Consider the following 57,671-nt stretch of genomic DNA (forward strand, 5'->3'; position numbering starts at 1 on the left):
TTTCCAAGTAACGCAAGCGAAGCGAGCCTGAATCATGCCGGCATGGCTGCATTTGATGGGTGAGTCGCTCTGGCCCCTGCTGTACGCGGGGCTGGTGTTTACCGTGCCGCTCACCCTGATTTCCTTCGTGCTGGGTCTCGCGCTGGCGTTTGCCGTCGCACTGATCCGGCTGTTCGGACCCGCCTGGTCCGTTGCCGCCGTGCGGTTTTACGTCTGGCTGATTCGCGGCTCGCCGCTGCTCGTGCAGCTGTTTGTGATTTTCTACGGCTTGCCCAACGTCGGCATCGTGCTCGATCCGCTGACGGCGGCCATCATCGGTTTTTCGCTGAACGTCGGCGCCTACAATTCCGAGGTGATCCGCGGCGTCATCGAGTCGATCCCGAAAGGGCAGTGGGAAGCGGCGTACTCGATGGGGATGACGCGTGGCCAGGCGCTGCGTCGCGCGATCCTGCCGCAGGCGGCGCGCGTGGCGCTGCCGCCGCTGTCGAACTCGTTCATCGCGCTCGTGAAAGACACGTCGCTCGCTGCTGTGCTGACCGTGCCGGAGATTTTCCAGGCCGCGCAGCGCATCGCGTCGGTGACGTATGAGCCGCTCATCCTGTACACGGAAGCGGCGTTGATCTATCTGGTCTTCAGTTCGGTGCTGTCGTCGGCGCAGGTCAGGCTCGAACGACGCTTCGGGCGCCACGCGCTTTTTACGGGTGGTAACGGATGATCAAGCTCCAGAAAATCGAAAAGTATTTCGGCGATCACCGGGTGTTGAGCTCGGTCGATCTGGCGCTCGCGCCGGGCAACGTCACCGCGTTGATCGGTCCGTCGGGCAGCGGCAAGAGCACGCTCCTGCGCTGTGTGAACCTGCTGGAGATCCCCGAAGTCGGCACGCTCGAACTCGGCGACCAGCGGCTCGAATTCAGCCGCACCGAAAAGCCGTCGCGCGATGCGGTGCTCGCCATCCGCCGGCGCACCGGCATGGTGTTCCAGAACTTCCAGCTGTTTCCGCATCGCACGGTCATTGAGAACGTGATGGAAGGGCTCATCACCGTGCAGAAGTGGGATGTCGAGCGCGCCCGCAAGCGGGCGCACGAACTGCTGACGAAAGTCGGCATTGCCCACAAATCGGACGCGTGGCCTTCGACGCTCTCCGGCGGCCAGCAGCAGCGCGTCGCGATTGCGCGGGCGCTGGCGCCTTCGCCGGACGTGCTGCTGTGCGACGAGCCGACCTCGGCACTCGATCCGGGCCTTGCCGCCGAAGTCGTCGACGTGCTGCGTCAACTCGCGAAAGAAGGCATGACGATGCTGATGGCGACGCATGACCTGCGGCTTGCGGCATCGATTGCGCGCGACGTCGTGTTCCTGACCGACGGCGTCGTGGTCGAAGCGGGGCCGGCGCGCGATATCTTCACGCGCCCAGGCCGGCCGGAAACGGCCAGCTTCGTGTCCACGCTCACGCAGAAGCTCCCGGATAGCTGGGACGACTGATCGCGCTCCAGGTTTGCCTGCGCAGGCCGGCGCTCAGTGCGCCGGCTTCACAAACCTCAATGTCATCCGGTCCGATTCGCCGATCGCCGCAAAGCGCGCGCGATCGGTGTCGCCGCCTCTATACGTCGGCGGCAGCGACCAGACCCCGTTCGGGTAATCCTTCGTATCGCGCGGGTTGCTGTTGATCTCGCTCTTTCCCGCCAGCACGAATCCGGCCGCTTCTGCGTGCTGGATCACATAAGCCTCCGTCACGTAACCCGTCTCGATCATCGTCGGAAGCGGCGTGCCTGGCCGCGCGCGGTGTTCCTCGACGCCCATCACGCCGCCCGGTTTCAGCACCCCATAGAACGCCCGCAGGTTCGCGTCGATCTGGCCGTCTTCGATCCAGTTGTGAATGTTGCGGAACGTCAGCACGCGGTCGACGGAGTCGTTCGCCGGAAAACCGCTGAATGCCCCGTCGCGCAGTGTGCCGTCGACAACCTTGCCGTAGACCGACGGCGTCGCCGCGAGCTTTTTCTCGAACGCCTCCCGATTGGCCTGTTGTTCGGCCGCGGCCGCGGGTTGCGGGCTTTCGTACTGCGCCTCATAGAGCGTTCCGCTGTCGTGCAGCCAGGGCGCGAGGATGTCGGTGTACCAGCCGCCACCCGGCGCGATCTCCAGCACTGTTTGCGTCGGCTCGACTGTGAAGAACTCGAGCGTCTCCTTCGGATGCCGGTAGACGTCGCGCGCTTTCGCCTTCGCCGTGCGTTGCGGATTCGCGATCGCCGCGTCGAGCGTGGCCGACGCGGCGCCCGCGGCCGCACTCGAACCGGGGTCGGTGGCCGTCGCGGAAATCGGGCCACCTGCCGTGCATGAAGCAAGCATCAAGGCGGCGGCGAGTGTGAGGGTCGCGCAACGTAGTGTGCGAACCGGGGAGGAGAGCGGGGGTGAGGAGCGGGTCGTCATGGGGACATTATCCGCCTTAAGGGAATCCGTCTGCACGCGCGGGCGAACAGAGTCGCGGCATCGAGCAGGTCAACCTGACGATCACGCAGATGGACGAAGTGACGCAACAGAACGCCGCGCTCGTCGAGCAGGCAACGGCTGCGTCGAAGTCGCTGGAAGCGCAGGGACGCCAGCTCGACGAAACGGTCGCGACGTTCCGTCTGCCGGCTGAAAAGAGCACGGCGGATGCATCGCTCGGCGGTCACGGGCAGGGACGCCGTTCCAGTGCACCGCTTCAATATCGCGAAGCGAACGGTTGATGCAGTAGGCGCTCAACCAGCCGGATGAGGAAAAGCGCGTCGCACACGATGCGGCGCGTTTTATTTCCGTAACATCCGCGCCTGAAAAGCGCATGGAAAAAGAGTAGACCGCGCACGTGATTTCCATCGCCTACACTGGATGAGTCGATCCACGATAATGAAGGAGTCGGACATGTCGCGACCATCCCGTCTGTTGCCATCCCTCATTTTTGTCGCGCTGTGTGCTGCGACAGGATCGGCCTTCGCGCAGGGGCTTTCCGTGCCCGACGACATGAGTCTGCCGGTCAACAACCCGAAGCTCATGCCACAGGCGCCGCGTGGCAGCGAATATCCGTCGCATGGCAACCAGCAGGCCGGTGAAATGAACCTGAATCCGACCGACCCGCGCGCGCAACTCGTCAACGGTTTGCCTAACAATGCGCAGGCGGGCGGCTACGGTGCGCCGCTTGCGGGCGTGCGGACTTACGCGCAGCCAGCCGGACAGTGATACAGAAGCAAGCGGCGTTGCGTTGCCAGTTGCGGCGGCGGTATGGCAGGCACACGGCGTGCTACTTCCGGGCAATGACGGACGGCATCATGCTGTCTCGCATTGACGGGGTCCAGTGTCATGCCGCTTTCCAGACAATCCGCACATTCACCGGCCAGAAGCGCGAAGAGCGCCGACCCATCCACGGCACGCGCTGATGAGCTTCCGCCCGGCCTTCGCTACGTCAGCGATACAAACCCGGGATGCACCCGTAAACGCGTCGGTGACCACTTCGTCTATTTCGATCGCGACGGCAAGCGCATCCGCGACGCCGCAGAAATCGCGCGCATCAACGCGCTCGCCGTGCCGCCTGCCTATACGAATGTGTGGATATGCGCCGACCCGCGCGGCCATCTGCAGGCGACGGGACGCGACGCGCGCGGCCGCAAGCAGTATCGCTATCACCCGCGCTGGCGCGAGACGCGCGACGCCACCAAATATGACCGGATGCAGGCATTCGGTGAGGCGCTGCCGAAGATCCGCGCGCGCGTCGCCCGCGACCTCGGTCTGCCCGGCATGCCGCGCGACAGGCTGGTGGCGACCGTCGTGCGTCTGCTCGATACGACGCTGATCCGCGTCGGTAGCGCGGAGTATGCGCGCGACAACCGTTCGTACGGACTGACGACGCTCTGCAAAAAGCACCTCCACGTGAAGGCCGGTCTTGTGCGGTTCCGCTTTCGCGGCAAGAGCGGCATCGAACACGACGTCGAGATCGACGACCCGCGCGTCACGCGGATCATCCGGCGCTGCATGGATTTGCCGGGGCAGGAACTGTTCCAGTACATCGACGACGACGGCGCGCGGCACGTCATCGGCTCGGCGGACATCAACGACTATCTGCGCGAGGTAAGCGGCGCCGACTTCACGGCGAAGGATTACCGCACATGGGCTGCGAGCGTCTACACGTTGCGCGCGCTGCGTCAGCACACGCTGACGGACGCGGCCGGATCGCGCCGGCATCTGCTCGCGACGATCAAGGACTGCGCCGCGCTGCTACGCAATACGCCGGCCGTGTGCCGGCGTTGCTATATTCATCCGGTCATCGTCGAGGCGTTCGAAAACGCCGGGTTGGACGACATCCGTGTGCCAGCGCGCCGGTGGGGATTGCGTGCGGATGAAGGCGCGTTTGCCGCGCTGCTCGCGCACAACGCCCGGCGCGCAAGACGCGAGGCGAAGGCAGCGCTCGCGCCGAAACGGGTGAACGGCGTGGGGCGCGCGAACGGAGCGAAAGCCGGTGCCAAAACCGCAAACGGATCGAACGGGGCGGCTGGGGGCGAGACACGCGAGTCGGACCGCGTCGTGAAGCTGCTGGCGAAATCGCGCAGCGTACGGGCGAAACCGGCTCCGGCAGGCGGGCGTCGTCAGGCGGCGTAAACGCCTGGCACGCGATCGAACCCGCAAGTCTCCGGGCAAAGCAGCGCAGTGATCCTGCTATGATAGCTGTATATATATACAGCTTTTCTGTGCATGCCTGTGCCAACGCTTTCGCCCGATCTTCCCGATCCGCACTATTACCTGCGTAACTTCCAGCGCGCGCTCGCATGGATCGGCGAGCGTTACGACGACCTGTTCGATACCGCCGAGCGGGAATTCCTGCGCACGTTCGGCACGCTGCCGGAGGCGTCGCAGGCCCTCCTCGTGCGCATGCTGATGCGAAAGGGGCCGCTCTTTCGCTCAAGCCGTCTCGTGTACGAGGAAATCGGTTGCGCGCTCGATGCGGCGGGTCCGCTGGTCGCACGCGGGTGGGTCGATTCCGATCCCGTTCTGACACTCGATGAACTCTTCGGGCTCGTCACGCGTCCGGAACTCACGCGTCTGTTTCCCGAACTGTCGACGAAATCCGCGACCCGCAAGGCCGGTTTGCTCGCGGCGCTGCGCGAGCACTACGACGAGGCGCGCCGGTTTTCGGCGTGGTGTCCGGAGTCTGGCGAGCGCGCGTTGTGCGTCACGGTCGCGCCGCTGTGCGATCGTCTGCGACTGATGTTCTTCGGCAACCTGCACCAGGACTGGTCGGAATTCGTGCTCGCCGATCTGGGCGTGTACCAGTACGAGCGTGTCGTGTTCGAGCCGTCGTCGCGGGCGTTTCAGCAACGCGCCGACGTCGACGTGTTTCTCGCGCTGCACGCATGTCGCGAGCAGCTCGAGGCGTTTTCCGCCGCGAGCGGCGAACCGGAGCAAGCCGGTGCGCTCGATCGCCTGCTGGAGGCGGTCAACGCATGCAGCAGCGCGAATCCGTGGCTCGAAACGCGTCGCGCGAAGCTGCTGTTCCAGATTGGCCATGACGCGGAGCGCCGGCATGACTGGGCGGCGGCGCTGGCCGTGTACGGGCGCAGCACCTGGCCCGGGGCGCGGCATCGCAGGATGCGTGCGTTCGAGCGCAGCGGCCAGTTCGAAGCGGCACTGGCGCTCGCGAGAGAGGCGGCCGCGTCGCCGGAGAGCGAGGCGGAGAGCCAGCGCGTCGCCCGAATGATGCCGCGTCTGCAACGCCAGCTCGGCCATACGGTTGCGCGCGCAACGAGGGCGAAATCCGTGGCGCGTAGCGAACTCGTTTTGCCGCGACCCGTCGTGCCACAAGCGGTGGAATACGTCGTGCGCGATCACCTGGGTAGCGACGATGCGCCGGTTCATTTCGTCGAGAACGGTCTCATCAATTCGCTCTTCGGGCTGCTGTGCTGGGACGCGATTTTCGCAGCGATCCCAGGTGCATTTTTCCACCCGTTCCAGCGCGGTCCGGCCGATCTGCACGCGGCGGATTTCCACGTGCGTCGCGCCACGCTCTTCGACGCCTGTTTTGCGCAACTCGATAACGCCACGTACCGCGACGCGATCCTGCATCGCTTCGAGACGAAGTTCGGCGTGCAGTCCCCGTTCGTGTTCTGGGGGCTCGTTACGTCTGAACTGCTGACGCTCGCGCTCGACTGTCTGCCCGCGCAGCATCTGAAGCGCTGGTTCGAGCGGCTCCTCGCCGATATCCGCAGTAACCGCTCGGGCCTGCCCGATCTGATCCGCTTCTGGCCTGCCGAACGTCGCTACGAACTGATCGAGGTGAAAGGGCCGGGCGACCGTCTGCAGGACAACCAGATCCGCTGGCTCGAGTACTGCGTGCAGCACGGCATGCCCGTTCGCGTGGTCGATGTGCGATGGGCCGAAGAGGCGGCGACGCTCGCACCCGGCGCTCGCGGCGTGTCCGCATGACGTACGTCGTCGCCGTTCGCGCGCTGTGCGAATTCGCAGCGAAAAGCGGCGATCTCGATCTACGCTTCACGCCCGCGCCGAGCGCGCAGGAAGGCATCGCAGGGCACGCAACGGTTGCCGGCCGGCGCGCGGGTAGCTACGAGTCCGAGATTACGCTGACCGGCACACATCGTGGTCTCACCGTGCGTGGCCGCGCGGACGGGTACGACCCCGCGCTGAACCGTCTCGAAGAAGTGAAGACGCATCGCGGCGCACTCGAAGCGATGCCCGCCAACCACCGCGCGTTGCACTGGGCGCAGGCGCGCGTGTACGGGCATCTGCTGTGCGAAGCGCGCGGGTTGTCGTCGCTCGATGTGACGCTCGTCTACTTCGATATCGCAAGCCAGAAGGAGACGTTGCTCACCGAGCATCACACGGCCGCGACGCTCGCCGCGTTCTTTGTCGACCAGTGCGAACGATTCAGCGACTGGGCCACTCGCGAGGAAGCCCATCGTGACGCGCGTAACGCTGCGTTTAACGCGCTCCAGTTTCCGTACGGCGCGTTTCGTAGCGGTCAACGCGAGCTGGCCGTATCGGTGTTTCGCGCGGCCCGCGACGGCACGTGCCTGATGGCGCAGGCGCCCACCGGTATCGGCAAGACGCTCGGCACGATTTTCCCGCTGCTGAAAGCCTGCGCGGCCGGTCACGTCGAACGTGTGTTCTATCTGACGGCAAAAACGCCGGGGCGCGCGCTGGCGCTCGACGCGCTCGAAACGCTGCGCGGGCGTGCCGGAACGTTGCCGCTTCGCGTGCTCGAACTCGTCGCGCGGGACAAGGCCTGCGAGCATCCGGACAAGGCCTGCCATGGCGATTCGTGTCCACTTGCGCGCGGATTCTACGACCGGCTCGCTGCCGCGCGCAGCACGGCGCTCGCAGCCGGGCAGATGGACCGTGAATCGGTGCGGGCAACGGCGCTTGCGCATGATGTGTGCCCGTATTATCTGGCGCAGGAACTGGCGCGCTGGAGCGATGTGGTGGTGGGCGACTACAACTACTACTACGACGGCAGCGCCATGCTGTACGCGCTCGCGCAGATCAACCAGTGGCGCGTCGCCGTGCTCGTCGACGAAGCGCACAACCTGCTCGACCGCGCGCGCCGCATGTACACCGCGACGCTCGATCAGACCGCGTTGCGGATCGCGCGCAAGACCGCGCCGGCAGCGCTGAAAAAGCCGCTCGACAAGCTCGCCCGCGAATGGAACGCGCTCGGCCGCACGCAGCTTGCTCATTACGCCGTCCATCCTGAAGTGCCGGCACGTCTGCAATCGGCGGCATTGAATCTGGTGAGCGCGATCACGGAGCAACTTGCAGAAGCGCCCGACACGATCGACGGCAACGAAACGCTGCTGCGTCTCTATTTCGACGTGATGCACTTCACGTCGCTCGTCGAACAGTTCGGGGCGCATTCGATCTTCGACGTCACGCTGGACACGGAACGCTTCGCGGGCCGCGAGACGCGCAACGCCGCGCTGTGCGTGCGCAACGTCATTCCCGCGCCGTTTCTCGCGCCGCGTTACGCGGCGGCGCGCACGACGGTGATGTTCTCCGGCACGCTGAGCCCGCATCATTTCTATCGCGATACGCTGGGTCTGCCAGAGTGCAGTGGCTGGCTCGATGTCGAAGGGCCGTTTCGCGCGGAGCAGTTACAGGTGCGCGTGGCGGGCAACGTGTCGACGCGCTGGCGTGACCGCGAGCGCTCGCTTGTGCCCATCGCCGATCTGATCGCCGCGCAGTATGCCGCGCAGCCGGGCAACTACCTTGGCTTTCTGAGCAGCTTCGACTATCTGCAACAGGTCGTTGCGCTGATGCGCGAGCGCTATCCGGGTCTGCCGGTATGGGCGCAGGAACCCGGCATGGACGAGGCCAGCCGCGACGTGTTCCTGGCCCGGTTCACGACAGCGGGAACGGGCATCGGTTTTGCCGTGCTGGGCGGCGCGTTTTCCGAAGGGATCGATCTGGCGGGCGAACGGTTGATCGGCGCATTTATCGCCACGCTCGGCCTGCCGCAGATGAATGCCGTCAACGAACAGATGCGTCGCACGATGGACGCAAAATTCGGCTGCGGTTACGACTACACGTACCTCTTTCCCGGCCTGCAGAAGGTCGTGCAGGCCGCGGGCCGCGTGATCCGCACCGAGCAGGATACAGGCGTGGTGCATCTGATCGATGACCGCTACCGGCGCGCCGACGTGCAGCAACTGCTGCCGCGCTGGTGGCGGGTGGGGTGATTCACGTCAGCGGTGAATACGCATTGTGTGTCGCGAACAGGTCAGACAGGCGTCGCCTGGAGCGTTTTCAGGTTGACGGCGCGGCCTGGCTGGCCAAACCTGCTTTCCGGCCCGGATCCTTGCCTGTGGCGGCGCAGCAATCGTGCCCCTGATGCGCGATGGTTAAATAATTACTGCAGGAACAGTCGTTGCTGACCCCGATGTCATGAAACATCATGCGCTCACGCATCGGGAGTTACATGTGCACGGTTTTACTGGCGGACGACAATGCCCGCGACATCGAAGCGCTCAAGCTCGTTCTGGAGCATGCCGGGCATCGGGTGGTGACCGCCGACAATGGCTGCGGCGCGCTCCTTGCCGCACGGCGCGAACGCCCGGACGTCGTGATCACCGACTGGAACATGCCATTTATGGACGGCGTCGAACTGTGCTTCCAGATGAAGCGCCAGCCGGCGCTCGCGTCGATTCCTGTCATGATGGTCTCCGCGTCCTCGCCACCGGGCATCAGCGCCGCGCCCTGGGCTGCCTTCTTCCGCAAACCCGTCGCGATACGCCGTCTGCTCGACGTTGTGAGCGAACTCGTGCCACCGCAGCGGGCGAAGGTTTGATTCGCGCCACTGATCTGTAAGGGTCGAAGCGGTCTTTTCCGGTTCTCCCAAAGGCGGTGATTCTGGCTCGTGCCCGCGTGCGCCTTCGTTTATCGGCATGCGTGTATCCGCGCATGACCGCCGCTGGCGGGAATGGGCGGCGCGTCCGTGCGATACAATTGCCGGCGGCCTGAACTACGGAAAATCAATGAAGATTCGGACTCTCTCACTCGCATCTGCGATGACTGCTGTGATGCTCTCGGCAGGATGCACGGCCGTCTACAAGAATTCGAACGCATGCGAGCAGATGACGCGCGAGAAGCTCGCCGAAAAGTATCCGCAGAAGCTGACGATCTCGCATACCGGTGCAGCCATTCGTGGCGAACGCGTGGTCGTGGAAGGCCAGTTCGAAGCGCCGCCGAAAGCGGCGTCCGGAGTAGCCGCGGCGTCGGGCGTCAATGCGGATGCGCCGGCGATGGCTGCGTCGCAGGGTGCCGCTGCTTCGCAGGCAGCGGTGACCACGGCCGCGGCGGCTTCAGGCGCGGTTGCCGCGTCCGGTGCCGTTGCCGCGTCGGGCGCGTCGGCGGTAGTCGCGACGGGCAAGAAAAAGAAGGTCTACACCGCCGCTGCCGCAGAGTGCATGTTCGCCGGAGCTGATCTGACGGCATTCCACTGGCTCGCACCGGCCGATCTCGCCAGTCCCGACGACGAAGCGTCGGAATAAACATCTCTTTTGAACGTGTTGCGGAGCCCGGCGGCCACCGGTCCAGAGTGCTACGATTGAAGCATCGCCGACCAGGAGGACCATGATGGACGGCTTTGTCAGACATCAGATAGAAGGCGCGTCGGTGGACATCGACGTCGTGCCCGTCAATCCGCGCGGCTTCTGCGCCCGGTTCCGCATTTTTCGCGACGCCGCCGACGAACCCGAGTGGCATCAGGTCCATGTCTCCGGAAGCGTGTTCGACACGACGGAGGAGGCCGAGGAGGCCGCCCGCTCGATGGCCGTCGAAAAGGTGCTGGCGAGCGGTTCATAGCGCAGCGTGCGTAGTGCGACCCGTAGCGAGGGTATCGCCTCGCGCGGTTGGGGCACCAGCAGCACCTGGCGCATCCCGCAGGTGTTCATACTCCTGCTGGACCGAGGCGGGCGTTCTCACGTCGCCGCTTCGCGGAATCTGCTTCCTGAAGCGGGGCACGTTTCGGCGCACCGCCATATTGACGACATACCCGAAGCCAAACCTGACACCCTCGAAGTGCCGCCGCGCCGCTTCGATTGCACGCGCATGCGTGTGGCAGATTGAGTGTCCGCCCGAAAACGATTCCGCGACGACAATCATCAACGGCTTCGTGCCCGCGTTACCGGTTGCCGTTGCCGCGAATATCGCACCGATCCACGAATGCAGGACTGGTTTCGCCGGTCTGACGCATTGATCGAGCGGGCCGCGACAAAGACCTTGAGCCGCATCCGCCGGCACGAAACTATGCATGACTAAGCAGTTTACGGGAAATGATACGCGACTTCATCCGGTTGGTTCTCGCAGAAATCAGTCCGACTGTGCGTCGATTCCAGGAAATTGGGAGTTTTCTTGTATCCGATAGACAACCCGATTCGTAGGATTCAACTGTCGTACGCGTAGGGAAATTCTGTCTTGCGCGTAGGTGTTGAACTTTCGGGAACGTCATGCGTTCGTGGATCGTATGCGCGGTCCGGTCCGTTTTCGGTTTTAGATAATTCGGATTGCGAATGATGTGTTGATTCTGCGTGGCTTTTCAATTTGAAGTAGCCCTGTTGGCACCGGCTGTCGTCCGGGCAGTCATTACTCGTCTTAAGGTCTTAAATGAATAAATCGCATCGCGTCGTCTGGAACGACGTCACGAACACGTGGGTCGCTGTGTCAGAACTCGCTACAGCAAGGCGGAGTAAAGCCTCGCGGCGCGCCGGCGTGGCCGCGGCCATCGTTGGTCTCGGCGCGATGGCGCTCGTGCCGGCCGCGGGCGCCGCTGAACCTGAAGACGGAAGGCAGATGCAGACCATGCTCGCCAGTCTGCTCGCCGCGCCGGCCGCTGCCCAGGGCCCCGTACTGACGGCGGCGCCTGACCCGACGATCTATATCGCGGTGAGCCCGAACGTGACGCAGGGCAACGCAACGCACGCCGGTGATGCGATGAACGCGATGGCCATCGGCCCGGTTTCGTCGGCCATTGGCGAAAATTCATCTGCAATAGGCGCCGGCTCGTTCGCGGCCTATGACGGTTCGACTGCGGTCGGCGCATTGGCGGGGGCGCTCGCCCTGAATGCGACCGCAATCGGAAGCGGTGCCACGACGGGTTCGGACGCTGATAACTCGGTATCGATCGGCCGCCTCGCCAGGACGTTCGGTGCAAATACACTCGCCTTGGGCGGGCTCACCATCGCGCATGGCATCGATTCAGCATCTATTGGCACGAACGCATTCACGGCCGTTGGGGCCGACCGTTCAATGGCGCTTGGGGCGAATGCAGCGGCAAGAGTGAACGATTCGGTGGCGCTGGGTAGCGCGTCGGTTGCGGATCGGGAATTCACTGTCTCTGTGGGCAACAGCACGACACAGCGGCAGATCGTCAACGTGGCGGGCGGCACGCAGGATAGCGACGCTGTGAACGTCACGCAGCTGAAGGGTGTAATCAATGCGATGGGCGGCGGCGCAGCGCTGAACCCGGACGGCTCGATGACCCCGCCCACATACACCGTCGCTGGCGATACGTATACGAACGTCGGCGACGCGATCACGCATGTGGACGGCGCGGTGACGAATGTGACCAACGTCGTCAACAACATTCAGAACGGTGGTGGCATCAAGTACATGCACGTCAACTCTGTACTCGACGATTCGAGCGCGGAGGGCGTTGAATCGGCCGCGATCGGTGGCAACGCGCGCGCCACGGCGGACAACTCGGTCGCAGTCGGTGCCAATGCGGTCGCTGACCGCGCGAACACGGTGTCTATTGGCGCGGTGGGCAACGAGCGGCAACTGGCCAATGTCGCGGCCGGCACAGCCGATACGGACGCCGTGAACATGTGGCAGTTGCGCCAGGCGGGTATCAATACCGATGGCGACGGAAACGTCACGAACGCGTTTGTCACTTATGACGACACGTCGAAAGGGCACATCACGCTGGGTGGCGCGGATGCCGCCGGGCCGGTTGGCATCTCGAACCTGAAAGCGGGCGCGGTTGCCGAGAGTAGCCGCGATGCGATCAACGGCGGCCAGTTCTACGGTCTGGCGAGCAGTGTCGCCGATGCGATCGGGGGCGGCGCGAGCGTCAACCCGGACGGCACGATGACGGGGCCGACGTACAACATCGGTGGCGACACGTATACAAACATTGGCGACGCAATCACGCATATGGACGGCGCGGTGACGAATGTGACCAACGTCGTCAACAACATTCAGAACGGTGGTGGCATCAAGTACATGCACGTCAACTCTGTACTCGACGATTCGAGCGCGGAGGGCGTTGAATCGGCCGCGATCGGTGGCAACGCGCGCGCCACGGCGGACAACTCGGTCGCAGTCGGTGCCAATGCGGTCGCTGACCGCGCGAACACGGTATCTATTGGCGCGGTGGGCAACGAGCGGCAACTGGCCAATGTCGCGGCCGGCACAGCCGATACGGACGCCGTGAACATGTGGCAGTTGCGCCAGGCGGGTATCAATACCGATGGCGACGGAAACGTCACGAACGCGTTTGTCACTTATGACGACACGTCGAAAGGGCACATCACGCTGGGTGGCGCGGATGCCGCCGGGCCGGTTGGCATCTCGAACCTGAAAGCGGGCGCGGTTGCGGAAAACAGCGGTGACGCAGTCAATGGCGGACAGTTGTATAACCTGGCTAACAGCGTCGCGAGCGCAATGGGCGGTGGTTCGAGCGTCACGCAGGACGGCATCATCTCGCCACCGACGTTCACAGTGGGTGGCGACACGTATCAGAGCGTGGGCGACGCAATCACGCATATCGACGGCGACATGACCAACGTGATGAACGTGGTCAACAACATCCAGAACGGCGTCGGCATCAAGTACTTCCAGACACACTCCACCCTCGCTGATGCGGTGGCGAGCGGCGACGAGTCGATCGCAATTGGTGGCAACGCGCAGGCGAGTGCGGATAACTCCGTCGCGCTGGGCGCCAACGCCACGACGACCGCCGATCTCACTCAGGCAGCATACAGGCCAGGCTCGGGCCAGGTGGCGGGTGCCAACCCCGTCGGCGAGGTGTCAGTCGGGTCGGCGGGCAATGAGCGTCGCGTGACGAACGTGGCAGCGGGTGCGGCAGATACCGACGCGGTCAACGTGAGCCAGCTGAAAACGGTCGTTGCCGGTAGCGTTGCCGACGCGGTGATGTACGACAATCCAGATCACAGCGGCATCACGCTGGGCGGTCCGGGGTCCACGACACCCGTCCATCTGGGCAACGTCGCATCGGGTCAGGTGGTGGCCAACAGTACCGACGCGACGAACGGAGGCCAGATGTACAACCTGGCCAGCACGGTCGCCGATGCGCTCGGCGGTGGCACCGCTGTCAATCCTGATGGCTCGATCACGCAGCCCACGTACAACATCGGCGGCGACACGTATCACAACATCAGCGATGTGGTGACGAACATCGACGGTCGCGTGACGAACAACACAAACGAGATCTCGAATCTCACGCAGATCCTGAACAACATCACGAACACCGGTGTCAACGTGAAGTACGTACACGTCAACTCGACGGGAGCGGACTCGGTCGCGTCGGGCGCCGACGCCGTGGCAATCGGGGGCAATGCCCAGGCGAGCTTCGACAACTCGGTGGCGATCGGGGCGAACTCGACGACAAACCGGGTCAACTCCGTCTCGGTTGGCTCGGCTGGAAACGAACGGCAAATCACGAACGTCGCCGCCGGTACGGCGGATACGGATGCGGTCAACGTGGCGCAACTGAAGCAGGCGGGCGTCATCGACGGCAATGGCAACACAAAGACAGCCGTCACCTATGACACCCAGGACGGTGCGACAGACTACGCCAGCGTAACGCTTGGAAATGGCGCCGCGGGTGGCACCGTTCTGCATCACGTTGGGGCCGGCACGCTTGATTCCGATGCGGTGAACCTCGGGCAGCTGAACGATGCGCTAGGCAGAATCTCGAACGACATCGCGAGTGGCGGCAGCCCGTTCCTGAGCGTGAATGGCGATCGCGACAACGAACCGGCACTGGCAAGCGGCACACATGCGACTGCGCTCGGCGCGAATGCGGTGGCGAACGGCACCGATGCAGTTGCGTTAGGCGCCAATACCAACGCCATCGGAAACGGTGCGACCGTGGTCGGGTCGGGCGCCAGTGTCCGTGCGACGAACGCGACGGCGCTCGGCTGGGGCAGCTCGGCAACAGCCGATGGATCGGTCGCGCTTGGCGCGGGTTCGGTGGCTGATCGGGCCAACTCGATTTCAGTCGGCAGTGTGGGTGCGGAACGGCAGATCACGAACGTGGCACCGGGCACGCAGGGCACGGACGCGGTGAACGTCAACCAGTTGAACGCCGCCCTGGGTCAGACCAGCCAGTCGATCCAGGACCTCGACCGCAGTACGCGCAAGGGGATCGCCGCAGCGTCCGCCCTACAGATCGTCACGCCCTACCTGCCTGGCCGGACGACGCTTAACGCGGGCGTGGCGGGGTATCGCGGTCAGGCGGCGCTGGGTCTGGGCGTGTCGCGCTGGAACGAGAAAGGCACGATCAATTTCAATGCGGGTGTCGCGTCTTCGGGCAGCACCAGCACGATTGTGCGTGCCGGCATCGGCATCGTTCTTGGCGATTGATCGAATCCGGGCGTCCGGCACTGTGAGGGAATGGGCGGCGCAATACGTCGATTTGTCGATTGAACGTCGCCCCTTCCGAAGGAAAGGTATGAAACACTCGATTCTCGCGGCAGCGATAGCTGCCGTGCTTACCGGTTGCGCGAGCACGGCTTCGCGCGATCAACTGAACATTCAGGACCCGACAGTCCTGAAACGCGGTTTCGGTACGCCTCAAGACGTCGCGTCTGGCGCGGCCCCGAAGCAATGGACCGACGTCTATACGCAGATCACGCACCGCGGCGACGTGCTGGACACGCTGCAACGCCGGCTCGATGCTTCCGGTCCGCGGAAGGACAGCTATGCGGGCGCGAAAGCGCAATGCTGGATTAACGCGGGCAAGGAAGCGTTTGCCGCACACGACGACTGGGGCTTCGTCGAAGAGGCCATTGGCGAGGCTGCGCGCCTCACGGTCAGTCTGGACACCGGGGATAGCGCGACGCCATCCACCGCTCAGGCGGCTGCCCAGGCAGCACAGGCGGTTCAGGCAACGCAAGCGGCGCAATCTGTGGCGCAGTCGGAAGCACAGGTCAACCCCGCGCTTCGAACGGTGGTAAAAGTGCGTCCGGATCTGTGGGATCAACTGGCGAAGGTTCGGGCCGATCCGCGATTTGCATGGTGTCCGCAGGCGCGCAAGCTGGCCGCGTGCTCTGAAGTCGAACTGATGTACGCGGGTCATGAAGCCTGGACGCGTGCTTTCGACAAGGCAAAACAGCGCACCGACACGCTTCAGGACCAGGTGCGCGCCAGCGAGCAGGCGCTATCGAGTTGTGCGGTGCCGGCACCCCCGCAGCCGCCACTGCCGAAGGTCATGTCACTTTCGTCGGACGCGCTTTTTGCGTTCGACCGGGGCGACGTGCCGGCCATTACGCCGCAAGGTCGCGCCCAGCTCGACGATATTGCCAACCGGCTGCGAGGTAGCGGCTTCACTGACCGGATGACCGTATCGGGCTACACGGACCGGCTCGGCTCTTCGCTGTACAACCTCAGGCTGTCGCGACAGCGCGCAAACTCGGTGAAGCAATATCTGATCAGCAAGGGCGTGACGATTCCGATTGACGCACAAGGTTTTGGCAAAGCGGAACCGGGTACGACATGTACGATGCGTAACCGGAAAGCGTTGATCGAGTGTCTGGCACCTGACCGGCGCGTGGATATCCGGTTCGTCGGGCAGAAGACCGTCACGCTTTCGCAGTAGTCCGGGTACACCAGCCCTCAGCGAGTGATGGATCCGCGTGCGTCGCGCGGATCCATCGCGTGAGTGGCGGGCTAGAACGCGTAATACGGACCTGGGCCGGCGGGCGTGGCGCGGGAATCGATGGCCGTGAAGACCTTGCGTCCGAAGAAAAACGGCAGACCCCAGTCGAATACATTGCCGGCCGTCCCGGCGAGATTGTTGAAAGCGAAGTTTGGCGTGGCAAACAACGCCTGTGCGTTGCCGACCTGAAACGACAGGGTGTTCGTCGCGCTACCGGCTCCCTTGATGGTAGCCGCTGATGTTTGAGTCGATGTCGGACAGTACCAGAGTCCGCAGACATTCAGCGTCGGGCTGGCAAAGAAGAGTCCGTTTGATCCGCTGTCGAAGAAGCTTTGCGTGTAGACCTTCCCGCCGACCGTCGTGGTGACGTAGCCGGTTACTGAGTTCGCCTTGAGAACCGTCGCGCCACCCAGGCTATTGTTTGCCTGCGTTCCGATGCCGAAGGTCAGCGAGCCGGTGACCGACGATGCGCCCATGTCAGGAACAGCGGGCAGCTCGATGACGACACCATTGTTGTCAAACGCAAATTGGCTGACGGGATTGGTCACCTGCGATGCGACGGGTTGCATGGTGGATGTGCAGGTGCCGTCGGTCGCGCAGGTGTAGTACCAGCGCGGTAGCGCGCTGCTGGCGCAGCCCCCGCCGCAATCCGCTGCAAAGAGGCCGATCCCCAGAATGCCGTTGCCGCGAAGTGCGGAGGTCGTCATCAGCGCAAGCCCGGCGCGTCCGCAATCGGCTGGCACGGTCGGCACGGACGCATCCGCAATGATATGGACGGGTAGCGCTGCGGCGACTTCGCCGGCCATACGCACGTCGGCGCTACGCACCGCGCCCCATGCGTAGCCGGTGCCAAACACTGCGCACTCGCCAACCGTACCGGTGGCGGATGGCTGGGCGGGTAACGCCAGGTCCGCAGGGAGCGCGGAGGCAAGCAGTCGCAACCCCTGCGAACCGGTGTCGACCTGAACGTTGTCGATGGTCGCGCAGTGATCGGTGCCCGGTTCACATACCGTGACGCTGGTCATCAGCATGTTGCGCGTCAGTCCTGGCGTCGCGCCCACGGTGACCGGCTGCTGGTTAGGAACCGTCGATTGCTGCACGGGCAGATTGACTGGCGCGCTCGCGGTGGCTGGCGTCCCCGTCGCGGGCGTCGCGGAGGCAGGTGCGCTGGCACTCGCACTGGCGGTTTCGTCTGTGCCTCCGCCGCCACAACCAGCAATAACGGTACAAAGCAGTAACACGCCGGGCAGCAGCAACCTTGTCGACATTGCGTGAGCCCCTTCAGCGCAGGTCATCGGCGGAGACGCCAGCGGGGAGCGCGCGCGGCAGCCACGCGCGCCCCACATAGCTGCGCATCTGCCCGCCCGATTCGACGACGAGGTCGGGTTGCGCAACGCGCGCAGCGTGAAGGGCGCCGCCGCTGGCCTGAGCGGACGCAGCGCCGTCACGCCACGAATCGTAGAAGCTGCCGAGCAGCGTCTTCAGGTCGGGCATTGTCGGGCCCTGCCAGGTGTAGGCGAAGATCTGCCCGGTATCCGTTGAGTATTCGTTGATGGTTGTGCCGCCGCCGTCGGTTGTCGTTCGTACCTGGAAGGAACCGCTCTTCAGCGAATGCACGACGGCTGCACTTGCGGCAGGGGCGGGCGGGACCATACCGCCGAGTTGCGCGTGGCAGACGCTGGGCGCGCAGAGCGCACCGGCCAGCGCGGTAGCCCATGTTGTGCAATACAGGATGACCTTGCTCATTGACATATCCGGGACAATCATTTCTGGCGGTGTTGAAACTGTTATTTCAAGATAACACCTGGTTTTCCTGAATAATCTGAAGCCCTTTGAGAAAGGTCTGAATCGATCTCGAAATGGTCTGGGGGGATGTTGAAAAAGGTCTTAAAAAACAGTGAACTAGGAAAATTTCAGACACCCTCCTGGTTGCGCCCGGAATGGTTGCCAACTGTTAATTTTTCGGGATGTCGAACGACGTTTACACCGGTGATGCTGGACATGACATCCGGCGCCATGCGGCCCCTTCATTTCCGGCTAAATACGGGTTTTTGCACTTCCGGGCGCGGGACCGGTAAAATCACGGGTTGATCCACGGAAACTTGCCGTGGCGTAGCGGAAGGATTCCCTGAACATGACTGATCGTCGTCTTACCTCGCGGTTCGCAGCATTGCTGGTGGCAGGCGGGCTCGTCGCCGGCTGCAGCGCGCCGTCGCCCACTCAAATCGACTACAAGAGCGACTCGAAATCGAAGGAAACGTCGCTGGCCGTGCCGCCGAACATGATCGAAGAAACGGCCGATCAGCGTTCCCTGCCGCCGCAGGGCGGCGAAACGTCACTGTCCGCGCTGAAGCAGGTGCAGGAAGCGGCGCCGGTCACGAACGTAGCGGTGCCGGTGGTCGCGAACATGCACATCCAGCGTGATGGCACCGAAAGCTGGCTCGTGATCGACAACAAGAAGCCCGATCAGGCGTGGCCGCAAATCCGCCGTTTCTGGCAGGAACAGGGTTTCCTGCTGGTCGTCGACCAGCGCGACAAGGGCGTGATGGAAACCGACTGGAACGAAACGCACGCGCAGATCAACGATGGCTTCATTCGCAACACCCTGTCGAAGACGATGGGCAACTCGTACGTGACGTCGGAGCGCAATAAATATCGCACGCGTCTCGAACCGGCACCGAACGGCGGCACCTACGTGTTCGTCAGCCAGAAGGGGATGCGTGAAGCGTTGTCGGGTCCGAACAACGACTCGAGCCAATGGCAGCCGAAGGCGAACGATCCAGCTCTCGAAGCCGAATACCTGAAACGTCTGATGGCCTCGCTGGCACTGGCCGATTCGCGCGGTCAGTCCGGCGATTCGCAGTCGGCGGCCGTATCGCTGGGTGGTGCGCAAACCGCGCCGGCCGCGGCACCTGCAAAGGGTGCTTCGGGCGCGAAATCCGCTGCGGCGGCCACAGCAGCGCAAAACGTCGCGCTTTCCGCACAGACGCCGGCGCCGGACGATCGCGACGCGAGCGGCAGCCAGTACACGTCGACGGAACTCACGCTCGGCGAGCCGTACGATCGCGCCTGGCTGCGCGTGGGCCTCGCGCTCGACCGCAGCAACTTCACGGTGGACGACCGCGACCGCACGAAGGGCCTGTACTTCGTGCGCTACGTGGATCCCAAGGACATGAGCTCGGCCGAACAGGGTTTCTGGAGCCAGGTGTTCCACGGCAAGAAAGAGAAGGTCGCGAAGCAGTACCGCGTCAATGTCCGCGCGGTGACGCCGAATCAGACGCGTGTGGCGGTCGTCGACGACAAGGGTGAGATCGATTCGTCCGCGCCGGCCAAGCAGATCATGGCGCTGGTAGTCGACCAGCTCCGCTGATCCGCGGTTTTCACGCGATATCAAACCCGCCTGGCTGGTCCGCAGGCGGGTTTTTTCATGTTCGCTGACGTTGCGGGCGGGTCTTCACGACAGGTGAACGCTTCGCTCAATTGCGATTTCCTGGCGCGGACCAGCAAAATGCGCAACGTGCGGCGTACGCAACCCGTTCTGGCGGCGGCCCATGAGCCTGCCTGGGCTCGCGATCGTGCCTGACGCGGATCGCGTCGCCGCCCGGACAGAAATCAGAACCCGATCGACGGAGCGCCGCGGATTCGCGTGTCGGTGTCCGCAACGGGTGAAATCTGCCCTTTCGATGAGCGCTGGCGGTTTTCCCGTTCGAGCGTCACCCTTCAGAGGCCGGCCCGGGAATCAACGTCTGGTCTGACGAGGATCGGTGCGCGGGTGCCTCCCCGTGCCGGGCCTCACCGCCCCCGTCGGACCTCGTCGCCTCCGTCGCGACACGGTTGCGCCCGCGCGTCTTCGGCCCACGCCGGCAATTTTCACCGGCAGGCCACGCCTGACCCGCTAGCTGGCTTCGCGGCTCGGCGTACCGAAGCCCGGGATCCGTTTGATCACGCCCACCGCCAGCGCCGTACCGACGAGAATCACGGCGCATCCTTCGATCATGCCGACCGAAACCTGCTCGCCGAGAAAGAGGGCGCCCCACAGGATGCCGAAGATCGGAATCACGAACGTGACGGTGATGGCGCGCGCCGGCCCGGCCACCGCGATCAGGTGGAAAAACAGCATGTACGCGACCCCGGTGCAGGCGACGCCCAGCGCAATCACGGCGCCCCATGCGTGCATGGAGATCGGCGTCACAGGCCACGTGGCGATCGCAACCGGCAGCAGGAGAATCGTCGCGCCCGTCATCGTGCCTGTGGCGACGGTCAGCGAGTCGACGCCCGTCAGATGCCGTTTCGCGTAGTTTGCCGCGATGCCGTACAGCAGCGTCGCGCCGAGGGCGGCCGCAGCGGCCAGCGCGGCCGTCAAAGGTGTGACGCCGGCACCTTGCGGGGCGGCGATCTGATCCCAGACGAGCATCAGCACACCGAGAAAGCCGATCACCATGCCGAGGCTGCGCAGTGCGCTCAGCCGGTCCTTGAGCCACAGGAACGCGACGAGCGCGCCCCAGAGCGGCGTCGTCGCGTTGATGACCGACGTGACGCCGGCGGAGAGCGTGAGCTCCGCATACGCGAAGAGGCAAAACGGGGCCGCCGAGTTCAGGACACCCACCACGAGGAGGGGCCAGGCGCGGCTTTTCAGTGTGCGGAACGCTTCGCGTGGCGCACGGCGCGCGAACAGCACGGCGAAGAGAAACAGTGCACCGATGCCGACGCGCAACGCCATCAGCGGCGCGACGCCAAAGTCGCTCACGCCGACGCGAATAAACAGGAACGACGCGCCCCAGAGGGCCGCGAGGATGAGCATTTGTAGGAGATTTTTGAGGGTCATCGCAGGAGCGTCGCGCGCAGTTGGGTCGCGACTCGCAGGCATGGTAGCACCGGCATCCTGGAGAATGCTTCAGGCTCGAGTGAAACAGCAAGGCAGGACAAACACCGTTTGTGCGGATTGACCGCATCGCCTTGCACTGCACTGCGTGGCGCCGTCCGTACAGCGGCGACGCCACGGCAATCCAGACACGCAACCCGCCGTGCGCGGCGGTGCAGTCCGGGTTAATGCGGAATCATTCCCGTCAGCACGTTCTGTTGCAGCCAGACGAGAATCCCGAGCACGATGGTGAGCAGAATCGAGTGTTTGAACGTCTTCGCGAACACCACGCCTTCCTTGCCCTTGAGCTCGGTCGTGGCGACTCCGGTTGCGATGTTCTGCGGCGAGATCATCTTGCCCATCACACCGCCGGACGAATTGGTCGCGGCCATCAGCACGGGATTGAGGTTCAGCTGGTTCGCGGCCACGACCTGCAGGTTACCGAAGAGCGCGTTGCCCGACGTGTCGCTGCCCGAAAGGAATACGGCCACCCAGCCAAGAAACGCGGACACGAGGGGAAAGAACGCACCCACCGAAGCTACACCGAGGCCAAGCGTGTAGTTCAACCCCGAGTAGTTCATCAGATACGCGAGGCCGACGATCGTCGCCACGGTCAGGATGGCGATCCGCGTCTGCACCCACGTGTCGACGATCGCACGACCGAATTCGTTCACCGGCAGGCCGACCACGAACGACGTGATGATCGCGGCCACGAGGATCGCGGTTCCGGTCGCAAGCGGCTGGAAGTCCCACACGGCGCTATACGGCGTGTTGTACAGCGTGATGAAGACGGCCTTGTCGAGACCCGGCCACGGAATTTTCACGTCGCCGATCAGGAACACCTTCGCGATTGTCCAGAGAATCACGACCGCCGCCACAATCAGCCAGGGCACCCAGCCCTGCACGCCGCTTACCTTGCCGCGTACCTCGTTCACGCGGTCGACGTTGATCGCGAACTGCGGATCGACGGCGGGCCTCCAGACGCGCAGAAAACCGATCGTGAGAATCAGCGAGACGAGCGACGACAGCACGTCCGTCAGGCTGTAGCTGATGTAATTCGACGTGACGAACTGCGTCAGCGCGAAGCTCGCACCCGAGACCAGCAGCACCGGCCAGACACGTACCATGTTGCGAAAGCCCGCGTAGACGGCGATCACATAAAACGGCAGCAGCAGCGCAAAAAACGGCAGCTGGCGGCCGACCATTTTCGCGAGCGCATCGGTGGGCAGATGCGTGACGGCGCCGAGCACGGTGATCGGTACGCCGAGCGCGCCGAACGCAACCGGTGCCGTGTTGAAGATCAGCGTGAACGTGAGCGCTTCGAGCGTCGGGAACCCGAGCAGGATCAGCAGCGAGCTCGTAATTGCGATGGGCGTGCCGAAACCGGAAATGCCTTCGAGCAGCGCGCCGAACGAAAAGCCGATCACGACCAGCACAATGCGGCGGTCGTTCGGCAGGTTGTCGATCATCCACATGCGGAACGCGGCAAAGCGTCCCGACTTCAGCGCGATGTTATAGAGCAGGATCGCGGCGAACACGATCCACATCACGGGCCAGCACGCGAACACGGCGCCCGCCACCACCGAATTGATCGCGAGCCCAACCGGAAACTGCCAGCCGAAGATCGCAACCAGCAGGCCGACGATCAGCCCGGCAAGCGAAGCCTGCCACGCAGGCCGGCGCGCCCACCCGAGCAGGACGAGCACGACGATGATCGGCAGTGCGGCAACGATGAATGATGGCAACAGGGCGTTGCCGATGGGAGTCAGTAGCTGGTGGAACATCACGTCTCCTTCTTTGTTGTAGGAATCGACGCGCAATGACTGAGCAGAATGCCGCGCCGCTTGAGACAGGACGGACCGAAACGGCATCGTCGGCCGGACGACGCTGCTTCGCGTAATTAAACGGATAGTTCGTGAACCAACCGCAGCATAGAACGACGCGCGACGCAGTCAAGAAGGGAAACTACCGGCGACGCGCAATTGAAGGCAAAACGAAAGCAGGCGGCTTCGATTCGATGCGTTTAAGCGACGCCAGACGCGCGCGCTCGCAGCACAGGATGAACAGGTAGCAAGCCGCGGCGACACAGGCTCAATGACCGTGTCCGCCGCCGTGGTAGTAGCTGCCGCCACCGTGGTAATAACCGCCGCCGTGATAGTAGCCGCCGTGGTAGCAGCATCCACCGCCCCAGAATCCGAAGCCGATCGCAACGGACGGCCCGTACCACGCGGGATAGCCGTAGTACGCGGGATAAGGCGGATAAGCGGGATACGCGTAGTAGGCCGGCACGTAGGCGGGCGGAACATAACCGGTCGATGCGGCGTTTTGCACAGGCTGCGCCGACTGCGTGGATGGCACGGCCTGCGTATAGACGCCGTTCTGGTCGACCTGGCCCGCAGGCATGTCCTGCTGGGTCGCGTACGCGGGCACGGCGTTATACCCGTAGTAGCCGTACGGGTAATAACCGTAGGGGTAGTAACAGCCCGACAAAGCCAGCAACAGACCGGCCGCGGATGAACGAACGATGATGGAGACGGGCTTCATGACGCACTCCCTGACTGGCCACATCGAGTGGCCACACCGCGGTCAGCACGTAGTTGATACGTGTGCGCGCGACCCTTGCGTCGCCTCACCGGGCGATGCGATTCCTTCAGCTTACGCCGACGCTGGTCACATCGTGTTAGAAACCGGTTACCGCATATTTCAAGGTCACGACATTCCACCCCTGTTTGCCACCCTTTACTTGCCCACCTGATTCCCGATTACGCCGCCGACGGCTGCACCACCGAGCGTCGACAGCGTGCTGCCGCCGATTGCTGCGCCCGCCGCGCCACCGACGCCTGCGCCGATTGCCGTGTCCCTCGTACGTGGACTCATGCCGTCGCAGGCGGAGAGGCTTGCCACTACCGTCACAAGGGCTGCGATCGCGCTGATTCGCTTGACTGCTTTCATGATGACGCTCCTGCTGTGTCGATGATGAAAGGAGAAGCATCCCGCGTTCCTGCCCATTGCGACGCACCTGGAACACGCCATACGCGGCGCACAAAAAAAGCCCGCCGAAGCGGGCTTTCTTACCGTCTGTCGAGGCGCACCTTCGCGCGCTGCCAGTCGTTATTGCCGTGATTCGCTGGCAACTCACTGCCGCTGATAGATCTCGGCGCCTTTCTTCATAAATTCGATCGACTTCACTTCCATGCCCTTTTTCAAGGCCTCGTCGTCGCTGATGCCCTGTTGCGCCGCGTATTCGCGCACGTCCTGCGTGATCTTCATCGAGCAGAAGTGCGGTCCGCACATCGAACAGAAATGCGCGACTTTCGCCGAATCCTTCGGCAAGGTTTCGTCGTGGAATTCACGCGCCTTGTCCGGATCGAGGCCGAGGTTGAACTGGTCTTCCCAGCGGAATTCGAAGCGCGCCTTCGAGAGCGCGTTATCGCGTACCTGCGCGCCCGGATGACCCTTCGCGAGATCGGCGGCGTGCGCGGCGAGCTTGTACGTGATGATCCCGGTCTTCACGTCGTCCTTGTTCGGCAGCCCGAGGTGTTCCTTCGGCGTGACGTAGCAGAGCATGGCCGTGCCGAACCAGCCGATCATCGCGGCACCGATGCCGGACGTGATGTGGTCGTAGCCCGGCGCGATGTCGGTCGTCAGCGGCCCGAGCGTGTAAAAAGGCGCTTCGTCGCACCATTCCAGCTGCAGGTCCATGTTCTCCTTGATCAGTTGCATCGGCACGTGACCGGGGCCTTCGATCATCGTCTGCACGTCGTGCTTCCACGCGATCTGCGTGAGTTCGCCGAGCGTCTTCAGTTCGCCGAGCTGTGCTTCGTCGTTCGCGTCGTAGATCGAGCCGGGACGCAGGCCGTCGCCGAGCGAGAAGGCCACGTCATACGCCTTCATGATTTCGCAGATGTCCTCGAAGTGCTCGTACAGGAAGCTTTCCTTGTGATGCGCGAGGCACCACTTCGCCATGATCGAGCCGCCGCGCGACACGATACCGGTCATGCGCTTCGCCGTGAGTGGCACGTATTGCAGACGTACGCCCGCATGAATCGTGAAGTAGTCGACGCCCTGTTCGGCCTGTTCGATCAGCGTGTCGCGGAAGATTTCCCACGTCAGGTCTTCCGCACGGCCGTTGACCTTTTCGAGCGCCTGATAGATCGGCACCGTGCCGATCGGCACCGGCGAATTGCGGATAATCCATTCGCGCGTTTCGTGGATGTGCTTGCCGGTGGAGAGATCCATCACCGTGTCGCCGCCCCAGCGGATCGCCCACGTCATCTTGTCGACTTCCTCGCCGATCGATGAAGTGACGGCCGAGTTGCCGATATTCGCATTCACCTTCACGAGGAAGTTGCGGCCGATGATCATCGGCTCGCTCTCGGGGTGATTGATGTTGTTAGGGATGATCGCGCGGCCGCGCGCGACTTCCTCGCGCACGAACTCCGGCGTGATTTCCTTCAGCGCATCGGGGCCGAACGCGCTCGCGCCGAACGCCTGGCCCGGATGCTGGCGGCCCATCATCGCGGCGAGCTTTTCGCCGTTCGGACCGCTGGTGCGCAGGCTTTCCAGATATTCGGCGCGGCGCTGGTTCTCGCGAATCGCGATGTATTCCATTTCCGGTGTGATGATGCCCCGGCGCGCGTAATGCATCTGCGAGACGTTTTTGCCGGGCATCGCGCGACGCGGCGTGCGATGCAGACCCTGGAAGCGCAGGTCTGCGGTGGCGGAATCGGCGGCGCGTTCGCGGCCGTAGTCGCTTGTCAGGCCGGGCAGCGCCTTGGTGTCGCCACGCGCTTCGATCCAGCGTTGACGCAGCGCGGGCAGCCCCGCGCGGATGTCGATGTGCGCGTCCGGATCGGTGTATGGGCCCGACGTATCGTAGACGTAGACCGGCGGATTCTTCTCGCCGCCGAAGCTGTCCGGCGTGTCGGACTGGGTGATTTCGCGCATCGGTACGCGGATATCCGGCTGCGATCCGGTGACGTAGACCTTGCGGGAATTCGGCAGCGGGGCGACAGCGGCGGCGTCGACGTGGGCGTCGGCGGAAAGGAATTTTGGATTGGCGTTCATGCTTCTCTCCGGATGTGGGGAAAAGCTAAAGCGGAAGACTTGATGGAAGGTGAGCGGAGTTCGCGCGGGACGTGCTGCAGTGAAACGGTTGAGGCGGCGAACTCCGTACGCTTCCCTGCGCTGGCATTATCCAGATCAGGTTCAAAGGGTATTTCTCACCCACGAAGCACACCGACCATCGTTCGATGCGCCACGCAGGACCCCCGCGTTAGCAGCGCACACAATACACCGGGTTTTGGGCGCATGGCAACCCGGCGCAAAAAAATCATTGCGAGCAGCGTCGCGTGGCTTGCGTCGTCATTTCGTCTGACGTCACGGTTTTCTTTCGGCGCGCGTGATGGCTGGAAGAATGCCGGACGGTAACCGTTTCGTAATGTTGGTGGGCCAAAGCCGTAGCGTTTTGGGGCGTTGCGCTAGCATGGAGAGTGCAGCCGACGCTGCGTCAAGCGGGGCGCACGCCGCGCTTCCGTCAAGGGCTGGAGCGCTCCAGCCAGCGTTCACTCTTTTCCGGCCTTGCAGGCATCCAGAAAAATTTTGCTCATGTTGTCATAACAGCGGATGTGCCGCGACAAACGTGCAGATTTCCAGATGGAGCCTGCCATGCAAACGCATTCAACCCGATCGTCGACACCGCGCGAACCGGCCCGCTACGCGCGCGCCGTGCATGGCTTCGCGCTCGCTCTGGCGTTTTCGCTTGCAACGGGCAGTGTCGCGCAGGCCGCTACCACGATGTGCACCGCGCACAGCCCGGCGCATCGCGTGGCGCTCATCGAGCTGTACAGCAGCGAGGGGTGCAACAGCTGCCCGCCCGCGGACCGCTGGCTGGGTCAATGGAAGGGCCGCGGCGTGCCCGACAGTGTCGTGCCGCTCGCGTTGCACGTCGATTACTGGAACAGCCTTGGCTGGATGGACCGCTTTTCGCAGCACCGATTCACGGAACGTCAGCAAAGTCTGACCGATCTCGCGGGCGGTCACACGATCTACACGCCGGAAGTGTTCGTCTCGGGCCGCGAACTGCGTAGCTGGTCGCAACCTTCCAGCTTCGAGTCGCGCGTGCAGGATGTGACCGCGAAACCCGCGCAGGCCGACGTCGCCATCGCAGTCGCGCCGCGCGTGCCGCCCACAGCGGGCGCACTCGATGTCGACGCCACGTTCACCGCGCGCACAGCCGGAAGCGACAGGTTGAACGCCTACGTGGCCGTCTATGAAAACGACCTGAATACGCAGGTGCATGCGGGCGAAAACAGCGGCGCGACGCTGCATCACGAGCGGGTGGTGCGGCAATGGATCGGACCGGTGCCGCTCGTCGCCGGTTACGCGCGGATTCATCAGGATGTCGCGCTGGGCGCGTTTGATCGCGAAGCCGGCGGCGGCACAAATTTGCCAGCGTCAGGGAATAAATTCGGCGTGGCGGCGTTCGTGGAGAATGCCGCGACCGGCGAGGTGCTGCAGGTGGCCGATCTTGCCGCCTGTCACTGAGCCGCCACTTCACTGATTCATTGAGTAGCAGAAACCGGGGAGCTTTCGATGCATACGTCCCGTCTTCACGCCAACGCCGCACCGCCGGCCGCACCCGTGCGCGGCGCGATACATCCCGCCTGGGTGCGCGTCACCCACTGGCTCAACGCGCTTGCGGCCATCATCATGATGCTGTCGGGCTGGCGCATCTACGATGCGTCGCCGATCTTTCCGGGTTTCGTGTTTCCGCCTTCGCTCACGCTCGGCGGCTGGCTGGGCGGCGCGCTGCAATGGCATTTCGCCGCGATGTGGCTGCTGGTCTTCAATGGCCTCGTGTACCTTACCCTCAATCTCGCGGGCGGGCGCTTCTGGCACAAGTTCCTGCCGCTCTCGCCGCGCGCGATCGTCAGCGATCTCGCAGCCGCGCTCACCGGCAAGCTCTCGCATGCCGATCTGCGCCAGTACAACGCCGTGCAGAAATTCGCGTACCTGTTCGTCATCTGTGACCTGATCGTGCTCGTGTTGTCGGGCCTCGCGATCTGGAAGTCGGTGCAGTTTCCGCTCCTGCGCGAGCTGATGGGGGGCTACGACACCGCACGTATCGTTCATTTCACCGCGATGTCGCTGATGGCCGCGTTTATCGTCGTGCACGTCGTGATGGTCGCGCTCGTGCCGCGCTCACTGCTCACGATGCTGCGTGGCCGTCAGGGAGAATCCAGATCATGAAGCCGGAACGCAAACCCGCGATCAAGCTCGACCGCGAATCGATCCTGATCGACGCGCGCCGCGAACTTGCGATGCCGTCACGACGCCTCTTCGGCAAGCAGCTTCTGACACTCGGCGGTCTCACGATGCTGACGGGCTGCTCGATCACCGACAACGACTCGGTGAACACGTTTCTCACGGCTGTATCGCGTCTGAACGACCGCGCGCAGGCGTTCATTTTCGATCCGACGCAGATGGCGCCGACGTACACCGAAGCGCAGATCACGCGGCCGTTCCCGTTCAACGCGTTCTACGGGATCGACGACGTGCCGGAAGTCGACGCATCGGACTACAAGCTCCAGTTGAGCGGACTCATCACGGGCAAGAAAACGTGGATGCTACCGGAGCTCTACGCGTTGCCGCACGCGGAGCAGATCACGCGGCATATCTGCGTGGAAGGGTGGAGTGCGATCGGCCGCTGGGGCGGCACGCCGTTCGGCGATTTCCTGCGTCGCGTGGGCGCGGATACATCCGCGAAATACGTCGGCTTCAAATGCGCGGACGACTACTTCGAAAGCATCGACATGCCCACGGCGCTTCATCCACAGACGCTCCTCACGTTCGAATACGACGGAGCGCGCCTGCCGCCGAAATACGGATTCCCGATGAAGCTGCGGATGCCCACCAAGCTTGGCTACAAGAACCCGAAGCATATCGTCGAGATGTTCGTGACGAATACGTATCCGGGCGGCTACTGGGTCAATCAGGGCTACAACTGGTTCGGAGGCTCCTGACGCGCGCGGGTCATGCGTGCGCGCCTGCAGGCCTGCATCGTGCCAATGTGCCATGACCCCGGACGGCAGAAGCTTCAGAAATACCCGGCACACGCCGGTTCACCTTGTGATAACAAAACGGAGTCATCTCATGAAAAAGCTCGCAATCGCCGCATTCGCAATTTTCTCCATCGCTGGCGCAACGTCGGCATTGGCGCAGGAAGCCAGCGGCGCGATGTCGAACGGCGCGATGTCGCACGACTCGATGTCCAAGGACTCGATGTCGAAGGATTCGATGTCCAAAGACAAGATGAGTCACAAGAATGCGAAAAAGAGCAGTGACTCGATGGGCATGAAGCACGAAGCATCGGGCGCCATGGCGAACTGACAGGCGCTCGCCGCATCCGCGCGGATGCGGCGATACCCGGATGCGAAGGCCGTACGCAACGAGACGTCCGGCCATTTGGTGCCGCTCACCTATCCCACAACGCTGTCATTCGAACGGCAGGTCCACTCCTGGACCTGCCGAATGCCCTTTGCAAGCATCTCGGTCGTTATCGACGCCCGGGTCGCCACTTCCATGCCGGACGCACTTGACACGCTGCGCGCCGGATGTGACGCGGTCAGACCGACGCGCTCAGATGCGGGGCCGCGATGCGCAGCGCGCTGACGACGGCCGCGGCAGCCGCGAACGCGGCGGCGACATAGAGTGCGATCGTCGGTCCGTGCCCGGGTGCGATGCCGAAGATCAGCGCGACGAGCGCCGCCCCGAGCGTCTGCCCGGTCAGCCTCGCCATACCGAGCATGCCGCCTGCACCGCCGCTGCGCGTGCGTGGCGCCGACGACATGATTGCGTGGTTGTTCGGCGCCTGGAACAGGCCAAAGCCGGCACCGCACAGCGCCATGCGCCAGACGATGTCAACCGTGCCCGGGTGCGCGCCGATCATCGCAAGCGACAGCAGTCCGGCCGCTAACAGCGCGAGCCCGATGCCGCCGAGCATGCCGGCCGAGCAGCGGTCGGACAGCGCGCCGGCAAGCGGCGCGGCGAGCACGATCACGAGCGGCCAGGGCGTCATATAGAGGCCGGTCTGAACCTGCGAGAAGCCGAGCGAATTCTGGAGCCAGAACGGTAGTGCGACGAACGCGAGCATCTGCGAGGTGAACGACGCGATCGACGTGCAGATCGACAGCGCGAAGACCGGGATGCGCATCAGGTCGACGGGCAGGAGCGGTGCCGGCTGCGATAGCTGTCGTTGCACGAAGAAATAGCCGACGACGCACGCCAGCGTCAATTCCGCAACGATGAACGCACCGCGCTCGCCGTAGCCGAGTCCGTCCGCGGCCATGATCAGCAGCCCGAACACACAGGCATTCATCAGCGCGCTCCTGGCATCGTACGGCGCGTCGTGCAGCGGATTGGCGGGCAGCGTGCGCAGGCCGCCGAGCACCGCGGCGATGCCGATGGGCACGTTGATCGCGAAAAGCCACGGCCATGATGCGACCGACAGCACTGCGGACGCGATCGTTGGCCCGATCGCCGCCGACAGTGCGACCACCATCGCGTTGACCGACACGCCGCGTCCAAGCATCGACGACGGATAGATTGTCCGCACGAGCGCTGCGATGACGCTCATCATGCCCGATGCGCCGAGCCCCTGGATCACGCGCATTGCCGCGAGCGTCGGCAGCGAACTCGCGAGTGCGCAGCCGAGCGACGCGATAGTGAACACCACGAGGCCGGCAATGTAGATGCGCCGGTAGCCGACGCGATCGCCAAGCGACGCGAGCGGCAGCAGCGTGATCGTGATGGCGATCTGATAGGCGTTGACGATCCAGATCGACGCGGCGTCGGATGCATGCAGGTCGCGCGCGATGGTCGGCAACGCGACGTTGGCGATCGCGCCGTCGAGCACGGCGAGCAGGGTGCCCAGCGAGATGAAGACGACCGCCCAGAAGCGCTGCGGAAGCGGCAGGCCCATATCGGCATGCAAGAGGGGGACCGTGCCAATCTGGGGCTGTAACTCAGCCATGGGGCTTCCTTGTGGTGATGGTGCGGCAGGTCGAATCGCGTGCTTACGTTTCCCCCGTCGGCCTCATCGACACGACCGGATCGATTCCACCACGCTCAGTTCGCAACTCTCGTCATCAGATGATCGCCAAACTGCTCCCGCAGACGGTTTTTCTGGATCTTGCCTGTAGCGCCCAACGGGATCGCGTCGACGAAGACCACATCATCAGGCGTCCACCATTTCGCGATCTTGCCTTCATAGAAAGCGAGCAGTTCTTCCCGCGTCAAATCCGCTTGCGGCTTCTTGACGACGATCAGCAACGGACGCTCGTCCCACTTCGCGTGTTTCGCGGCAATGCATGCAGCCTGGGAGACTGCCGGATGCGCCATCGCGATATTCTCAAGGTCGATGGAGCCAATCCACTCGCCACCAGACTTGATGACGTCCTTGCTGCGATCGGTGATCTGCATGAAGCCATCGGCATCGATGGTCGCAACGTCGCCGGTCGGGAACCACTCTTGCCCATCGTCATCGAGCTGCAGCGGACTGTTCCCCTCGCTCCTGAAGTAGTCGCGCACCACCCATGGACCGCGCACCTGCAGGTCACCGGAAGTCGCGACGTCCCAGGGCAGCTCCACGCCGTCCGCGCCGACGATTCTCATGTCGACGCCAAACACGGCGCGACCTTGTTTGGATTGCACGGCATAACGCTCTTCCATGGACATCTCAACGTGCCTGGCCTTCATGGTGCCGACGGTTCCGATAGGGCTCATTTCGGTCATTCCCCAGACGTGCAACACCGCCACGCTGTATGTCTCCTGGAACTTGCGGAGCATGACCGGCGTGCAGGCCGCGCCACCAATGATGGTGCGTCTCATGCTCGAAAACGCCTGGCCTGTTTCCTCGAGATGGCCAAGCAGGCCTTGCCAGACAGTCGGCACACCAGCGGAGACCGTAACCTGCTCGGCTTCGAGCAGTTCATAGAGCGATTTGCCGTCCAGCGCCGGCCCGGGGAGTACGAGTTTGGCGCCGACCATGCACGCGATGTACGGAAGTCCCCACGCATTGACATGAAACATCGGCACAACGGGCAGGATCACGTCGCGTGCCGAACAGTTCAGCGAATCAGGCAGCGCCGCCGCATAGGTATGCAGCATCGAAGAGCGATGGCTGTACAGAGCGCCTTTCGGGTTGCCTGTCGTGCCAGAGGTGTAGCAGAGCGTACTGGCGGCGTTTTCGTCGAAACGCGGCCAGGCGTAGTCGGGCGAAGACGCCTCGATCAGGTCTTCGTAGCACAGCAGGTTGTCAATGCCGGCGTCCTTCGGCATGTGGGCGTGATCGGTCATGGCGATGAACGCCTTGACCGTCTTGCAGCGGCCAGCGACCGCCTTGATCAACGGCAGGAAAGTCAGGTCGAAGAAGATGTACTGGTCTTCGGCGTGATTGGCGATGTAAGCGACCTGGTCTTCATGCAGACGAGGATTGATGGTATGCAGAATGGCACCCATGCCAGAGACGCCGTAGTACAGCTCCAGATGACGGTAGCCGTTCCACGCCAGCGTGCCGATCCGGTCGGCGGGATTGACACCGAGGCGGGTCAACGCATTGGCCATCTGGCGCGCGCGACGGTGGCAGTCGCGGAAAGTGTAGCGATGGATATCGCCTTCCACTCGCCGGGACACGATCTCCGTGTCGCCATGATGCCGGTCGGCATGCACGATGAGTGAGGAGATCAACAACTGCTTTTGCATCATCAAGCCGTTCATGGCGTCGTTCCCTTCTAATGTCTGTGATCGTGGAGCGGGGACATGGCTGTACCCCTCTGCCAGGTTCCGCCTCAAGGCCGCGAACCGGGACCACGTGTCTCCCCTCTACTGGGTTTTTGCAATCAGATAACGGCTCTCGCGACCGGAGAGATCGCGATGCGGCATGGACTGCGCGCTTGTCGCGCATAGCCATCTTTTCGGCGCCTGTGACCTGCGATAACCCGGCGTGGTGCCGCAGTCCTGATATGGCCGGACTGTCTGGTGCGTCTTGCGGGCGACGCACTGAGTGTCATGAGGACCCCGCGGATATCGGGAATCCTCATGAATTTCAGATCAATTGAATGCCGTGAGATCTTTCGGCTTGATGTCATGCTGCTCGCAGTAAGCAAGATAGCGCTGCAGCGAGGTCTTCCAGTTTTCCATCGCGATGATGTTGTCGTTCTCGTCGAGGAAAATCAGATCGCCGATCATCTGAATAAACGTGACCATGTAGCCGTCTCCGCTTCCGGTGGTGACGACTTCAGGCGTGTGGGTCGACGCGGCGGTCTCGTACACGACGTCGCCGGGTCCGGCGATCCAGTCGTGCTCCTTGTATTTCCACTTGCCTTCGATCGTGTAGACGAGAACCGTGCCAGTGTGGTGGTGCCTGGGCAGTTGCATGTCCATCGGTGCCTTCATCATCACGATGATTTCACCGCGGATCGGGTCAAGCTTGAAGTACTTCAGCAGGACGTTGTCCGCATAGGGCGTAAACGGTACCCACGGCAGTGATTCGCCATCGATGAGCGAGGTGTCGACTTGTTCGTGAAGCATATCTGTCTCCATTTTGGTGTGGGGGTCAAACCTGTTAAGCGTACCGGGGCTACCCGTCTGTCCCTGAGGGGTGGGCGCCCTGGATACGCCGGATGAAACTGTCGTCTTAGACCAGCGGGGCGCCCGTGAGGGTGGCGCGCAGCATCTTTCTTGGCTCATTGCCGTAGTCCGCCACGGCGTAGTGCTGAACCTGCAGGTTGTCCCACATGGCAACCGTGTTGGTTCTCCACTTCAGACGGACCTGGTATTCCGGAATCGCGGCCTGGAAGGCCAGATAGTTCAGCAGGTGATGCGCCTCGGGCATAAAGTCCTGGCCGTACCGGATGTCCTCGAAGTTGTAGAAATTCGAGAAATGCGTCGTGAACGTCGAGTTGACGAACAACACCTTTTCGCCCGTCTCGGGATGGGTGAGCACCACCGGGTGCTCAGCGGCGGGGTTCTTCGCTGCCATCGCGTGACGGTCTGCGATCGGCATCTGCGCGCCAAAGGCGTGCTCGGCACTGTGCTTGGCGTACAGGCCGTCGATCCGTTGCTTGATGGCCTCGGGCAGCTTTTCGTAGGCCATCACCATGTTGGACCAGATGGTGTCGCCGCCGGTCTCCGGACCCAGTTCGCAGCGCAACACCGCACCGCGGGGCGGCGCCTTCTTGTAGGTGACATCGGCATGCCAGGTGTTTTCGCGGCTGGCTTTTTCGACGAAGCCCTGGGGCTTGCCCGGCTCGAGATTGCGGTACAGCATCAGCAGCTTGTCCGCCTCCGGATGGCTCGGGGCAAGGGGATGGGCTTCCAGTCCGGCGAATTGCGCGGCGAAGTTCTGCTGCTCCATCGGCGTGATGTTCTGATCGCGGAAGAACAGGACCTTGTGCTTCAGCCACAGCGCCCGGATTTCGGCGATAGCCTCAGGATCCTGCGCAGCGTCAGCGAGGCTGATGTTGCTGAGTTCGGCGCCGATGGCGGGCGTGCAGATCTCCACCTTGATCGAATGCTGGCGCACAGATGGCCGGACAATGGCCGGTGCCACGGGCGCGGTTTGTGAAGAAGTGTTTTGGGGTACGGCGGTTGCTGTCATTGATGTCTCCAATCTGTACTCGTGCGGCGGCGAGCCATGTGTGCGTCCGGCAGATGTAGCTGGCCCCTGTCAGGACGGCAGGGGCATCGTTTCATCGGTGCCACGGAAGTCATAATAGGCAGTGCGGCCGCAATGCTATTGATTCAGCGAGACAATTTCCTTGCAAATTGGGACACCAGGCCAGGGCGTGGCTAAAAAGCGGCTAGCAACAACGCTCGGGTGCTTCCGGGCGGCGATGCACGTAGTCGGGTAATCGCGGGGTCGGGCGGGATCAGTAACGTCAGGAACGTGCGGGGTGTGGCAGGTTCAGGCAGTGAGTGTGGCAGGCGCGGATGATGGAGGAACGCGTGGGCCGACTTCGAACCTGTCTTCCTGTTTCCTACCTGGACGAGATGGGCCCGGGTGCCGCCGTGCTCTGCCGGGAATGGGCGGCCCACTCTGAGGGCGTCTTGCCAAATCGACCGCGGAACCAGCGCGAGAAGTCACCGGCATGGGAAAACCCGAGGAGCTCAGCGACGTCGTACAACTTGCGTTTGCTGTTGGCCAGATACTCCTCGGCGAGTTCGGCCCGTACCGCATTGATGATCGTTGTGACACTCTCGCCCTCGGCCGCCAGGTGCCGGTTAAGCGTGCGTCGATGCATGCCAAGATGCTGGGCAACCTGATCGACGGAACATAGTCCGCCTGGCAGCAGCATTCTGACGACCTGGCGTGCCCGCTGCGCCGGCTCGTCGCGCAGGCTGGTCAACTGCATGTCCAGCCACCGCTTCACCTCGCGATTCAGCGTCGGGTCTGCGGCAGGGATGGGCGTGTCCAGGTCGCGGCTGGGGCAAACGATGGCATCGCACTCCTGTGAAAACTCGATCGCTGTTCCCAGCACGCGGCGGTGCACTTCAAGGCTGGCGGGCCGCGCGTGGGTGAAACTGATCTTTGTCGGCCGGAAAGTATCGCCACTCAATGCCTTGAACACTCGCAATACGATGCCGGTCGACATTTCGATCGTCTGACGCCAGACGCCATGCCCCCCCTGCATATTCGCGCCGACCTGCAGCCGCGCGACGTCGCCTGGGTCGTCAAGCCGCAATTGCACGCCGGCGTTGTGCAGACGCATATAGCGGGCGAAAAATTGCACTGCTGCGCGCAGCGATGGCTCTTCCCGGACAGCCAGCGCCAGCATCCCCAGATTGGCCAGACTTCTGGTTTCCGCGAGCAACAGTCCGAAGGCCTCCTGACCGGACAGGCGCGCCGACTCCTCCAGCAGCCATCCCACCGAATCGACACTGATCATCAGATTCGGATCGTCGAAGACGGTGGCCGGCAGCCTTGCCATTCGCAGCATACGCAACGGATCGAGCCCCACCGAACGGGCTACGTGTTCATAGTCGGTCAGGCTCGCACTGCGCGTCAGGGTATGCCCGGGCTGTCCCAATTTCACAAGATGATCCAGGGCGGCATCAGCCAGGCTGATATTGCTGAGTTCGGCGCCGATGGCGGGCATGCAGATTCCCACGTTGACCGGGTGCTGGTGCACCCGCTGGCCGCACGATGGCCGGTAACGCGGATGCGGCTTGTGAAGTCGCGTCCTGGGTTGCCGCGGTCGTTGTCATTGATGTCTCCAATCTGTGCTTGTGCGCGGCGAGCCATGTGGGTATCCGGCAGACGTAGCTGGCCCCTGTCGGCACGGCAGGGGCATCGTGTCATCGATGCCAGGGGAGTGATAATAGGCAGTGCGGTCGCGGTGTTATTGATTCAGCGCGACAATTTCGTTGCGTATTGGGACGCGAGGCCAGGGCTCATGGCTGGAAAGCCGATAGCGGCAACGCTCCCGTGCAGTCCGGGTGGTACAGCCGGCGATCGCGGAAGCAGGCGGGGATCTGTAACGTCAGGAATGTACAGGTACGGCCGGTTCGGGCCGCGTGGCTAGCCGGGACGACGAAGGGACGCCTCAAACGTCCTCGAACCTGCCTTTCCCGCTTACGCGAGGTGGGTCCGGCGGCGCCTTGCTCTCCCGGTAATGGGCAACCCAATCCGAGGGTGTCTTGCCAAACTCGCCGCGGAACCAGCGAGAAAGTTCACAGGCGGAGGAAAAACCGAGAAGTTCGGCGACTTCATACAACTTGCGCTCGCTGTTGGTCAAATACTCCTCGGCGAGTTCGGCCCGTACCGCATTGATGATCGTTGTGACACTCTCGCCCTCGGCCGCCAGGTGCCGGTTAAGCGTGCGTCGATGCATGCCAAGATGCTGGGCAACCTGATCGACCGAACAAAGTCCGGCTGGCAGCAGCATCCTGACGATCTGGCGCGTCCGCTGCGTCGGCCCGTCGCGCAGGCCCGCCAGCTGCATGTCCAGCCATCGTTTCATCTCGCTTTTCAGCGCCGGGTCTGCCGCAGGGATGGGCATGTCCAGGTCGCGGCTGCGGCAAACGATGGCATTGCATTCCTGTGAAAACTCGATCGCTGATCCCAGCACGCGGCGGTGCACTTCAAGGCTGGCGGGCCGCGCGTGAGTGAAACTGATCTTTGCCGGCCGGAAGGTGTCGTGAGCCAGCGCTCTCAACGTCCGCAATGCAACACCGGTCGTCTGTTCGATAGCCTGGCGCCAGACGCCATGACCCTGCATATTCACGGCTACATGCAGCAGCGCGACGTCGCCCGCATCGTCAAGCCGGAATTGCACACCGGCGTTGTGCAGACGCATATAGCGGGCGAAAAATTGTACTGCTGCGCGCAGCGTTGGCTCTTCCCGAATCGCCAGCGCCAGCATCCCCAGATTGGCCAGACTTCTGGTTTCCGCGAGCAGCAATCCGAAGGCCTCCTGACCGGACAGGCGTGCCGACTCCTCCAGTAGCCACCCCACCGAATCGACACTGATCATCATGTTCGGATCGTCGAGGACCGTGGCCGGCAACCTCGCCATCCGCAGCATGCGAAGCGGATCGAGCCCCACTGAACGGGCCACGTGTTCATAGTCGGTAAGGCTGGCACTTCGCGTCAGGGTATGCACGGACGTCACCTGTCCCAATTGATCAAGCTTATGTCCTGCTAAGTATAGTAGGGAACGCATGTCAGAGCTACCTTGGAGGCCGGGAACTTCAACAGACGGATATAGACAATGGACACCAGCGCCGCAACGTACATCGGTCAACCTCGCGCCGCATTCGGACAGGTGGATGCCGACGACCCCGCCTCATTCAACCACTGCTTTGCCGAAGTCAATGGCATTCGCATGCATTACATCGACGAAGGCCAAGGCCCGCTCGTCATTCTGCTGCATGGCTTTCCGTACCTCTGGTACATGTGGCGCCGCCAGATCGGGGCGTTGGCCGCGGCCGGCTTTCGGGTCGTCGTCCCCGATCAGCGGGGATTTGGGCAAACCGACCGGCCAGAAGCCATCGAAGCCTACGACATGAGCCAGGCCGTCGGCGACATGGTTGGCCTGATGGCGGCCCTGGGTGAAACCTCCGCGGTGATCGTCGGACACGACCTGGGCGCATGGGTAGCTCAGGCGGCGGCCACGCTGAGGCCGGATCTGTTCCGCGGCCTCGTGATGCTCAATACCCCGGTGCCACCGCGCGGAAAGGTCAAACCGACCGTCGGTTTGCAGGCGATGGCGAAAGGCAGGGTGTATCACCACCTGTACTTCCAGCAGCTCGACAAGCCGGATCGCGAGTTCGCCAGCGATCCGCGCAAGACATTGCGCAGCATCTACTACTCGGTCTCCGGCAGCGCCGTCGGCGCCGAACGCTGGCGCCTGTTCGTCGAAGCCGGCGAGCCCCTTCTCAACGCGTTCACTGAGCCGAAGGAGTTCCCGTCCTGGTTGAGCGCGCGGGCGATCGACTACTACGTCGACGAATACACGCGCACGGGATTTACGGGCGCCATTAACTACTACCGCTGTCGCGACCGGAACTGGGAAATCACAGCGTTTCTGGACGGCGCAGTGGTCCGCCAGCCGAGCCTGTTCATCGGCGGCGCCGCCGACCCTTCGATCGAACCGGTGGAAATCCGCAGCCTGTACGACGGACTCGACACCTGGCTGACCGGACTGCAGAAGAAGGTGCTGCTACCCGGCGTGGGCCATGCCGCGGCGGAAGAAAGCGTTGATCAGGTGAACGGATTGCTGCTGGAATTTCTCGAGCAATTCAAGGACTAGCGTCCAGGTTTTACGGCTGCGACGCCCAGATCGGGCGTCCAGCGAGATGACAGCGTGGGCGCAAGGCAGGTTTCACTTTCCCCCAAGAGCCTCCAGGATGAATGAGGGGCCGTGGGAAAGCCTGGCGGACACCAAAACTGAAAACAAATAGCTGCGCACAGATGGCCATAACAGCAGCAATATAGGAGACAGAATCATGGTGGTGAATATGCAGGAAACAGCGTCCTATGACAGTGAGCGCCCGCAGCGCATTCGCGGTTACGCATGGGTCATTTTTGCACTGACATTCGGACTGCTCTTGTCCGACTACATGTCGCGGCAAGTGCTCAACGCAGTCTTTCCGCAAATCAAGGCGGAGTGGGGACTGTCCGACGCCCGGCTCGGGGCGCTCAGCGGTATTGTCTCGCTGGCCGTCGGCATCCTGGCGTTCCCACTCTCGCTTATCGGCGATCGATGGGGGCGCGTACGAAGCGTGACGGTCATGGCGGCGATCTGGAGCATCGCGACCTTGCTCTGCGGCCTGTCGCACAACTACTTCACGTTGCTGTCGGCGCGCTTTCTGGTCGGTGTCGGCGAAGCCGCGTACGCCAGCATTGGCCTCGCCATTCTGATCAGTATGTTTCCGCCCCGGCACACCTCCGCGGTGGCTGGCGCATTTCTGGCGGGCGGCATGGTCGGATCGGTCATGGGGATCGGCCTTGGCGGCTCACTGGCAAGCCATTTCGGTTGGCGCATGGCGTTCGTTGGCATGGCGGTCTTTGGCATCGCGCTGACCCTGCTCTATATGATCGTCGCCACGCCGGCGCGGATCGAAGGGGCGAAAGGCCAATCAAGCGGCATTAAACAAGTTGAAGCGCTACCTGCAGTCCGCATCAGGCATGTGTTCAGAGATCTGTTCTCCTCGCCGGTGTTGATCTGCGTCTACATCGGCAGCGGGCTGCAACTCTTCATCAACGGTGGCCTGCTTGCCTGGCTGCCGAGTTTCCTGAATCGGGCCTATGACATGCCAGTGAGCCAGGCAGGCGGCGTCGCGGCGGTGTTCGTCCTTTGCGGCGCATGTGGAATGCCCCTGTGCGGCGCACTGTCCGATCGTCTCGGCCGTGGTTCGCCACAACGGAAAATGCGCCTGGCGATCATCTATAACCTGGTCTGCGGAGCATTGCTGGTCGCGGCATTTCAGTTTCCCGTCGGCACAGCACAACTCACTCTGATCGCATTGGCAATGTTCTTTAGCGCGGGCATTCTCGGTTCGGCCGGTGCGATGGTTGCGAACCTGACGCCCAGGGCGATTCACAGTACAGCCATGGCAACGCTTGCTCTCGCCTTCAACGTTCTTGGGCTGGCGCCTGGTTCCGTTGTGACGGGAATATTGGCAGACCGACTGGGGCTTACGGCCGCCTTGCAACTATTGCCACTCGCCGGCGTCGCGTCGGCCGTCGTCCTGTTTATTGGCTTGCGTCATCTGCGGGGCGCGCAATGTCATAGTGCAAATAGCTGAAGTGGCCGACGTTTCACGTCAATATGGATACCTTATCGATTGAACGGAACAGCATCCCAGATGGAGGGCGCAGCGGTGTCCTCTAGTGCGAGGCGCCATGCCCATCCAGCGTGATCGTCTCTGGGGTGAATGGGTCAGATCGGCCGACATCGAGAACTTCGCGTGCGTGCACCCGGTGTCGCAAGCGCGGTCTGCATCGCTGCGCGGCACCCTAAGTGGGAGGGACGGCCACTGTTCCTGGTGGTGAAGGAACTGGGCGGCACGCTCACCACGGCCGGATTGCCCGCATTCCTGGACAGCCAGATCGCGAAGTGATGGAAGCCAGACCCGGTGGTCTTCGCCGAGTCGCGTCGACCCGACGCGACCGGCAAGGTCATCAGGCACCAGTCGCGGTAGTAGTAGGGGATGACTACGTGTCGGTGCTGACGCACCGACGCCGCATCGATGCAGTTTTAGTCAGGCAATAACCCACAAGCGCCGGGGGGTCGGCGTTTAAAAAACCGAAGGAGACAGAATGAAATTGAAGTTGAAGTTGAGCAGCACTGCTGCGCTGGTGCTGTTCGCCACCGCCGCCCATGCCCAATCGTCAGTCACGCTCTACGGCGTACTCGACAGTGGATTTCTGTATCAAAGCACCTCGGCTGCATCCTTTCAACCGCACGCCCCGAACCTCGGTCATGTTTATCAGATCAAGGACGGCGGCATCTATTCCAGCTACTGGGGCATGAAGGGAAGCGAGGACATTGGCGCCGGCTACAAGATCACCTTCAAGCTGCAGGGTGTATTCAACACCACGAACGGCAAGCTTGGTCTCGCCGACACGCCGGGCGCAACTGCGATCTTCAACCAGTTTGCGACGGTCGGTGCGTCCACGCCGTTCGGTACCTTCGACGCCGGCCGGCAGATCATTCCGATGATCTACGCGATGTCGGAAACCGATGTCCGTGGCGCACAGTACTTCGGCAGTATCCTGACCGCGTGGCTTGGCATGAATCAGGCGGCCGGATGGCCCGGCACCAGCACGAACGCCCCGATCGGCGCCCTGTATGACAGCAGCGCGCTTGTCTACAACTCGCCGAAATTCTACGGTGCATCGCTCGCGCTCGAGTACGCGCCAGGTGGGGTCGCTGGCCAGTTCCAGGGCGGCACGCGCGAGTCGGCCGTGCTCAAGTATTCGAACTACGGTCTGAATCTGGCTGCCGTGTACTACAACGGGCACGACACCAATCCGTTCCCGATCAACTACCCGACAGGGCCGGCGGTACCCGCGACGGGTCTGGCCAACAACCGCTTTTACTATTTCGGTGCGATGTACACGATCGCCGGATTTTCGATCTCCGGCTCGTACGGTGTCGGCAAGAACCCGGCGAATACCGGCACCGCGGACCTCGAAATGGCGTCTGGCGGTCTCGGCTACCAGTTCAACTCGGCCTTCAAGATCACGTCGGGCTACTATTACCTGAAGGACCGGAACCATTCGGCAAATCACTCGAGCGAAGTCGCAGTGGGCGCCGAATACAACCTGTCGAAGAGGACGAAGACGTACGCACAGGTCGGGTATGTCAACAACGATGGCACCATGAACCAGACGGTCGTCTATGGCGCCCCGGTCGCCCCGGGCAAGTCCACCACGGCGGCCATGATCGGCCTTCGTCATACCTTCTGATTCCGAACCTCAAACCCGCAACCGGAGCGATTAGTGAAAAGCATTCAGGCATTCAGGCTGGCAGTTGGAGTCGTCGTCGTTGCAACGTCCTTGACCGCGTGGTCCCAGACGAGCGAGCCGGCCAGTGCGCCGGGCGCATCGGCAATGGCTGCATCGACGGCGCCCGCCACAGGAAGAAAGGCGAATCGTGCCCTGCGCCGGCAGGTCTATAACGCCATTTCGAAGAACAAGGACATCAATGCCGGCAATATCGGTGTCACCGCGAAAGACGGCGCGATAACCCTGACCGGCACGGTCACGGATGCTTCCCAGGTGGGCAGGGTCGCGGAAATCGCGAAGGGCGTTCCCGGCGTAACGTCGGTCACCAACAAGCTGACCGTGCAAAAGCCGTTGGGCGGCATGTAAGCTGGCGTAGCCGGAACGGCAATGCGGCGGGGCCGACGGATGAGTCGGTCCCGCCGGCCTCAACGTGCCGTGGACGCCGCACGATCAGCCGCCGGATCACGGGATACTCAAGTCCGCTTCGCAATGCAAGCCCGTCGCGTATCCGAAGCCGGATGGATCCGCTGGATCGAATGGCCGGAGAAGATCGTCTGTTGCGCCTTGTCTTTCCACCGTACGTCGGGCGCAACGAGCCCTTGCGATCACCGATCATGAATGCCGGAATATCCGGCCAGTTGGATCGACCTGGGTAGTCGATGATCGATGGTGGCTGACGCAGCTGGATGCCAGAAAAAATATAGCCGTAGCGCTGCGGCCATGAGCAGACTTACTAAAAAAACAAGAGCGAAAGTCGTTCCCGGTACTCACTCACACATTAAATAGCAGTGTTTGTATGCCACCCAGGCTAAATGGGCCCGGTCCTTTTTTATGATGCGTTGCGATTATTTACGTCTGCTTTCAGTGCGACCGCGCGGCGGTACTGCATAATGCTGCCGATGCCCGCTAACCACGGGCTCGATCCGCGCTTAATTCGCACCATTGCGCATTAAACCGGCCCATTTTCCGCCAGCAAACGTTTCCCGTCGTACCGCCGCCATGTCGTCCTGTCTTGTCCGCTCATCCGCCCATCCGCCTCTTTGCGGGCGGCGCACGCCCCCACGCACGCAACCTGCCGTCTCGCGGCGCGTGCGTTCCCTGGCGTGGGTGGGTTGAGCGCATGTCGTTCCAGTTTCCAGAAACCTTCCCTTTCCGCGCACCGAAGTCACCTCAAGGCCGCATCGCGCTCGCGCTTACGGTCGTCTATATCGTGTGGGGCTCGACGTACCTGGCCGTGCACGTGGCGCTCGGGTCGTTCCCGCCGCTGCTGCTCTCGGGGCTGCGTAACCTGTTCGCGGGCATCGGACTCTTTGTCTTCGCAGTGCGCCGCCAGCCGGCCTGGCCGGGCGCGGCGGAAGTGCGCAACGCAGGGCTGGTCGGCACGATGCTGGTGGGCCTGTCGAGCGGCATGCTGGCCTACGGGATGCGGACCGTGGGCACCGGCACGGCGGCTGTCATGGTCGCCACGGTGCCGCTCTTCGCGACGATGATTGCGGCGCTCGCGGGCCGCAAGACCGGCAGGGGCGAATGGTTCGCGATTGGTCTCGGCCTTGTCGGCATTGCGATCCTCAGTCACGGCGATACGTCGCCGGGGTCCGCCGGCGGCAGCCTTGCGATTCTTTGTGGCGCGCTCTTCTGGGCCGGCGGCGCGCATCTGGCCGGACGGCTGAAACTGCCATCCGACCTGTTTCTCTCGACCTCGCTGCAGATTGGCCTCGGCGGCGGCATGTCGACGCTCGTCGCGTGGATATCCGGCGAGCGGATGATGGAGGTGCATTTCCTGCCGGTCGTCGCGTTTCTGTATCTGATGCTGATCGGCACGATGGCCGCATACGTCGCGTATGGCTACCTGATCCGCCACACAAGTCCGATCATCGCGAGCAGTTGCATGTACGTGAATCCGGTCGTCGCCGTCGCGCTGGGCGCGCTGCTGCTTGGCGAGCCGGTCACGCGCTCGACGGTGATCGCGACGGTGGTCATTCTCGCGAGCGTGGGTCTGTCGTTCTGGTTCGACTCGCGCCGACGCCGGATAGCCTGATCGCGGCTGCGTGACGTTTGCAGCCTGTGCGTCTGCGGCCCGATCCGCAGCGGGCCCGATTCAAAGCCGCGCGGCGAGTTCAGCGCCTTCGCGGATCGCGCGCTTCGCGTCCAGTTCGGTTGCGAGCGCCGCACCGCCGATCACGTGAAAACGCGGGCCATTCGCGGCGGGCGTAGCAGGCGCAGTGGGATAAAGGTCTCGCATCGATTCCTGCCCGGCGCACACGACAATCGTCTCCACCTCCAGCCACTGTTCCTCACCGTTGCGCGCGATCCGGATGCCGCGCGGGTCGATCTCCAGATACGACACACCGTCGAGCATGCGCACGCCGTTACGGATGAGCGTCGCGCGATGCACCCAGCCGGACGTCTTGCCAAGCCCCGCACCGAGCTTGCCGGCCTTGCGCTGCAGCAGCCACAGCTCACGCGGCGGCGTCGCCGGTTCAACCGGCTTCAGGCCGCCACGCGTCGTGACGTCGAGGTCGACGCCCCATTCGTCGAGCCACGCTTCGCGCGATTGAGGCAGCGGTTCACCGCTGCGATGCAGCAGAAACTCGCTGACGTCGAAGCCGATACCGCCCGCGCCGATCACCGCGACAGTCCGGCCCACCGGTGCGCCGAGCAGCACGTCGACATACGAGAGCACGTTCGGGCCGTCAATGCCGGGAATCGCAGGGCGGCGCGGCGCGATGCCGGTCGCGACGATCACGTCGTCGTAGTGCGAAGCGGCGAGCAACGGCGCATCGACCCGCGTTTGCAGGCGCACGTCCACGCCATGGCGGTCGAGCTGGCTCTGGAAATAGCGGATCGTTTCGGCAAACTCTTCCTTGCCCGGAACGCGCATCGCCAGATTGAACTGGCCGCCGATCGTTGCGCCCGCATCGAAGAGCGTCACGCGATGACCGCGCGCGGCAGCCACCGTCGCCGCCGACAGCCCGGCCGGCCCCGCGCCGATCACCGCCACCGTGCGCGACCGGGCTGCATGGGCGAGCGGCCGGTACACGAGTTCGGTCTCGCGTCCTGCGCGTGGATTCACGAGGCACGTCGCGCGCTGGTTCCTGAACGTGTGATCGAGGCACGCCTGGTTGCAGGCGATACACGTGTTGATCTCATGCGTGCGTCCTTCGGCGGCCTTCACGACGAAGTCAGGGTCGGCCAGCAGCGGCCGCGCCATCGAAACGAGGTCGCCCGCGCCCTCGGCGAGCAGGCGCTCGGCGACTTCGGGCGTGTTGATGCGGTTCGAGACGATGACGGGCACGCGCACAGCGGCCTTCAAACGCGCGCTCAATGGCGCGAACGCCGCGCGCGGCACGGAAGTCACGATGGTCGGCACACGCGCTTCGTGCCAGCCGATCCCTGTGTTGAACATCGTGACGCCCGCGGCTTCCAGCGCCTGCGCGACCAGGACCGTTTCGTCCCACGTATTGCCGCCTTCGACGAGATCGATCAGCGAAAGCCGGTACACCACGATGAATTCGCTGCCGCACACGGCGCGGACACGTTCGACGATCTCGCGTGCAATCCGCATCCGGTTTTCGATGCTGCCGCCATAGCCGTCCGTGCGCAGGTTCGTACGCGGGCAGAGAAACTGGTTGAGCAGATAGCCTTCGCTGCCCATGATTTCGATGCCGTCGTACCCGGCGCGCTGCGCAAGGCGCGCGCAACGCGCGTAGTCGCGCACCGTGCGCGCGATGCCGGCTTCGGTAAGCGCGCGTGGCTTGAACTTCGAGATCGGCGATTTGACGGCCGATGCGGACACAACCATCGGCTGATAGCCGTAACGCCCTGCATGCAGGATCTGCAGCGCGATCTTGCCGCCTTCCGCATGAACTGCTTCAGTCAGTTTGCGATGATTGTGCAGATCAAAGACTGAATTGAGCGTGCCGCCGAACGGCAGCAGCCAGCCTTCGCGATTCGGTGAAATGCCGCCCGTGATGATGAGCCCGACGCCGCCCCGTGCGCGTTCGCGGAAATACGCGGCCAGCTTCGCGTAATTCCAGAAGCGGTCTTCCATGCCGGTATGCATGGAGCCCATCACGACGCGGTTACGCAGCGTCGTGTAGCCGAGGTCGAGCGGGGCGAGCAGATGGCGGTAAGACATGCAGGGTCGCTTGTAAAGTCGGGGTGCCGACGAAAGATACACGGCGACAGGTGTGCAATGCCGCAAAACTGTCGAGGAAAAATTCTAGCCCCGCGAAAGCATTGAATCGCGGGGCTTTTCGTAAGCGCAGCGCCTTCACGACGACCCGAGGCACACCGATTGCTCAACTCGATCGTCCGAACGACGCGGACTTCGTGTTTGAGAGGACACGTCCGCCAGGGATATGAAAGGTCGCCGGCGTTTGGACGACGTACTGCATGACGCCATTTTCAGTAATCGACGAAACAGGTGCCGGCAGAAAACGGCGACAACAAATTAACGGCTCAAAGCCATTTGTGAGAGGTGGAGAACATGAAGCTTATCCGAACCATGGCAGCGCTGGTTGGCGCGGCATCTATCCTGTCGGCGTGCGGTGGCGGCACTAACGACGTTGGCAAAGAGCTCGGGTTGACGAACCCGGTTATTCACTTCGTTCACGCAATTCCCAGCGGCCCGACTGTCGACTTTCTCGTGAACGGCGCGGCGCTGCAAACCAAGATCGACTACAAGGGCGTCACGAACTTCGCGAACATCAACACCGGACAGACCTCCGTGGCCTACGCGGCGACGGGTACGACAACGGCGCTCGCGAGCGGCTCGTTCTCTGACGTGGCAAAAGGCCATGAATACACGGTGATTGCCGTCCCCGGATTGCCGACGCCCGATATCGGTCTGATCGACGACCCGTTCGACAAGGGTCTCCTGTCCAACAGCGCACGCGTGCGCGGCTTCAATGCATCGGTGAACGCACAGAACCTCGACCTGTATCTCGTCGCACCGGGCACGGACATCACGACCGTCAGCCCGACGATGGCAGGCCTCTCGTTCAAGAATGCAGTGCCCGCGAGTGGTCAGGATTCGATCTATTTGAACGGCGGCACCTACGTGCTGATCGCGACGACGGCAGGCAGCAAGACGAAGATCTACCAGTCAGGCTCGTTCACGCTGGGCAATAACGCGGACTGGCTGATCACGTCGGTGCCGACGGCGGGCGCGCTGAGCCAGGCCATTCCGAACCAGTTGCACATGCTCGTCGCGCAAGGTGGCAATACGAGCACGCCTGCCATCGAGTTGAACGACAGCCTCACGGGTCTCTGATCCAGTGAAACGGCTGGGCATGAAATAACGCAGGCGGCATGGCAGGGGGAGGGCACGACGGCGATCCACGAAAGTGGATCGCCGTTTTGTCTTGAGCGCCTGAATTCGCGCTGGAAAATGACGGCATGTGTCACAAGATGCCAAAACAAAAAAAGCCCGCCGCATGTGACGCGGCGGGCAGGCAGCCCTCGGAGGCTCAAGTCAGGGCGCGCACCCGAAGGCGCGCGCGGGCAACGGATTTATTTGGCCTTTTCCGCTGAGTTCGAAATGGCGTTGCCGCCCTTGGAGATGTCCTGGCCCGCACCCTCTACGGTATTGCAACCGGCGGCCAGTATCGCGGACCCTGCGAGCAGAAGCAAAGCGATCAGTCGAGTCATGAGTGTTCCCCTTGTGAAGTGGCATCGACATACGCGCCATGTGGTTTACCGTTCGGTTCGCCGTGAGGCCCGACGCCTGCTATCTATCGTCCGACCGGGCGATGAAGCAAGCCGATCCGGTCTGATTGCATGTTAAAAAAAGGGGCGGGCCGCCGCTGTCGGCGTGGTTGCGATTTTCCTGTAGGCGGCCTCCGGTGTTCGCGTCGGCGCAATCCTACGTACGTGCGTTGGGTGTCGTGACAGGCGAAGACCCGGAAGGTGCGGAAGGCGCGGAGGTCCCTTCATCGAACGGGGTGATCGTGCTGACTGTCGGCATCGTCACGCGAATGTCGGTGCCGCCCGCCGCTCCGCGCCGGATGTCGAAGTGTCCACCGCGCGCGGCAACCCGCTGGCGCATGCCGAGCAGGCCGTGCGTGTGCGTGCGCTTGAGATCGGCGGGCGTGATGCCGATGCCGTTGTCAGCGATATGGAGCGCCACCTGGTCGGCGTGAACCGTCAGGCCGATCGATACGCGTGATGCATTCGCATACTTCGCGGCGTTCGTCAGCGATTCCTGCGCGACGCGAAAGAGCGCGATCTCCGTCTGTTCGTCGAGCTTGATGTCGTCTGCGGGAAGCTGCTGGTCGAGCACCCAGCCGTTGCGTTGCGCGGCCTCGTCGCCGAGCGTGCGAAGGGCGGTCACGAGCCCGAAATTGGCCAGGACGGTGGGCCGCATGTCCTCGATAATGCGGCGCTTGAGTGCGATGCCCTGATCGAGATTGGCGAGCGCGCGCGTGAGCTTCTCGGAGATCGCAGGCTCGGCGTCCTTCAGTTTGCGGTTCGCCCACGCGACATCCATCTTGCTCGCCGTGAGAATCGCACCGAGTTCGTCGTGCAACTCGCGCGCAAGCTGGGTTTTCTCGTTTTCGCTCACGGCCTGCAAATGCCAGCCGAGTGCCTCGAGCTGGCGCGTTCGCTCGGTGACCAGCTGGTCGAGTTCTTCCTGTTGCGTGATCAACTGGCGCTGCACGCGCGCCTGGCGTTCGAACTGGATGCCGAGATTACGGAACAGCAGGATGAACAGCACGATGTTCAACGCCGAGAGGCCGCCCGCAATGAACGTCGAGATGCGCTGACCGGTGCGGCTCGCATCGAGTGCGTGCTGGGCGCGGCGCTCTTCGTTGTCGCGCAGGAGTGTGAGTGTGCTTTCGACCAGCGCGGCATCGACGGGACGTGCGTCGGTGGGTGCAGGACAGTTCGACAGATCGACGTCGGGCGCGGCTTGTTGCAGTGCGTCGCGACCTGCGCCCGAACGCGCCTCGATCAGCCGCGCAATCTGGCTGAAGCTGGCCTGTTCGGCACTGTCGGCATGCAGGCGGAACCAGGCGTCGAGCTGCTGCGACGTCTGACGGATCTGGCCAGCGGTCGTGCACCAGGCGCTTGCCCACAACTGCTGTTTCGTCAGGAGGAACGTGCTTTCGTCGGCCGTGAGCTGCGCAAGCTGCTTAGCGAGTGTGCCCAGTTGAACCGTTGCGCCTTTCGCTTCGAGTGCGGTTTCGTACTCGCCCGCGATGCGCTGGCGGCCCGTTTCAAGAATCACGAGGCCGCCGACGGTGATGACGATCGCGACTGTCATCGCAATCGCCCAGCTGCGGTTGCGCATCCAGTCGTTGAAGCGTGCGGCTGTATTCAAGGTCGCTCCTGAATTGAAGCATCAGTGTAGCGTCTGCCGCGCGTTGCGCGCGCTTCCGTGCGCCCCGTTCGGTGTGGGGCGGCGGCGCACGCGCGCCAGTAAAGCTTCCGTAATCGCGTGTAAGCGGATTCTCACACGAAAACCGGCGCGCGCCGGAGTGTCAACGCCCGCATGCATCTTTACGATGAGAACCAGTCCCAGTCTCTTACACGTAAAGGAGGAAACGATCATGCTCAAGTGGGCGCTGATTTTCGCCGTCATCGCAGTCGTTGCCGGCCTCTGCGGGTTCACCGGCATTGCGGCAGGCGCTGCGGGAATCGCCAAATTCCTGTTCGTGCTGTTCCTGATTCTGTGCGTGGTGTTCCTCGTGCTTGGCTTTGTCGTGACGAAAAAAATAGTCGACTAGCGAAGCGCTGTGGGGGCCGTTCAGTGCTTTAACAAAAACCAGTAGTCACAGGGAGAACCGCCATGCTTCACTATGCAGTCGTATTTTTCGTCATAGCGATCATCGCCGCGGTGTTCGGCTTTACCGGCATTGCGGCTGGTGCGGCAGAAATCGCCAAGATTCTGTTTTATATTTTTCTGGTCGTTTTCGTCGTCACGTTGCTGCTCGGCGTGTTTCGAACGTAGCCAGCACATTCGTCGATACCATCAGGCGCGTGGCCGCTTTGCGGCACACGCGCCATTCCCCCACAGATCAGTACAAGGAGTGGCTAAATGTCGAAAACCTCTACCGGGCAGAGCGCGACGCAAGGCTCTTTTGTCATGGATGTGAAGAAGATCCGCGAGCAGGCGCGCCAGCACATGTCTGAAGGATCGGTGACGCAGAGCTATGCCGCGGATCGTGAGACGGTGCTCAAGCTGCTGAACGATTCGCTCGCGACGGAGATCATCTGCGTGCTGCGCTACAAGCGTCATTACTTCATGGCCAAAGGGATCAATTCGGAAGGCGTGGCAACGGAATTTCTCGAGCACGCCAACGAAGAGCAGGGTCACGCCGATACGCTTGCCGCACGCATCGTGCAACTGGGCGGCGAGCCTGACTTCGCGCCTGATGGCCTCGCCTCGCGCGCGCATTCGGAATACAAGGAAGGCAAGGATCTGACCGACATGATCCGCGAGAACCTGATTGCCGAGCGCATCGCCATCGATTCGTATCGCGAGATCATCAACTATATCGGCGACAAGGACGTCACGACACGCCGCATCTTCGAGGAGATTCTCGCCGTCGAAGAAGAGCACGCCGACGATATGGCGGATCTGCTCGAAGGCCGCAAGTAGGCGAGAAGGTCGGCGAGACCGCGAACGCGCCGAGGCGTTGTCCCGATGCGCGTTTGCGGCTTGACGCCGAGCGGATTGCGAGCGCCTTTAAAGCGTCGCGCGCCTGTGTTGGGTAAAGGCGGTCCCGGCAGGCATGCGCCGGGACACCACTACAATAGGTGCTTTGGACAAACCGCCACGGCACGGATGGGAACCGATGATTCGAGTCTTGATAGCCGACGATCACGCCATCGTACGAGGCGGATTCAGACAGTTCGTCGCCGATGAGCCGGACATGTGCGTCGCAGCCGAAGCCTCGACCGGCGACGAAGCGATCAGTCACGTGCGCGAACAGGCGTTCGACGTCGTCCTGCTCGATATCGCGATGCCCGACAAGAACGGCATCGATACGCTGCGCGTCATCAAGCAGGTGCGCCCGGAGCAGGGCGTGCTGATCCTGTCCGGCTATCCGGAGAGCCAGTACGCAATCAACCTGCTGCGCGCGGGCGCCAATGGGTATCTGAACAAGGACTGCGAGCCTGATGAGATCGTGCGGGCCATCCGCGCCGTGGCGCGCGGGCATCGCTATCTGTCGGAGACAGTGGCCGATACGCTCGCGAACAAGCTCGACAAACCGGCCGCGGGTCAGCCGCACGAGCAGCTGTCGGAGCGTGAGTTCCAGATCTTCTGCAAACTTGCTGCCGGACAGATTCCGACGGATATCGCGGAGGAACTGCATCTTTCCGTGAAGACCGTGAGCACCTATCGGGCACGCGTACTGGAGAAGATGAATCTCACGAACAACGCAGATTTGACGTACTACGCGATCAAGAACGGCCTGATCGAGTAAGGCGCGCAATGGCAAACGATCCCATGAGCCGCAATTCCGAAACCTTCCCCGACGAGACCCGCGGCGCGCCGTTGCGCGTGCTGCTGATCGAGGATTCGCCGCTGATCCGGCGCAGCCTGGTGGAAGCGATCGATGCGTCCGGCACGTTCCAGGTCGCCGCGTACGCCGACACTGCCGACGACGCCATTGCGCTCCTCGGCGGCGAAAAGTTCGACGCCGTGATCGTCGATCTGCAGCTCAAGCATGGGTCGGGTGTGCCGGTGCTGGCCTCGCTTCAGCGCGAAGGGCTGATCGATACGATGTTCGTCGCGGTCCTGACGAATCACGCGTTGCCGGCCTATCGCGAGCGCTGCGAGCAGTATGGGGTGCGGCACTTCTACGACAAATCGTTCGAGTTCGATCGCGTGATCGACGCGTTGCACGACTACGCGCGCGCGCGCGGCAGTCGGCCTGTCTGATTCCCCGAGCTTCGCGCGACCCGGCGCGTGCGCAACGCGCTCACAGCGCGCTCACGGCAGCCGGTTCGCTGCGCAGATGATTCCATGCCGCGAGCCCGGCGCACAGAAAACCTGCAATCGAAACACCGACCCAGCCGAACGCGTGCCAGGCGAGTCCGCCGATTGCCGAGCCTGCCGCACCGCCGATGAAATAGCACACCATGTAGACCGTATTCACGCGGCTGCGCGCTTCGGGCTTTAGCGCGTAGATGCGCGACTGGTTGGAAATCTGCGCGGCCTGCACGCCGATATCCAGCACGATCACGCCGACGACCAGCCCGGCAATGCTCGCGCCCGACACGCCGAAAATCACAAACGACAGCGCAACGAGCCCGATGGCGAGCGTAATGATCGAACGCGGCCCGCGTTTGTCGGAAAACTTGCCGGCGTACGGCGCGGCGAGCGCGCCGGCGGCGCCCACGATGCCGAAGAGCCCGGCCGCCTGCGGTCCCAGATGAAACGGCGGCCCGGCCAGCAGCAGCGACAGTACGGACCAGAAGATGCTGAACGAAGCAAAGAGCGCGGCGCCCGTGAGCGACGCCTCGCGCAGCCCGCGATGCTCGACGCTCAGATGCCACATCGAAGCGAGGAGCTTGCCGTAGCCGAGCGTCGACGTGGGCTGACTCTTCGGCAGACGCATCACGATGACGACCGAAAGCGCGAGCAGCGCGACGATCGACGCAAAGAACACCGTACGCCAGCCGAAATATTCCGCAATCAATCCGGCGGCGGTCCGGGCAAGCAGGATGCCGAGCAGCAGGCCGCTCATGACGGTGCCAACCGCGTGTCCGCGGGCCGACGGCGGCGCGAGTTCGGCAGCGAACGGCACGGCCTGTTGCGCGATTGTCGCGAGCACGCCGATCGCGAGACTCGCCAGAATCAGGACCGCAAGGCTCGGCGCGGTGCCCGCGATGAAGAGCGAGACGCACATGCCGGCCGTCTGCAGCAGAATCAGGAAGCGCCGGTCGAAACGGTCGCCAAGCGGCGCGAGCAGCAGCATGCCGGCCGCGTAACCGAGCTGCGTGACGGCGGGCACCGCACCGATCCACGAAGCGCTATGCGGAAACGACTGACGGAAATCGTCGAGAAGCGGCTGGTTGTAATAGATGTTGGCGACCGCGACCCCGGCAATCGTCGCGAGTAGCAGCAACAGGCCGCGCAGCGCGGCGGGGGACAGGTCGGTGGCGCTCGGATCGGATGTGGACATGGAAACACGCAACGGCAAACGGGATGGACTCCACCGGCCGGTCAGTCAGCCGGAGAGACGGTGCCGCACGCCGGCGGCACCTTGAGCGTGCCGATCATACCGGAGCGCGCCTGACCCTGCTGGGCGCGCTCCCGGCGTATCGCCGCGTCACGCCAGCCGGAGCATGCCGTGGACGCGCTCAATCGATCAGTGCGCCAGCGGGCTCGTAGAACGGATACGGGCCGTCGGCGTCGTCGATATACGCGTGGTGCGTGACGATGCCCGTGGCAGGCGCATACCGGTGCAGCGCGAACGCCGGCGGTTCGAGCATGAAGGCGGACGGCGCATCGTCGCGCAGATCGAGCGCGACCTGATGCGCAGGTGCGGGCACGGCCGAGGCGATCGTGCCGCCGAAGCGCATGAACATCGGCCGGTGCACATGACCGCAGATCACGCGCTCGACGTTCGGATGCTGAGCGATGAGCCCGGCGAGGCGCACAGCGGCGGGCGGATCGAGTCGCACGCGATCCATATGACCAATGCCGCATTCGAACGGCGGATGATGGAGCGCGACGATCACGGGTTGCTCGCGGGCGGCATCGAGTTGCGCCGCGAGCCATGCAAGACGCGCGTCGCACAACTGGCCCGCGCTCTTCCCCGGCTGCAGCGAATCAAGTGCGATGAAGCGGATCGGGCCGATGTCCGCCGTGTAGTGCACGAATTCACCGCCTTCGAACAGTTCTGCACGCTCCGGAAACACCTCGCGAATTTCATCGCGCCCGTCATGGTTGCCGAGCAGCAGGTAGTACGGAATGTCGAGCGCGGCGAGCAGCGACTTCAGATGACGATACTGCTCGACCGTGCCCTGATCGACGAGATCGCCTGTCATCAGCACCATGTCGGGACGCGGCACCAGGGTGTTGAGCCGCGCGATGCAACGCGTCAGCGCGGCGGCGGTATCGACGCGCCGGTAGGCGAGCGCGCCGGGGTTCTTGATGTGCAGGTCGCTAATCTGGGCGATGAGCATGAAGAAGGTCCTTGCGTACGGAGTCAGATGTTTGCGCAGTATCGCATCGTCACGCGAGTGCGATCAGCGCGTTTTCGGCAATCGAGAGGCCGACTGGTGTTCCGCGCGCAAGTTCGACCCGCCCGGCGACGTCCACGACGAGCGCATCGGGTGCCGCGCCACGGATCGTGAGTCGCGTGCGCTCGCCGAGGAACGACGCGCCATCGATCGTGCCGCGCAGTTGCGCATGCGCTGGATCGACGAGCTGCGCGTCTTCCGGGCGGAAAAACAGTTCGCGCGCGCCTGTACCGGATGCGTGCGGTGGACGGGCCGCCGGCACTGCGCCGCCGGTCGTGACCAACGCGCCGTCACGCCATTCTCCTGCAAGCCGGTTGATCGTGCCGACAAACTCCGCGACCGCGCGGTTCGCCGGCTGATAGTAGATGCCACGGGGCGTGCCGATCTGTTCGATGCGTCCCGCGCTCATCACGACGATCCGGTCGCCGAGTTCCATCGCTTCGGCCTGATCGTGCGTGACGTAGACGGTCGTCACACCCAGATCGCGCAGCAGCGTGTTCATTTCCGCGCGCAACGTGTCGCGCAGACGCGCGTCGAGGGCGGTCAGCGGCTCGTCGAGCAACAGCACGCGCGGTTGCAGCGCGAGCGCGCGGGCCAGTGCGACCCGCTGGCGCTGGCCGCCAGAGAGTTGGTCCACGGGCTTCTCCGCGTGATCGGTGAGACGCATCATCGTGAGCAGTTCGTCGACACGCTCGCGCAACGTCGCGGCCGCCACGCGCCGGATTTTCAGGCCGTAGCCGATATTGCCGCGCACGTTCAGGTTCGGGAACAGCGCGTAACTCTGGAACACCATGCCGACCTGACGCCGCTCGATGGGCAGCGCCGTGACGTCTTCATCGCCGAACAGCACGCGCCCACCCGCGTCGGGCGTCTCCAGGCCGGCGATCATGCGCAGCGTCGTGGTCTTGCCGCAACCGGATGGCCCGAGCAGCACGAGTGTTTCGCCTGCCTCGATCGAGAGGTCGAGCGGTTCGAGCACACGCGTATCGCGAAACGTTTTCGAGCAGCGGTTCAGCGTGATGGGAACGGAGGCGAGTTTCATGGCGTAACGTCCGGGCGATTCGATGTGTCAGGCGAAGAAAGTGCGGCACGGGCACGGTGTTTCGAAGCGCCGCGCCGCTGGCCGGTAGCGTCGACGCCGAGCCATTGCATGGCGATCAGAAGCGGCATCGTCAGCAGGAAGAAGAGGATCGTGTATGCGCTGCCGATTTCGATGCGCAACGATGCGTACGTGTCGGCGAGACCGACGGGCAGCGTCTTCGTATCGGGCGTGTGCAGCATCCACGTGAGGTTGAATTCGCCGGTCGACAGTGTGAGCACGGCAAGCGCGCCCGCGACGATGCCGGGTTTCGCGTTCGGCAGGACGATCGTGACGAAGCGCTGAAAGAACGTCGCGCCGAGACTGGCCGCGCCTTCTTCCAGCGTGCGCAGGTCGGAACCCGCGCAGACGGCGGAAACGGCACGCACCATGAACGGCAGCGTAAACACCACGTGACCGGTGACGATAAACGCGACGCTCATGCGAAACATCGTCCATCCGCCGTACACGACGAGTAACGCGAGCGCGGAAGCGAGCCCCGGCAACGCTACCGGCAGGACGAGCAGTTCTTCGATGACGCGTGAGAAACGTGTCTTGCTGCGCGCGAGCGCGTAGCCTGCCGGAACCCCGGTCAAAAGCGTGATGACGAGCGTGGCCGCTGCGACTTCGAGCGAAAGAAACACCGACGCATGATATTGCGTCCACACTTCGACGAGCCAGCGCAAGGTCAGTCCGCTTGCGACGCCCTGAAAATAGTTGACCGTCAATCCCGCGACAATGGACATGACGACGGGAAGAATCAGGAACGCGCAGAGCAGCAGCGTGACACACCATTGCCCGAGCGCGAGCCACGTATGCAGGGATGGAAACCTGGATGTGCGTCCTGCACGCACCGTGGATGCGCTGCCGTGCGTGAGTGAGCTCATGATGCGGTGACCTCCTGCATTACGCGGTGGCGGCTACAGCTGATCCGGTTGCGCTGCGCGCGAGCGCGAGCACCACCCACGTTACTACGCCAAGCAGGATCGACAGGCCCGCAGCCGTCACCATGTTCGCGTTCAGCGTGAACTCGGTGTAGATGGTCATGGGCAGCACGTCGATGTCGGTGGCGAGCGTGAACGCCGTGCCGAACGCGCCCATCGCGGTCGCGAAGCACACCGCGCCCGCCGCGATCAAACCGGGCGAAAGTGCGGGCAATACGACGTCGCGCATGATCTGCCACGGCGATGCGCCGAGCGAACGCGCGGCTTCTTCGAGCGACGCATCGAGTTTCGTGGCCGACGCCATGACCGTGACGATCACACGCGGAATCGAGAAGTACAGGTAGCCGAGAAAGAGTCCGCTCATCGAATACGCGAAGACCCAGCGGTCGCCGGTGAGTTTCAGCGAAAGTGCGCCGATGAGACCTTGCCGTCCTGCAAGCATGATCACCATGAAGCCGACGACCACGCCTGGAAACGCAAGCGGAAAAGTCAGCAGTGCGAGCAGCGTGCGCTTGCCGGCGAATTCGCGACGTGCGAGCAGCAAACCCGCGATCACCGACAGCACGAGCGTCGTCAGCGTAACTGCGGCGGATAGCACGACCGTGGCGCCCAGGCTGCGCATGTAGCGACCGTTGCCGAGCAGCATGCGATACGTCTGGAGCGCGTGACCGTCGGCGCTGACCTGCAGCAGCGCAACGACGGGGAGCAGCCAGAAGGCGATAAAAACGGCGAGCGCCGGCGCGAGCAGTGCGATGCGCCAGCGTAGCGGGAACGTGATGTCGTGCATGACGGGTTTGAGAGGTGAAACCAGCGTGAGCGTGCGGATGTTGCCGCGACCTGCGCGCGTTAAACCGTGTACAGGTCGCGTTGTTCGTTCAATGCATGATCTGCAGATAGCTTTCGCCGAACGCCGTCTGCTTCGCGGCCATCTTGCCGAAGTCGACGGGCCTGGCACGTGCGTATTCGCTGGCCGGGAGAAACTTTGAAGCCGCGTCGCTGCTCATCGCGCTTGCACGAACGGGGCGCAGATACGCGTTCGCCCACAACTTCTGGCCTTCGTCGGACAGCACGAAGTCGAGCACTTTCTTGCCGTTCGCATCGTGCGGCGCACCCTTCACGAGGCTCATCACGTACGGTAC

General features: G+C 63.2%; 52 protein-coding genes and 1 pseudogene (2 of these 53 only partly in view). 30 read left to right on the top strand and 23 right to left on the bottom strand.

The features are described from left to right. The 3 genes in view from LPA36_RS12775 to LPA36_RS12785 are tightly spaced (at most 23 nt apart) and all read left to right on the top strand, a layout consistent with a single transcriptional unit that may run on beyond the window. A protein-coding gene (locus LPA36_RS12775; protein WP_228876965.1) for an amino acid ABC transporter substrate-binding protein crosses the window boundary here: on the top strand, positions 1 to 11 show its end. It extends 769 nt beyond the left edge of the window; 11 of the gene's 780 nt are visible here — the last part of the coding sequence; the start codon falls outside the window, past its left edge; the stop codon is at positions 9 to 11. 23 nt (positions 12 to 34) lie between these two features. Continuing rightward, positions 35 to 715: an amino acid ABC transporter permease gene (locus LPA36_RS12780; RefSeq protein ID WP_228876967.1), complete on the top strand. Its 681-nt coding sequence runs from the start codon at positions 35 to 37 to the stop codon at positions 713 to 715. Further along, on the top strand, positions 712 to 1,479 hold the full coding sequence (locus LPA36_RS12785; protein ID WP_228876969.1) for an amino acid ABC transporter ATP-binding protein: 768 nt from the start codon (positions 712 to 714) through the stop codon (positions 1,477 to 1,479). Before LPA36_RS12780 ends, LPA36_RS12785 begins: the two co-directional genes overlap by 4 nt. 33 nt (positions 1,480 to 1,512) lie before the next feature. Here LPA36_RS12785 and LPA36_RS12790 read toward each other — a convergent pair whose 3' ends face one another. After that, positions 1,513 to 2,424 (bottom strand): class I SAM-dependent methyltransferase, encoded by a 912-nt coding sequence (locus LPA36_RS12790; RefSeq protein WP_228876971.1) that lies wholly within the window; start codon positions 2,422 to 2,424, stop codon positions 1,513 to 1,515. A 38-nt stretch (positions 2,425 to 2,462) separates the two neighbouring features. Here LPA36_RS12790 and LPA36_RS12795 point away from each other — a divergent pair. From LPA36_RS12795 to LPA36_RS12840, 10 genes and pseudogenes are all read left to right on the top strand, one after another. Beyond that, positions 2,463 to 2,723, top strand: a pseudogene (locus LPA36_RS12795) (hypothetical protein); the annotation flags it as partial. 172 nt (positions 2,724 to 2,895) lie between these two features. Further along, positions 2,896 to 3,210, top strand: a complete 315-nt coding sequence (locus tag LPA36_RS12800) for a hypothetical protein (RefSeq protein ID WP_228876977.1) — start codon at positions 2,896 to 2,898, stop codon at positions 3,208 to 3,210. Positions 3,211 to 3,330: 120 nt separating this feature from the next. Beyond that, positions 3,331 to 4,623, top strand: a complete 1,293-nt coding sequence (locus LPA36_RS12805) for a DNA topoisomerase IB (RefSeq protein ID WP_228876979.1) — start codon at positions 3,331 to 3,333, stop codon at positions 4,621 to 4,623. A gap of 93 nt (positions 4,624 to 4,716) precedes the next feature. Beyond that, positions 4,717 to 6,444, top strand: coding sequence for a VRR-NUC domain-containing protein (locus tag LPA36_RS12810; RefSeq protein WP_228876981.1), 1,728 nt, complete (start codon positions 4,717 to 4,719; stop codon positions 6,442 to 6,444). Continuing rightward, positions 6,441 to 8,711 carry an ATP-dependent DNA helicase gene (locus LPA36_RS12815; RefSeq protein ID WP_228876983.1) on the top strand — a complete coding sequence of 757 codons (2,271 nt, stop codon included), beginning with the start codon at positions 6,441 to 6,443 and terminating at the stop codon, positions 8,709 to 8,711. The genes LPA36_RS12810 and LPA36_RS12815 overlap by 4 nt, the downstream gene beginning before the upstream one ends. A 215-nt stretch (positions 8,712 to 8,926) precedes the next feature. Continuing rightward, positions 8,927 to 9,319: a response regulator gene (locus LPA36_RS12820; RefSeq protein WP_228876990.1), complete on the top strand. Its 393-nt coding sequence runs from the start codon at positions 8,927 to 8,929 to the stop codon at positions 9,317 to 9,319. Positions 9,320 to 9,506: 187 nt separating this feature from the next. Continuing rightward, complete coding sequence (locus LPA36_RS12825) at positions 9,507 to 10,022, top strand: hypothetical protein (RefSeq protein ID WP_228876992.1); 516 nt, start codon at positions 9,507 to 9,509, stop codon at positions 10,020 to 10,022. Between the two features lie 82 nt (positions 10,023 to 10,104). After that, a complete protein-coding gene (locus tag LPA36_RS12830; RefSeq protein WP_228876994.1) occupies positions 10,105 to 10,335 on the top strand; it encodes a hypothetical protein in 231 nt (76 codons plus the stop codon). A gap of 801 nt (positions 10,336 to 11,136) precedes the next feature. Continuing rightward, positions 11,137 to 15,138 carry an ESPR-type extended signal peptide-containing protein gene (locus LPA36_RS12835; RefSeq protein WP_228876996.1) on the top strand — a complete coding sequence of 1,334 codons (4,002 nt, stop codon included), beginning with the start codon at positions 11,137 to 11,139 and terminating at the stop codon, positions 15,136 to 15,138. Between the two features lie 88 nt (positions 15,139 to 15,226). Continuing rightward, positions 15,227 to 16,372 (top strand): OmpA family protein, encoded by a 1,146-nt coding sequence (locus LPA36_RS12840; protein WP_228876998.1) that lies wholly within the window; start codon positions 15,227 to 15,229, stop codon positions 16,370 to 16,372. Between the two features lie 71 nt (positions 16,373 to 16,443). Here LPA36_RS12840 and LPA36_RS12845 read toward each other — a convergent pair whose 3' ends face one another. Together LPA36_RS12845 and LPA36_RS12850 are read right to left on the bottom strand one after the other, a co-directional pair. Then, entirely contained in the window at positions 16,444 to 17,700 is a 1,257-nt protein-coding gene (locus LPA36_RS12845) for a DUF3443 domain-containing protein (RefSeq protein WP_228877000.1), read from the bottom strand. Between the two features lie 13 nt (positions 17,701 to 17,713). Continuing rightward, complete coding sequence (locus LPA36_RS12850; RefSeq protein ID WP_228877002.1) at positions 17,714 to 18,178, bottom strand: DUF2844 domain-containing protein; 465 nt, start codon at positions 18,176 to 18,178, stop codon at positions 17,714 to 17,716. A 388-nt stretch (positions 18,179 to 18,566) separates the two neighbouring features. On the opposite strand from LPA36_RS12850, the gene bamC reads away from it, so the two are divergent. Then, positions 18,567 to 19,802: an outer membrane protein assembly factor BamC gene (gene bamC / locus LPA36_RS12855; RefSeq protein WP_228877003.1), complete on the top strand. Its 1,236-nt coding sequence runs from the start codon at positions 18,567 to 18,569 to the stop codon at positions 19,800 to 19,802. 525 nt (positions 19,803 to 20,327) lie between these two features. On the opposite strand, the gene LPA36_RS12860 is transcribed toward bamC, so the two are convergent. The 5 genes from LPA36_RS12860 to thiC form a co-directional block, all read right to left on the bottom strand. Further along, complete coding sequence (locus LPA36_RS12860; RefSeq protein WP_228877004.1) at positions 20,328 to 21,257, bottom strand: DMT family transporter; 930 nt, start codon at positions 21,255 to 21,257, stop codon at positions 20,328 to 20,330. Positions 21,258 to 21,478: 221 nt separating this feature from the next. Further along, positions 21,479 to 23,077, bottom strand: a complete 1,599-nt coding sequence (locus LPA36_RS12865) for an L-lactate permease (RefSeq protein ID WP_228877010.1) — start codon at positions 23,075 to 23,077, stop codon at positions 21,479 to 21,481. A gap of 307 nt (positions 23,078 to 23,384) precedes the next feature. Beyond that, positions 23,385 to 23,837 carry a hypothetical protein gene (locus tag LPA36_RS12870; RefSeq protein WP_228877012.1) on the bottom strand — a complete coding sequence of 151 codons (453 nt, stop codon included), beginning with the start codon at positions 23,835 to 23,837 and terminating at the stop codon, positions 23,385 to 23,387. Positions 23,838 to 24,032: 195 nt separating this feature from the next. Next, positions 24,033 to 24,245, bottom strand: a complete 213-nt coding sequence (locus LPA36_RS12875; RefSeq protein WP_228877014.1) for a glycine zipper 2TM domain-containing protein — start codon at positions 24,243 to 24,245, stop codon at positions 24,033 to 24,035. Positions 24,246 to 24,428: 183 nt separating this feature from the next. Then, the gene (gene thiC, locus LPA36_RS12880; RefSeq protein ID WP_228877017.1) at positions 24,429 to 26,360 is read right to left on the bottom strand and encodes a phosphomethylpyrimidine synthase ThiC; all 1,932 of its coding nucleotides are present in this window, start codon (positions 26,358 to 26,360) and stop codon (positions 24,429 to 24,431) included. 600 nt (positions 26,361 to 26,960) lie between these two features. Here thiC and LPA36_RS12885 point away from each other — a divergent pair. The 4 genes from LPA36_RS12885 (at position 26,961) to LPA36_RS12900 (ending at position 29,684) form a co-directional block, all read left to right on the top strand. Beyond that, positions 26,961 to 27,839, top strand: coding sequence for a DUF1223 domain-containing protein (locus LPA36_RS12885; protein WP_407674270.1), 879 nt, complete (start codon positions 26,961 to 26,963; stop codon positions 27,837 to 27,839). Positions 27,840 to 27,887: 48 nt separating this feature from the next. After that, on the top strand, positions 27,888 to 28,544 hold the full coding sequence (locus tag LPA36_RS12890) for a cytochrome b/b6 domain-containing protein (RefSeq protein WP_228877019.1): 657 nt from the start codon (positions 27,888 to 27,890) through the stop codon (positions 28,542 to 28,544). Continuing rightward, positions 28,541 to 29,317 (top strand): molybdopterin-dependent oxidoreductase, encoded by a 777-nt coding sequence (locus LPA36_RS12895; protein ID WP_228877020.1) that lies wholly within the window; start codon positions 28,541 to 28,543, stop codon positions 29,315 to 29,317. The genes LPA36_RS12890 and LPA36_RS12895 overlap by 4 nt, the downstream gene beginning before the upstream one ends. Positions 29,318 to 29,447: 130 nt before the next feature. Continuing rightward, positions 29,448 to 29,684: a pentapeptide MXKDX repeat protein gene (locus LPA36_RS12900; protein ID WP_228877023.1), complete on the top strand. Its 237-nt coding sequence runs from the start codon at positions 29,448 to 29,450 to the stop codon at positions 29,682 to 29,684. A 235-nt stretch (positions 29,685 to 29,919) separates the two neighbouring features. Here the strand turns inward: LPA36_RS12900 and LPA36_RS12905 are convergent, their stop codons facing one another. From LPA36_RS12905 to LPA36_RS12930, 6 genes are all read right to left on the bottom strand, one after another. Next, positions 29,920 to 31,287 (bottom strand): MFS transporter, encoded by a 1,368-nt coding sequence (locus tag LPA36_RS12905; RefSeq protein WP_228877510.1) that lies wholly within the window; start codon positions 31,285 to 31,287, stop codon positions 29,920 to 29,922. Positions 31,288 to 31,421: 134 nt separating this feature from the next. Beyond that, positions 31,422 to 33,071 (bottom strand): 3-(methylthio)propionyl-CoA ligase, encoded by a 1,650-nt coding sequence (locus tag LPA36_RS12910; RefSeq protein WP_228877024.1) that lies wholly within the window; start codon positions 33,069 to 33,071, stop codon positions 31,422 to 31,424. A gap of 333 nt (positions 33,072 to 33,404) precedes the next feature. After that, positions 33,405 to 33,884, bottom strand: coding sequence for a 2,4'-dihydroxyacetophenone dioxygenase family protein (locus tag LPA36_RS12915; RefSeq protein ID WP_228877026.1), 480 nt, complete (start codon positions 33,882 to 33,884; stop codon positions 33,405 to 33,407). Positions 33,885 to 33,990: 106 nt separating this feature from the next. Next, a complete protein-coding gene (locus LPA36_RS12920; RefSeq protein ID WP_228877028.1) occupies positions 33,991 to 34,953 on the bottom strand; it encodes a TauD/TfdA dioxygenase family protein in 963 nt (320 codons plus the stop codon). Between the two features lie 379 nt (positions 34,954 to 35,332). Further along, positions 35,333 to 36,451 carry an AraC family transcriptional regulator gene (locus LPA36_RS12925; RefSeq protein WP_228877030.1) on the bottom strand — a complete coding sequence of 373 codons (1,119 nt, stop codon included), beginning with the start codon at positions 36,449 to 36,451 and terminating at the stop codon, positions 35,333 to 35,335. Positions 36,452 to 36,898: 447 nt separating this feature from the next. After that, positions 36,899 to 37,957 carry an AraC family transcriptional regulator gene (locus LPA36_RS12930; RefSeq protein ID WP_228877031.1) on the bottom strand — a complete coding sequence of 353 codons (1,059 nt, stop codon included), beginning with the start codon at positions 37,955 to 37,957 and terminating at the stop codon, positions 36,899 to 36,901. Positions 37,958 to 38,065: 108 nt separating this feature from the next. Here LPA36_RS12930 and LPA36_RS12935 point away from each other — a divergent pair, with 108 nt between their 5' ends. From LPA36_RS12935 to LPA36_RS12960, 6 genes are all read left to right on the top strand, one after another. Beyond that, the gene (locus LPA36_RS12935; protein ID WP_228877033.1) at positions 38,066 to 39,106 is read left to right on the top strand and encodes an alpha/beta fold hydrolase; all 1,041 of its coding nucleotides are present in this window, start codon (positions 38,066 to 38,068) and stop codon (positions 39,104 to 39,106) included. A 196-nt stretch (positions 39,107 to 39,302) separates the two neighbouring features. Continuing rightward, complete coding sequence (locus tag LPA36_RS12940; protein ID WP_228877036.1) at positions 39,303 to 40,604, top strand: MFS transporter; 1,302 nt, start codon at positions 39,303 to 39,305, stop codon at positions 40,602 to 40,604. A gap of 162 nt (positions 40,605 to 40,766) precedes the next feature. Further along, entirely contained in the window at positions 40,767 to 40,919 is a 153-nt protein-coding gene (locus LPA36_RS12945) for a hypothetical protein (protein WP_228877038.1), read from the top strand. A gap of 205 nt (positions 40,920 to 41,124) precedes the next feature. Continuing rightward, positions 41,125 to 42,270, top strand: coding sequence for a porin (locus tag LPA36_RS12950; RefSeq protein ID WP_228877512.1), 1,146 nt, complete (start codon positions 41,125 to 41,127; stop codon positions 42,268 to 42,270). A gap of 33 nt (positions 42,271 to 42,303) precedes the next feature. Beyond that, a complete protein-coding gene (locus LPA36_RS12955; RefSeq protein WP_228877039.1) occupies positions 42,304 to 42,675 on the top strand; it encodes a BON domain-containing protein in 372 nt (123 codons plus the stop codon). A 754-nt stretch (positions 42,676 to 43,429) separates the two neighbouring features. Continuing rightward, entirely contained in the window at positions 43,430 to 44,347 is a 918-nt protein-coding gene (locus LPA36_RS12960; protein ID WP_228877041.1) for an EamA family transporter, read from the top strand. A 60-nt stretch (positions 44,348 to 44,407) separates the two neighbouring features. On the opposite strand, the gene LPA36_RS12965 is transcribed toward LPA36_RS12960, so the two are convergent. After that, positions 44,408 to 46,447: an NADPH-dependent 2,4-dienoyl-CoA reductase gene (locus LPA36_RS12965; RefSeq protein WP_228877046.1), complete on the bottom strand. Its 2,040-nt coding sequence runs from the start codon at positions 46,445 to 46,447 to the stop codon at positions 44,408 to 44,410. Between the two features lie 351 nt (positions 46,448 to 46,798). Here LPA36_RS12965 and LPA36_RS12970 point away from each other — a divergent pair, with 351 nt between their 5' ends. Further along, complete coding sequence (locus LPA36_RS12970; protein WP_228877047.1) at positions 46,799 to 47,584, top strand: DUF4397 domain-containing protein; 786 nt, start codon at positions 46,799 to 46,801, stop codon at positions 47,582 to 47,584. A gap of 239 nt (positions 47,585 to 47,823) precedes the next feature. Here LPA36_RS12970 and LPA36_RS12975 read toward each other — a convergent pair whose 3' ends face one another. After that, positions 47,824 to 47,961 (bottom strand): entericidin A/B family lipoprotein, encoded by a 138-nt coding sequence (locus tag LPA36_RS12975; RefSeq protein ID WP_228877048.1) that lies wholly within the window; start codon positions 47,959 to 47,961, stop codon positions 47,824 to 47,826. Positions 47,962 to 48,175: 214 nt separating this feature from the next. Then, positions 48,176 to 49,603 carry a sensor histidine kinase gene (locus LPA36_RS12980; protein WP_228877515.1) on the bottom strand — a complete coding sequence of 476 codons (1,428 nt, stop codon included), beginning with the start codon at positions 49,601 to 49,603 and terminating at the stop codon, positions 48,176 to 48,178. A 259-nt stretch (positions 49,604 to 49,862) separates the two neighbouring features. Here LPA36_RS12980 and LPA36_RS12985 point away from each other — a divergent pair, with 259 nt between their 5' ends. The 5 genes from LPA36_RS12985 to LPA36_RS13005 all read left to right on the top strand — a co-directional run bounded on the left by LPA36_RS12985 (position 49,863) and on the right by LPA36_RS13005 (position 52,201). Further along, a complete protein-coding gene (locus tag LPA36_RS12985) occupies positions 49,863 to 50,039 on the top strand; it encodes a DUF1328 domain-containing protein (RefSeq protein ID WP_228877050.1) in 177 nt (58 codons plus the stop codon). A 62-nt stretch (positions 50,040 to 50,101) separates the two neighbouring features. Then, on the top strand, positions 50,102 to 50,263 hold the full coding sequence (locus LPA36_RS12990) for a DUF1328 domain-containing protein (RefSeq protein WP_075643714.1): 162 nt from the start codon (positions 50,102 to 50,104) through the stop codon (positions 50,261 to 50,263). Between the two features lie 87 nt (positions 50,264 to 50,350). Beyond that, positions 50,351 to 50,914 carry a ferritin-like domain-containing protein gene (locus LPA36_RS12995; protein ID WP_228877052.1) on the top strand — a complete coding sequence of 188 codons (564 nt, stop codon included), beginning with the start codon at positions 50,351 to 50,353 and terminating at the stop codon, positions 50,912 to 50,914. 196 nt (positions 50,915 to 51,110) lie between these two features. Further along, complete coding sequence (locus LPA36_RS13000; RefSeq protein ID WP_228877054.1) at positions 51,111 to 51,743, top strand: response regulator; 633 nt, start codon at positions 51,111 to 51,113, stop codon at positions 51,741 to 51,743. 23 nt (positions 51,744 to 51,766) lie between these two features. Then, complete coding sequence (locus LPA36_RS13005) at positions 51,767 to 52,201, top strand: response regulator (RefSeq protein WP_228877056.1); 435 nt, start codon at positions 51,767 to 51,769, stop codon at positions 52,199 to 52,201. Between the two features lie 40 nt (positions 52,202 to 52,241). Here LPA36_RS13005 and LPA36_RS13010 read toward each other — a convergent pair whose 3' ends face one another. The 6 genes from LPA36_RS13010 to LPA36_RS13035 all read right to left on the bottom strand — a co-directional run. Next, positions 52,242 to 53,447 (bottom strand): MFS transporter, encoded by a 1,206-nt coding sequence (locus LPA36_RS13010; protein WP_228877057.1) that lies wholly within the window; start codon positions 53,445 to 53,447, stop codon positions 52,242 to 52,244. A 178-nt stretch (positions 53,448 to 53,625) separates the two neighbouring features. Beyond that, entirely contained in the window at positions 53,626 to 54,453 is an 828-nt protein-coding gene (locus LPA36_RS13015) for a phosphodiesterase (protein ID WP_228877058.1), read from the bottom strand. A 49-nt stretch (positions 54,454 to 54,502) separates the two neighbouring features. Continuing rightward, a complete protein-coding gene (locus LPA36_RS13020) occupies positions 54,503 to 55,552 on the bottom strand; it encodes an ABC transporter ATP-binding protein (protein ID WP_228877059.1) in 1,050 nt (349 codons plus the stop codon). Beyond that, positions 55,549 to 56,475, bottom strand: a complete 927-nt coding sequence (locus LPA36_RS13025; RefSeq protein WP_228877060.1) for an ABC transporter permease — start codon at positions 56,473 to 56,475, stop codon at positions 55,549 to 55,551. The genes LPA36_RS13020 and LPA36_RS13025 overlap by 4 nt, the downstream gene beginning before the upstream one ends. Positions 56,476 to 56,494: 19 nt before the next feature. Next, positions 56,495 to 57,319 (bottom strand): ABC transporter permease, encoded by an 825-nt coding sequence (locus LPA36_RS13030; protein ID WP_228877061.1) that lies wholly within the window; start codon positions 57,317 to 57,319, stop codon positions 56,495 to 56,497. Between the two features lie 88 nt (positions 57,320 to 57,407). Then, positions 57,408 to 57,671: the final stretch of an ABC transporter substrate-binding protein gene (locus tag LPA36_RS13035; RefSeq protein WP_228877517.1), read on the bottom strand. Its footprint extends 726 nt past the window's final position; 264 of the gene's 990 nt are visible here — the last part of the coding sequence; the start codon falls outside the window, past its right edge; it ends in the stop codon at positions 57,408 to 57,410.

Source organism: Paraburkholderia saeva (assembly GCF_907164555.1).
In the GTDB taxonomy this organism is placed as follows: Bacteria; Pseudomonadota; Gammaproteobacteria; order Burkholderiales; family Burkholderiaceae; genus Paraburkholderia; species Paraburkholderia saeva.

Coding starts and splice junctions, on each gene's coding strand:
- LPA36_RS13020 (WP_228877059.1), bottom strand. CDS start 55,552: ATGAAACTCGCCTCCGTTCCCATCACGCTGAACCGCTGCTCGAAAACG.
- LPA36_RS12970 (WP_228877047.1), top strand. CDS start 46,799: ATGAAGCTTATCCGAACCATGGCAGCGCTGGTTGGCGCGGCATCTATC.
- thiC (WP_228877017.1), bottom strand. CDS start 26,360: ATGAACGCCAATCCAAAATTCCTTTCCGCCGACGCCCACGTCGACGCC.
- LPA36_RS12825 (WP_228876992.1), top strand. CDS start 9,507: ATGAAGATTCGGACTCTCTCACTCGCATCTGCGATGACTGCTGTGATG.
- LPA36_RS12900 (WP_228877023.1), top strand. CDS start 29,448: ATGAAAAAGCTCGCAATCGCCGCATTCGCAATTTTCTCCATCGCTGGC.
- LPA36_RS13025 (WP_228877060.1), bottom strand. CDS start 56,475: ATGAGCTCACTCACGCACGGCAGCGCATCCACGGTGCGTGCAGGACGC.
- LPA36_RS12995 (WP_228877052.1), top strand. CDS start 50,351: ATGTCGAAAACCTCTACCGGGCAGAGCGCGACGCAAGGCTCTTTTGTC.
- LPA36_RS12785 (WP_228876969.1), top strand. CDS start 712: ATGATCAAGCTCCAGAAAATCGAAAAGTATTTCGGCGATCACCGGGTG.
- LPA36_RS12895 (WP_228877020.1), top strand. CDS start 28,541: ATGAAGCCGGAACGCAAACCCGCGATCAAGCTCGACCGCGAATCGATC.
- LPA36_RS12980 (WP_228877515.1), bottom strand. CDS start 49,603: ATGCGCAACCGCAGCTGGGCGATTGCGATGACAGTCGCGATCGTCATC.
- LPA36_RS13030 (WP_228877061.1), bottom strand. CDS start 57,319: ATGCACGACATCACGTTCCCGCTACGCTGGCGCATCGCACTGCTCGCG.
- LPA36_RS12990 (WP_075643714.1), top strand. CDS start 50,102: ATGCTTCACTATGCAGTCGTATTTTTCGTCATAGCGATCATCGCCGCG.
- LPA36_RS12975 (WP_228877048.1), bottom strand. CDS start 47,961: ATGACTCGACTGATCGCTTTGCTTCTGCTCGCAGGGTCCGCGATACTG.
- LPA36_RS12910 (WP_228877024.1), bottom strand. CDS start 33,071: ATGAACGGCTTGATGATGCAAAAGCAGTTGTTGATCTCCTCACTCATC.
- LPA36_RS12850 (WP_228877002.1), bottom strand. CDS start 18,178: ATGAGCAAGGTCATCCTGTATTGCACAACATGGGCTACCGCGCTGGCC.
- LPA36_RS12840 (WP_228876998.1), top strand. CDS start 15,227: ATGAAACACTCGATTCTCGCGGCAGCGATAGCTGCCGTGCTTACCGGT.
- LPA36_RS12780 (WP_228876967.1), top strand. CDS start 35: ATGCCGGCATGGCTGCATTTGATGGGTGAGTCGCTCTGGCCCCTGCTG.
- LPA36_RS12915 (WP_228877026.1), bottom strand. CDS start 33,884: ATGCTTCACGAACAAGTCGACACCTCGCTCATCGATGGCGAATCACTG.
- LPA36_RS13005 (WP_228877056.1), top strand. CDS start 51,767: ATGAGCCGCAATTCCGAAACCTTCCCCGACGAGACCCGCGGCGCGCCG.
- LPA36_RS12820 (WP_228876990.1), top strand. CDS start 8,927: ATGCGCTCACGCATCGGGAGTTACATGTGCACGGTTTTACTGGCGGAC.
- LPA36_RS13010 (WP_228877057.1), bottom strand. CDS start 53,447: ATGTCCACATCCGATCCGAGCGCCACCGACCTGTCCCCCGCCGCGCTG.
- LPA36_RS12965 (WP_228877046.1), bottom strand. CDS start 46,447: ATGTCTTACCGCCATCTGCTCGCCCCGCTCGACCTCGGCTACACGACG.
- bamC (WP_228877003.1), top strand. CDS start 18,567: ATGACTGATCGTCGTCTTACCTCGCGGTTCGCAGCATTGCTGGTGGCA.
- LPA36_RS12935 (WP_228877033.1), top strand. CDS start 38,066: ATGGACACCAGCGCCGCAACGTACATCGGTCAACCTCGCGCCGCATTC.
- LPA36_RS12810 (WP_228876981.1), top strand. CDS start 4,717: ATGCCTGTGCCAACGCTTTCGCCCGATCTTCCCGATCCGCACTATTAC.
- LPA36_RS12885 (WP_407674270.1), top strand. CDS start 26,961: ATGCAAACGCATTCAACCCGATCGTCGACACCGCGCGAACCGGCCCGC.
- LPA36_RS12805 (WP_228876979.1), top strand. CDS start 3,331: ATGCCGCTTTCCAGACAATCCGCACATTCACCGGCCAGAAGCGCGAAG.
- LPA36_RS12800 (WP_228876977.1), top strand. CDS start 2,896: ATGTCGCGACCATCCCGTCTGTTGCCATCCCTCATTTTTGTCGCGCTG.
- LPA36_RS12845 (WP_228877000.1), bottom strand. CDS start 17,700: ATGTCGACAAGGTTGCTGCTGCCCGGCGTGTTACTGCTTTGTACCGTT.
- LPA36_RS12925 (WP_228877030.1), bottom strand. CDS start 36,451: ATGCCCGCCATCGGCGCCGAACTCAGCAATATCAGCCTGGCTGATGCC.
- LPA36_RS12890 (WP_228877019.1), top strand. CDS start 27,888: ATGCATACGTCCCGTCTTCACGCCAACGCCGCACCGCCGGCCGCACCC.
- LPA36_RS13000 (WP_228877054.1), top strand. CDS start 51,111: ATGATTCGAGTCTTGATAGCCGACGATCACGCCATCGTACGAGGCGGA.
- LPA36_RS12790 (WP_228876971.1), bottom strand. CDS start 2,424: ATGACGACCCGCTCCTCACCCCCGCTCTCCTCCCCGGTTCGCACACTA.
- LPA36_RS13015 (WP_228877058.1), bottom strand. CDS start 54,453: ATGCTCATCGCCCAGATTAGCGACCTGCACATCAAGAACCCCGGCGCG.
- LPA36_RS12830 (WP_228876994.1), top strand. CDS start 10,105: ATGATGGACGGCTTTGTCAGACATCAGATAGAAGGCGCGTCGGTGGAC.
- LPA36_RS12870 (WP_228877012.1), bottom strand. CDS start 23,837: ATGAAGCCCGTCTCCATCATCGTTCGTTCATCCGCGGCCGGTCTGTTG.
- LPA36_RS12920 (WP_228877028.1), bottom strand. CDS start 34,953: ATGACAGCAACCGCCGTACCCCAAAACACTTCTTCACAAACCGCGCCC.
- LPA36_RS12985 (WP_228877050.1), top strand. CDS start 49,863: ATGCTCAAGTGGGCGCTGATTTTCGCCGTCATCGCAGTCGTTGCCGGC.
- LPA36_RS12960 (WP_228877041.1), top strand. CDS start 43,430: ATGTCGTTCCAGTTTCCAGAAACCTTCCCTTTCCGCGCACCGAAGTCA.
- LPA36_RS12815 (WP_228876983.1), top strand. CDS start 6,441: ATGACGTACGTCGTCGCCGTTCGCGCGCTGTGCGAATTCGCAGCGAAA.
- LPA36_RS12860 (WP_228877004.1), bottom strand. CDS start 21,257: ATGACCCTCAAAAATCTCCTACAAATGCTCATCCTCGCGGCCCTCTGG.
- LPA36_RS12875 (WP_228877014.1), bottom strand. CDS start 24,245: ATGAAAGCAGTCAAGCGAATCAGCGCGATCGCAGCCCTTGTGACGGTA.
- LPA36_RS12940 (WP_228877036.1), top strand. CDS start 39,303: ATGGTGGTGAATATGCAGGAAACAGCGTCCTATGACAGTGAGCGCCCG.
- LPA36_RS12865 (WP_228877010.1), bottom strand. CDS start 23,077: ATGTTCCACCAGCTACTGACTCCCATCGGCAACGCCCTGTTGCCATCA.
- LPA36_RS12835 (WP_228876996.1), top strand. CDS start 11,137: ATGAATAAATCGCATCGCGTCGTCTGGAACGACGTCACGAACACGTGG.